This is a genomic window from Rhodococcus sp. P4_B6 (assembly GCF_056402215.1).
On the sequence record NZ_JBFUHV010000069.1, the window covers coordinates 1 to 44,022 of the forward strand.

Sequence of the window (44,022 nt, forward strand, 5' to 3'; positions counted from 1 at the left end):
TCAACGTGACGTCCTGCCAGATCCTCTGCGAGCCGAACGACTTGGTCAGTCCCTCGACGGATACCTCGACACCCACCATTACCTCCGCATCTTTTCAGACATCCCCGAGCACCAACGCGGACACGTCGACCGGATGGACGCGGCCACAGCACTGTCGCATGTCCTTACAGGGCTACTTACTGAACCAGCAATGACGGCGTCTCTCATCGGACTACCTTCCTCGGCTTCTGACTACGGTCGCACCGGCGCCCACAGGTCACCGTGTAAAACACCCGGGCCTTGGACCCGGTCCACTTTGCGGGCACGCTCGGGCGCCTACATACGCGTCGGAGGTCGGCGATACGCCACGATCAGAGTGATCTCCCTCGTGAAATAGTCGCCGCCCCATGCTCGAATCGAAATCGCATATGAGCCACGGACGAACGAACATAATTTAGAATAGATTCGACTATGTGTCAACGCTCACATCAGATGGAGGAAGGTGGTGGCCGCGCACCCGGGACCATCGAACCGCGCGAACACGGCAGAAGGATCGTTCTCACTACGGCCCGCCATGTAGCCCTCGGAAAGCTGCGGGAAGTGGACAGAAGGGAGCGGGTAGGGCCGCCTCAGACAGTGCTTCCTTGTTCGCGATCTCGCATGGCTTCTCTTCTGCCGCATCCTCGTTACGCCAGATGATGTAGCGGCGAATCATGCCGCTCTACTCCTTGTGACCGATGCCGATGGAGGCGCAGTTACCGGCACTGCGGGCCTTCGCCCTCGACGGGCAGGGGCATCGACTGGTGCAGACAATCTGTCGCGGCCTCCGGTCGGTATGACCTGGCAGCGCAGCCAGATACCCTACTGCCCATGCAGGGCATGCCGGTTCCGAGGATCGCCAAGTCCACCTCCACCGAGCACGATCTGCCGTATGGACCTGGAGCCTGACCAAGCTCGCCGAGTTCTTGGTCGCCGAGGTGGTCTGTCTCGACGAGTTCGAGCTGCTGAATCTGCAATCTGCAGCTGCATCCGGGCTGGCAGCGGGCCGAACGCGGCGGCAAGCACGCTGCACTCGGGCGGGAGTCGCGAGGACGTCGCGCGCTACCTACACCCGACGACATGGGGCGCGGCACCTGTTCGCCGCGTAACGGCTTGGGCGAGGACAAGTGTAGTTGTGCACGATCGACAGCCGAACGTCCGTCGGATACAGGCTGCGCAGGTACCGGAAGAACGAGAGACTTCTAGCGGTTCTCGGCGGCTCGAGGTGCTCGTTATCGTCGAGCGAGTGCACTCGCACTCTGTCACCCGACCAAATTGACCGGTGCCGTGCCCCTTACACCGCAACCGGGCGGCGTGCCGACCCGAACAGGCACAGGTTCCCGGGTAGGGCACTAGCGAAGTTGCGGGGGTGTCGTCCGCTCGGCCCGAATCGTTCGGGAGCAGAAGCGTCGACTGCCTGCTGCAGCCGCTCTGCGGTGCAGAGGCGTCGACTGCGACCGACTCGTCCACATCCCGTGCTCGCGATGATGGATCGTGATCGCGTTTGGTCGACTAGATCTGGCCACACAGGCGGCAGGCTTGTCCCCCAGCTTGGTCTCGGTCACCGGGCCGCGGGTTCCGATTCAGTTCATCTCGGATCTGTCTCGTGTTCGTTGTCCGAGACCGTCGACCAGAATCTCAACGCTAGGCTTCTACCTCTAGTGGCCTTCCCTCCCCCAGGGACCGTATTGTTGAAGCTTTCCACAGCGCGGACCATCAGTGAGGATACCGCGATTCCGTTGCCCGACAAGGCGTCAGGCCGCCATCGCATGCGTCGGCGGCCTTGGCTTTCCGTGTTTCACCGCGACGTGACATATCATCAGCGGGCAGTTCCAATGCCACCCGAGTGTAGTCCAATTGTCGACGAACAGATCCCCTACGGTTCCGGCAAGACGCAATCGCCACATCGGGCTGGTGTCACTCGCATGACGCGACGTTGATGCATCGTCTCAAATCGCGTCTCGCGCGCCACCCTGCAAACGGTGGGCTGGTGAAGCCCGCGGTCTAAGGCGATTCGACGCCCCTGGCCGCAACCCGTCGATCCAGATCGATGCAGGTCGTGGCGTGGTTGACCCCGGTAGCCGCGCGAGCGCCGGGCAGTTCAGGCCGCCACAAAAGCGTGCCGACTGAGGGTAAGGCGCGCACGCTGCCTGCCGGGCCGGACCCCCGATGGGCAATCTGCAGCTGAGGTACTCGTCCTTGACGTCGAGTCGAAGACCGCCTATCTTTCTATTCACTATTAAATAACGAGATGCTTTTCAGCTGATTAGCGTCGGGTATTCGCTTTGTACTCGCGGTAGCGTCTGACGGGTCTTTCATGAGGAGGACAGTAGTGTTCGGGCGGTCAACTGCGGGCCATCCCGGATCGTCGCTGCCCGACCGTAGTTGAACTAGCTGCCATAACCGCGTCATAACCAGGCAGACACAAGGAGAGTCAATGCGCCTATTCCAGAAAATAGACGAGGTCGAGGCCGCCGTCGGCGATCACCTCGGCCACAGCGACTGGTTTGAGATCACGCAGGACCGCGTGAATGCGTTCGCCGACGCCACCGATGATCACCAGTGGATCCATGTCGACCCCGAGCGGGCGGCTCAGGGTCCGTTCGGTGGCCCGATCGCGCACGGCTACCTCACGCTTTCGCTGTTACCGAGGCTCAGTGCCGACCTGATGCGCGTCGATGGCGTGAAACTTGTCATCAACTACGGGCTGAACAAGTTGCGCTTCCCACAGCCAGTGAGGGTGGGGGCATCGATCCGGGTAGGCGGCGAGATCGCGTCGTTCGAGCACACCAGGCAGGGCTCGCGGGTGGTCGTGAAGTACACCATCGAGATCAAGGGTGAGGACAAGCCTGCGTGTGTTGCAGAGTCTGTTCGCGTCCTAGTGCCTTGAGGGGCAGAGCATCCGCAAGGGAGCACTGGTCAGCAAGGCACCCCATCGGCCGCTTTGGCGGCGGATGACGTGACGTGCCAGCCGAGTCCCTGGCAGCCGCGGTGATCAGAAGAGAACCGCCGAGTTGATGTGTGCCACGGGTCAGCAGCCTCGGCGTCGATTTTCCGATTCCATCGCAGCCCGAGCCGTTGTGTATGAGCGCGCCGAGAGGTTACCTCTGCCGTCGTCACCGGGGGCATGCATATCCGTGTTTGCCGGAAAGGGCATCGCGTCCCCTTCCTCCGGGAGGCAGAGCCTTCAGGCAGGCCCCTATCGGGTATCGCCGCGGAAGGAGAATAGTGCGGCCGCGAGCGAACCCAGAACCGCGCCTTGTTGTCGCCCTTGAAGGTGGACCTCGGATTTCATGCAGAAATTGACAACCTAGACGACACGATCGGCGAGCAGCAGTCCACCTCCAATTCCTGGCCGCCGACGGCTTGGCAGCGAAAGGAATATCTATCGTAATGGGCGCAACCCTGGAATTTCACTACCGCTGAGACGTATTCACCGCGACCGCATGGACCTCGCAGCACCCCGTTTGATATGACTTGTGCACACACGCGATGGTGATCATGCCCGTCGCACGGGCAGATTGGGCTGGTACGGGACAGTGCAGAGAATTGTGATCGTGGGAGCGGGCCTGGCAGGTCTGCGCACCGCCGAGGAGCTCCGGCGGGCCGGATACGAGGGTGACCTGGTTCTTCTCGGCGGGGAACCGCACCTTCCCTACGACCGCCCACCGCTGTCGAAGGAAGTGATGCGCGGGGAGACGAGCGACACCACGCTCAAGCCGCGTGAGTTCTTCGACGAGAAGAACATCCAGTTGCGTCTGGGGGTCGAGGCGGTCGCGGTGGACACCGGATCCCGCATCCTGAGACTCGCCGACGGCAGCGAACTCGGCTACGACGAACTGGTGATCGCCACCGGCCTCGTGCCGCGGCGGATACCGGGTCTGCCCGACCTCGCGGGCGTCCACGTTCTCCGGTCCATCGATGAGAGCCTGGCGTTGCGCGCGGACCTCGCCGAGGGCAAGCGGGCACTGATCGTCGGGGCGGGGTTCATCGGCTGCGAGCTGGCGGCGAGCATGCGGGCCGGTGGTCTCGACGTGGTGCTGGTGGAGCCGCAGCCGACGCCGCTCGCGTCCGTGCTCGGCGAGAAGATCGGCGGACTCGTCGCCCGGCTGCACACCGGCGAGGGGGTCGACCTGCGTGCCGGTGTCSGGCTCACGTCGCTGGTGGGCACCGCCCGCGTCACCGGAGCCGTCCTCGGCGACGGAAGCGAGGTGGAGGTCGACGTCGTGGCGATCGGTGTCGGCTCGGTGCCGGTCACCGCGTGGCTCGACGGTTCGGGCGTCGAACTGGACAACGGTGTGGTGTGCGACGGCGTCGGACGCACGGCGGTCCCGCACGTGTGGGCGGTCGGCGACGTGGCCGCGTGGCAGCTGCGGGTGGGCGGTCGCAAACGCGTCGAGCACTGGAGCAATGCCGGTGAGCAGGCCAAGATCCTCGCCGGGGCGTTGACCGGGACCGGCGACGAGAACGCCGCCGCTCAGGTGCCGTACTTCTGGAGCGACCAGTACGACATCAAGATCCAGGCACTGGGCACGGTGGCGGCCACCGACGAGGTGCACGTGATCAAGGACGACGGCCGCAAGTTCCTCGCCTACTACGAGCGGGACGGCATCCTGGCCGGTGTCGTCGGCGGTGGAATGGCGGGGGGCGTCATGAAGATGCGGGGCAAGATCGCGGCGGGAACTCCGATCGGCGAGGTCCTCGAGGCCGCGTCAGGTACCTGACGATCGGGGTTCTCCCCACCTTCGAGGGCGGCGGCGCAGGGGTATAAGTAAGAGTGCGTTTGAAAACCGTCAGGTTCGGGCGAGCCGCCTCGTCATGGTCGCGATCGTCGCGATGTGAACCATGGCCTCGTGGTGGTCGGGTCTGGTTTCGTAGTCTCGCACGCAGCGGCGGTGCTTGTTGATCCACGCGAAACTTCTCTCGACCACCCAAACGCGGGGTCGGACATGGAACCCGGCGGCACCGGGGATGCGTTTGACGATCTGCATAGGCAGGGCAAGAACGTCTTTCGCCCAGACGGGCAGCCGTCCAGGATAGCCGCCATCGGCCCAGACCAGCCGGATGGTGGAGAACCTGCCGCGCAGTGCGGTCAGGAGTCGGTGCGCGGCGTCGCGGTCCTGGATCGAGGCAGCGGTGACGACGACGGCGAGCAGCAGTCCGTTCACATCCACGGCAATGTGCCATTTGACGCCGTTCGTTCTCTTGCCGCCATCCCAGCCGCGGCTCGATCGGGGCACGGTATCCGCGGCCGGCACCGTCTGCGAGTCGATGATCGCCGCGGTCGGGCACCGGTCCCGCCCGTCACGCACCCGCAGGCGGTCGCGCAGCGCGTCGACGATGCGCTGCCCCGCGCCGCTGTGGGACCAGCGGGCGAAGACCGCGTACACCGTCCCGGCTGGCGGGAACTCCATCGGCAGTTGCCGCCACGCGATACCACCGCGGACGATGTACAAGATGGCGTCCACTTCATACGGCGGCAATGCTTCTCGGGTCTGCCGCCGCGGCCTGCCGTGCTGCCGGGCGCGGGCAACAGCGGTTCGAGGGTCGCCCACTCTGCGTCGGTGACCGACGACGGGTACACCGCGCAACCGTGCCCACCCGCCGAGTGGGGTGGGCACGACGGGCATGGCGGAATCGGCGATGATGTCATTGTGGGCTCCTGGTGTGGTCGGGGACTTGGTACTCACCGACCCAACCAGGAGCCCTCTTTCTTCGATTCTCAGCGAGGCACAAGCCCGCTATCGCGAGTTCTCAAACACACTCTCAGAGTGAAATTTTGGCATAGAAGATCAGCAGGTTGACGCCCGCGCGCTGAAGGGATGCGAGACCACCCTGAATGATCAGGCATCAGACAGGGGGAGCAGCAACCTACGGCATCGCAGTCGTGCTCGGGATCATCAAAGCCCCGAAACTCGTGACCCCGACACCGTGAGCCAGCTTTGCTGGAGGCGATTCACAAACGCCGGTGGATGTTGAAGCGGTCCCACCATTCACTTGATTTACCTGTAGTCGTTGCATGGATGCAGTCAGCGGCGAGGTCTGGTTTCGGCTGATCAGTGAGCGCCATGTCCAGCTCGTCATTGACGAGATCGATCAACCAATCTGACACGTCGACACTCATCCCCTCCCCGGCATCGTCTCTGCTCCCTAGGCAGTCGCGAACATCCTGTCGATACGCTTCAGTCGCCCTCATCTTGCGCACTTCTCTTTTGTATTCGTGGTATTCGTGCATCCATGTCGCCGGAGCTGGAAAGCTTGCCAGCGCTGACCAGTTGAACCGCGATCAGCGCTGCGTCCAATCCGGCAGTCGGACCGGCTCCTATAACCCACCCGAGCTCCGGTCGTGCCGCAGGTCTGTTATCTGCGCACCGAACGCCGTCGTCGTCAGGGTGATGCATCGTTGGCAATCAGCCAGTGGCGCCACATGCATGGTCCGCCAGGTCGGATCCCCAGGGCAGGACGCTGAAGACCATGGCGCAGACCGCGGTGATCCTGCGTGCCCCGTCGCGTGGCCGCTGACCCTGCCGGCTGATGGTGAGGAGGTCGCGGTGAACATCGCCGGTGCCGAACGCAAGTCGTATCGTCGCGGTGGCCGGGCTGATGCGCATCATGTGCGGTGGGCGGTGAGGAGGGTGCGCGCGGCCTCGCGGGCGGCAGGTTTGCCGGCGTGGATGACCCTGTCCTCGGCTCTGATCCGGACAAATCAACTGACTGTCGCCCCGCCCGGGACGAAATGGCGGGGTGATCTGTGAAACGGTCTTCGGCTACCGCAGTTCCGTCAGCTTCGACCTCGACAGCGCGAGTGCTGCAGCGCCCCCGAGTAGGAGAATGACCGCCGGACCGCCCACCGCCAATCTCGCTGTAAAAGACCCTTCCAGGTCCAGCACGAAGACCGCCGTAATGCCCACGACGATGAGCACCAACGCCGCCCCGACCAGGACGCGCGCCAAAGTCATGAAGAACCGCAAGGCCGGAATATTGATCCGTCCCATAGGGTCATGGTCGTACATGGAAGCCCCCCACATTTTGTCGTTGCGTGTCAACGCATCCTATTAACAACAGTGGCATGCCGCCACAACCGCCGCAGGCGGGTCGCAGACGGCGCTGCCACCTCAGTCGACGTTATTTGATAGCTAGTCTAGCTATCACAGCATCGCTAGCAGTCCACTCTGTCGGGCGGGCGCCACGACAGCGCACTACACGACTGTGTTCACCGCGATCGTGTACGTGCTCACCAGCGGATGTGCGTGGCGGCACCTGCCGCCCTCGTTCGGGGTAACCGTGCCGACCGCGCATCGACGGTTCAGTGCCTGGGTGCGGGATGGGGTGTTCGAGAAGCTCCATCGCGAGGTGCTCGATCGACTCGGTAGCGCGGGCGAACTCGACTGGACGGCAGCGATCCTGGACGCGGCAAGCGTGCGGGCGAAAAGGGGGCTCACTGACGGGTCCCAGCCCGGTCGACCGCGGTAAGAAGGGATCGAAGATCCACGTCCTGTCCGAAACGAATGGAATCCCACTGGTCGTGGGCGTGACCGGGGCGAACACCCATGACAGCACGATGCTGCAACCATTGATGGCAGCGATTCCGGGCGTGAAGTCTCGGCGCGGACCGCGCCGACGCAAGCCGGGAAAGCTTCGCGCCGACAAGGGCGGGCGTTCCCCCCTGAGTGAGGACATCGTGAACACTGGATCGTGAAGGTCCAGAGGAAGAGATGTCACTGATGGTCATGAAGGCGTACTCGGCGGAGTTCAAGGCCGATGCCGTCGCGTTGTACCTGTCCGATCCGAGCCACACCTTTGAGGGCATCGGCAACGACCTGGGAGTCAGCCGCGGGACCCTGCGCAACTGGGTGCGGGCCGAACGCAAACGCACCGGTACCTCCACGGCCGAGCTCCGGTCCGGTGGGGCGGAGCGGGCGGCATCGCCGGACGCGGTATCGTCCGAGTCCGTGTTGGAGGAAGAGAACAGGCAGCTCAAGGCCCAAATCCGGAAGCTCGAAACCGAGCGGGAGATCCTGCGGAGGGCAGCAAAGTATTTCGCGGGCGAGACGTCTTGGTGAGCAGCCACTTCCAATTCGTTGACGACCACTGCGACACCTTCCCGGTGAAGTGGCTGTGCCAGATCCTCGAGGTCTCCCGCTCGGGTTTCTACCGGTGGCGGGCCTCCGCGCCGGCCCGGGCCGCCCGCGCCCACTCTGATCAGGAGCTGGCGGCGCGGATCCGCGCCATCCATGCCGATTCCGACGGCACCTACGGGGCACCGCGGGTGACCGCTGAACTGCGCGATGCCGGGATCGAGGTCAATCACAAGCGGGTCGAGCGGGTGATGCGTGAGCACGGGATCGTCGGGGTGCATCTGCGCAAACCGGTGCGCACCACGGTCCCCGCCCCGGATGCGGCCGCGGTTCCGGACCTGATCCGGCGGGATTTCACCGCGAGCGCCCCGAACACCAAGTACGTCGGCGACATCACCTAATGGGTGAGTCGGACCAACGATCCGACACGCATAACGCAACTGGCGGGGGTCCCTGAGATATTACCGATCCAGGCGCAGTCTGAGCAGTGAGCCGCTGGAAGGTGATCACTGCTGTGATGGCATCCGACTGTGTGAGAGGTCTGAAGGTAGACGGTGACCCTGCCAGTCGCTGGGGCACGTGATCGGCTTGTGAGATGCCGCGCCGAAGAGCGCTTTCCATTAGACGGTATGGAGGTAATGGCTGGGGCCTCGCGCACATGTGATCGTGGGTTGCCGACAGGAAGCGGTCCTGGCCGGTAGAGCCACAGATGTGGGGAGGCCCCAGTGAGTACACAGCGTACGAGTGTTGGGTTGGATGTGCACGCGCGGTCGGTGGTCGCGTGTGGCCTCGACGGGGAGACCGGCGAGCTGTTTGAGCGGCGGTTGACGCCGGATCACCACGAGATTCTCGGATGGATACGTAGCTTGCCCGGGCGGGCGGCGGTGACCTACGAGGCCGGCCCGACCGGGTTCGGGTTGGCGCGGTTCCTGCTGGCCGCGGGGATCGAGTGTCTGGTCGCGGCTCCGTCGAAACTGCAGCGCCCGGCCGGCGACAGGGTCAAAACCGATGCGCGAGACGCCCGGCATTTGGCCCGGCTGCTGCATCTGGGCCAGATCATCCCGGTGACGATCCCCGATGTCGAGCAGGAGGCCGCGAGGGATCTGGTGCGGGCGCGGGAGGACGTGCGCGGCGACCTGATGTCGGCTCGGCATCGTGTGTCGAAACTGCTTCTGCGGCAGGGAATCGTCTACTACGAGGGCAAAACGTGGACGAAGGTGCACGATACCTGGCTGCGTCGGCAGAGATTCGAGGTGCCGGGGTTGCAGCTCGCGTACGACACCGCCTACGACACCATGACTGCGGCCGTGGATCGTCGCGACCGCCTGGATGCGGCGATCGCCGAGATGGCCGCGACAAGTGCCTACACTGCGGTGGTGACCCGGCTCGGGTGCCTGCGCGGGGTGTCCACGCTGACCGCGTTCGGGYTGGCSGTSGAGATCGGSGACTGGCASCGSCTGACCGGCCGCTCGATCGGCGCSTACCTGGGRCTGGTGCCCACCGARTCGTCSTCGGGCGCSWCSCGSTCGCAGGGRGCGATCACCAAGACCGGCAACGGGCACGCGCGCCGRYTGCTGATCGAGGCCGCCTGGCAWCACCGKCRGCCSTATCGTSCCGGGGTGGMTCTGCGGCGSCGMTGGGACAAGGCCGGCCCGGCGGCCCGTGCCCGCGGTCAGCAGGGTAACCGGCGCCTGCACGCCCGGTGGAACGGCTTCGAGCAGCGGCGCAAGCGGCCGGTCGTGGCCAACACCGCGATCGCTCGGGAACTCGCCGGCTGGTGCTGGTCACTGGCCGTCCTCGACGAGTGAGCGGGGGCGCCAAGAGCATTCCTCTGGGGGCCAGATCCTGGTCGTCACTCGTCGGACGGCAAGGTCGGTTCTCCTCGCTGCGCTGCGGGGACTCCACCCTGACCCTCCGCCTCGGTGACGATCCGACAGGCCCGGGACCGAGGAATCCCTCGGAGGCGCCAACAAGTGTCCGGATTGCCCTACGCGGTGGTGACGGCAGCGCCTGGGAGTGACCCGCGAGCGACCTATGAGTAATCCTCAACTGTGCGTTGGGATCACGCTCGTTATTAGACCAGCGGAGCCACTCCAGCCGAACAGTCCGTCCTTGCGGTAGCCAACCCGCGTATATCAGAGTGACCGCGCGTCGATATCGACACGCTCGCCACCACCACAACCGGGTCATTCGGTCAAAATGAAGCGGCGTCCGCGACGACGGTCATGGGCGCCGCTTCTCCCTGCCCCCTTGACAAAATTGGTTCCATATCAGGTCGCCGCACAACCCCCGAGCTCACAGCAGAATACGCCGCTGGACAGGGAGGTTGTACATGAGCATCAACTGCGGGATAGATTGGGCCGAAGTGCATCACGATGTTGCCCTCGTCGACGAGAACGGCACCGTCGTCGCCCGGAAGCGCATCGACACCGGCACAGCGGGATTGACCGCGCTGCTGGAGGTAATCGCGGAGAGCGGAGGCGCACCGGGCACCACCCCTATCGCGATCGAAACCGACAAGAATCTGCTCGTCGTGGCGCTGGTGGAAGCAGGATTCACCGTCTACCCGATCAACCCCCGTGCGGTGGCCCGCTACCGCGAACGCCACGGACAGGCCGGCGGCAAGTCCGATCCGGGTGACGCCGCGATTCTGGCGAATATTCTGCGCACCGACCGAGCGATGCACCGTCCGATGCCGGCGATCAGCGAACACGGCCGGGCGATCAAGGCCCTCGCCCGTCAGCACCAGGAGGCGATCTGGGCGCTGTATCAGACCATCAGCCGACTACGTTCTGTATTGCTGGAGTTCTATCCTGGTGCACTGCAGGCATTTCCGAATTTGAAGCACCGCGCCGCGGTCGCGGTGCTCTCCGCGGCGCCCACCCCTGCATCGGGTCGAGCCCTGACCAGACGCAAAGTTGTGGCGCTCCTGCATCACAGTGGCCGACGCAACGACCCGAACCTGGTCGAGCGGATCCTGCGGGAGCTGAAGACGCCCGCGCTCGGGCAGCCGCCGCAGGTCGAGGAGGCACTCGGTCATGCTGTCACCGGCCTGCTCGCCGTCATCGCCTCGATGCAGCAGTCCGTGGACAGCCTGGAGAACGCGCTGGGTCGCGAATTCGACAGCCACCCGCTCGCGCCGATCCTGCGGTCGGCTCCGGGTCTCGGTCCGATTCTCGCTGCCCGGGTCCTGGCCGAGGTCGGCGACGATCCTGCACGGTTCGCGACGGCGAACGGGTTGCGCGCGTTCGCCGGCACCGCGCCGATCACCCGCGCCTCGGGCCGATCGCACTATGTCAAGGCGCGAAAGGTCCGCAACAAGCGACTCGGCGACGCCTGCCACTGGTGGGCGTTCGTGACCCTCACCAAATCAGCGGGCGCACGTGCCCACTACGACAAACGACGAGCCGCCGGCGACCACCACAACGCCGCGCTGCGCAACCTCGCCAACAAGCTCCTCGGACGCATGTGGTGGTGCCTGCAACACAACGAACCCTGGGACGACCACGCCGCCTGGCCCGACCTCGATACGGAAGCGCAACCGGCGGCCGCTTGACAGCTGACCCGCGTGGGATGTCTACCTCCCGGTGGGTGACGGTGAATTTCTGTATCTGGCGACGGTGATGGACCTGGGCTCGCGCCGGTTGGCGGGGTGGTCGATCGCCGATCACATGCGTACCGAGTTGGTCACCGATGCGTTGCGGGCGGCGGCGGCCTGCCGTGGCGCCGCAGGGCTTGAGGGGTCAATTTTCCACTCCGACAACGGCGCTCAGTATGCGTCGGTCGAGTTCGCCGACCTGTGTCGTGAGTTGGGGGTGACGACCTCGCGGGGTGCGGTCGGGACGTCGGCAGACAACGCCGCCGCCGAGTCGCTGAATGCGACGCTGAAGCGGGAGACGCTGCAGGGGCGGAAGCGCTGGAACAGTGCGGGTGAGGCGCGCGCCGCAGTCTTCCGCTGGATCACTCGCTACAACACGCGAAGGAGGCATTCGAGCCTGGGCCAAATCTGCCCGGTCGAGTTCGAACGGCGATCGGCTATGCTGGCCACCGCCGCATAAGAATTTGGTGTCCACATCTCGGGGGGAACGCCCTCCTTCACCTCGCCGCCGCACTCACCTGCTTCAAGAAGCTCCCCACATGAGACACGCTCTTAACGATCGCACCCCCAGCGGATGGTCCTGGTCGGACAACATCAGCGGCTATGTGCGAAAACTGACCCAGCGCGTACTCGTCGCGGCGCTCCGCGAACCCCGGTTGGTTTCCGATCTACGCGGCACGTGAGCAGCGCAGAGCCCGTAAGAAGCTCAGACCGCAACCTTCACCGGCACCGCCCTGTTCTACAGGGCAACCTTCACCGACGCCGCCCGGTTCACCGGGGCGACCTTAACCGACGCCGCCCGGTTCACCGGGGCGACCTTCACCGACGCCGCCCGGTTCATCGAGGCGACCTTCACCGACGCCGCCCAGTTCTACGAGGCGACCTTCACCGGCACCGCCCAGTTCTACGAGGCGACCTTCACCGGCACCGCCGCGTTCAGCGGGGCGACCTTCACCGGCGCCGCCCAGTTCAAGAGGGCGACCTTCACCGGCGCCGCCCAGTTCTACGAGGCGACCTTCACCGGCGCCGCAGCGTTCAACAAGGCGACCTTCCTCGGCGACGACGCCTCATTCGGTAGGGCGACATTTGAGGGACCGGGCAGTTCCTTCGAGGAAGCCGATTTCGGATCGTCCTCGGTGTCATTCGCCAATCCAAAGGTGTGGAACCCCAGCCCTTACTTCGACTGGGCACCTCGACCGCCGGGAATGCCGCGAACAGTGCAACCGCCGAACGTCCAACCCCACCCCTGGCCACCAATTCCTGTTGCATAAACCAACGAGTGAGAGACGACACTAAATCGTGCATAACTATGCAAAGTGTCACGTGCGCCTGGAGTTCCGGACGGCCGACCATGCCTCCGTGCTACTTCACTTGCGCTAAGGCGGCCGACGAGTGAACGCCGATTCCGCCATCGGCGCCACCGACGGGTTACTCCTGCATCGGCGAATCCGAGTTCACGCATCCTCAGTGCTGCATTCAGTTCAGCATCTTGCGGTGTTTGAATGAATTGCACGTCGATTCCGACATGGAGAGTGCTTCAGCTTCGTGATCGCTTATCCACGGCGATCCTTGTTGGCCGGGTTACTGTAGCCCCACCAGCCGCCACTATTCGCCCGTCGCAGCTCATCGTTACGGTCGGGCCAGCTGTTGTCGGGTGGATCTTCCATGGTGTTCTGTGCGTACTGTGCACGCAACTCGGCCTCCTTCAGGTCGTTGGCTCGGCGCTGCTCTGCGAGGATCTGCTCCTGCAGGTTGCGGTCTTTCTTGGTGTCGACCTTCGACTTGCGCTGCTCCTGCTTGCTCATCTTGGCCAGTTTGTCGCCATTGGACCGGAACGGGACAATTCCGAATGAGCTGAGACTCAATGCTTTACGGCGTAGGCCCATTGTCTTCTCCTGACAATCTGGGTGCTCCGGCCACTTGACCCCTTGTCTGGTGCAAGTGCTGCCGGTCTCGGTGTAAAAACTATCGTTGACCAGGTCGATTCCGTTACCGAGAGCACTGAACAACATAGTTTGAGCGGCCGCGACGTCCTTGTCCGACAAACGATCGAATGATGGACGCCGTCGCCTCGATAGGATCGACCGATCAATCGGTGGAACCCGATCCTGACGGTCGACGATGAACGCTCAGGGCGGCACAACAATGTGGAAGGCCGCGACGACACTCGAGGTGGTGTCTCACGGTTTCGACAACGAGTAGAGGGAGCGAACCCTGCCGAAGGTGGCGGTGTGCCCGCTGACGACCAATCCGGTCGAGGCGCCACTTGTCCGGATCCCGGTGGAGCCGACCGACAGCWCCGGGATCGAGAAGCCAAGTCAGATCATGGTCTACAAGGTCACGACGATGCCGCGGATGAATGTGCGCGACCGCCTCGGCCAACTCGCCGATGCCGATCTGGTTCGGCTGGACCGCGCTCTTGTGGTATTTCTCGGGCTTGCCGATTGAGCCGGCTGGCTCGGCGGCGCGATGTCGCAAGCGGATCCGCTACTGAGGGCTGGGTGGCGGAGACTCTGCCGCGGCGCAGGGGGAACATGGGCCCCCGCCGCGCAGACACCGAGAGCGTCGGTCCGATCCCGGATCGAGCTGAGCGTTGGCGGTCGGCCACACATCCAGACCGGACGGCCCGATACCCGGTGGTGGCAGCTGCGCAGTTGCGCCCGGCCGCGCCCACCGGGGCCGAGACCGCGCAGGCGAGCGGGCCCGTGCCATGGCGCGGCGTGAGCGCTCATGAATCGCAATGCACCGTTCGCCCTGGAAATCATCAAGATATCCGGGAGTGGGCCACGCAAAGGTGTGATGCAACTCGACCTCACGGCKGCCAGCCTCACAGGGTTGGCCAAGCTGGAGGACGTCACCATGCTGCCGGAGCGGAACGTGCGGCAACTGCCGAGTCTCGCCGAGCACCGGCCGCTGGTGGGCCCGACCGTGTGAAACAACAGCGCCCCGACCTGCGATAAGGCTGATAGGGGCGGGGTCGTTTCACTCGAAGAGATGATCACAATGGGTTCCGCTGGAATCGACTTCAACCTGGCGTTCCAGGCGTTCCTGCACTGGCTCCACGTCATGTTCGGCCTGAACGTGGGAGTCTGACCGCCGCACATCGTCGACCCCCCGGCATGGCTGCCTCCGATCACCAGCGCCGGGGTCGGCTTGTGGTCGACTGTGGGGTGGGCCAGCGCTGCCGGAAATACCCAATTCTGCGCGACGACCCAGCACCTCACCGGGCGGTCCGGCACCCTCGAACTCGCGCTGACCCGGCTCACACGCTAGGGGGCCCGGCAGGGCGCGAGGTGTCACTGTGGCCCAGATCACAACGAATTGTGGCCGTGGTGCCGTCGACGCCGGAGAAATCGTTCGCGCTGCTCGTCGAGGACGATGACGCCCCGGTGCTGGCGGTGTTGCTTGCGGGCGATCAGCCGCTCCCTCGGCCCTCCGGCGTTCACGTAGACCGACCACCTCGGGGTGCCGACATCTCCGGTGCGGCCGGCGGCGGGGCACCCTCAGCTACGTGGTGCGGCCGCCTCGGCGGCGGCGCTCGTTGAACCGGGCCCGCTGCCGAGCGAGCGCCATCAGCCGTTCGCGGTAGACCCGCTCCTGCTGGTGGGCGATGGTGAATCGGACGGTGGTGGTGTGGCGGCGCAGATCCGCGGCGCGGGCGGCGGCATTCTCGTCACCGAGCAGGTGCGCGGCGGCCCGGTCGCAGTCGATCAGGAAATGCTTGAAAGCCAGCCGGGCCGGCGCCCGCTCGTCGATCCGAGACATCCCCCGGTCTTCGATCACCTGCAGCGGAATCCGTAGCAACCGGTAGTTCAGGCGCCAGTGCCACCGGCACCGAATCCAGTCGCATCGTTGCTCCTTGTTGACCCGGACCGCACGGATTTCACGCAGGTGAGGGTTCGCGGGTTCCTCAGGTGGTGGAGGACCGACCGAGGACCTGGTCCCACCAGTCGGCGAGCGGGCTGGGCTCGGGCCAGATGATCGGATCGTCTGGGTGCGAGGAGGATTCGCGCGGGTCCTCGTCGTCCGGTTCCGAATCCGGATCGGCGTCGACCGGGGTCCRCCGCACGGCCCCGCACCGGCCGGTGGTCACCGTCGGTGACCGGTCCGGACGAGTCGTTCGCTGGCGCGGCGGTGGGTCGGCGGGCCGGGAGGGTGAGTGTGCCAATCTGAAATGGCCCCACCTGGAGCCGTAGTGCTGGCTTGAAGTGGCCCCACCCTCGACCTACCAGACCCTTACCGTTCGTGTCGTCTGCCAAGGCGATCACGAGAGGGCGATGGGTTTGCAGGAGAGATCGAGAGTGGAGCAGTTCGAACGTATCCGACGCGATGCCCGGGATGAAGGGATGTCGATCCGGGCACTCGCCGACAAGCACCGGGTGCACCGGCGCACGGTGCGTCAGGCGCTCGCCGAGGCGACGCCGCCGACGCGGAAGACCCCGGTGCGTGAGGCGCCGGTGCTGGGCCGCTACGAGGCCACGATCCGGCGCTGGCTGGTCGAGGACCTGGACGCACCGAGGAAGCAGCGACACACCGCGCGTCGGGTCTGGCAGCGGTTGATCGACGAGGAAGGAGCCAGCGTGGCCGAGTCCAGTGTCCGTGCCCTGGTGGCCCGGTTGCGCACCGAGATCAGTCCCGGGCAGTTGGTGATGGTACCGCAGACCCATCCGCCGGCCCAGGAGGCCGAGGTCGACTTCGGGGAGTTCACCGCGGTGATCGCCGGGGTGGTGATGAAGTTGTTCATGTTCTGCCTGCGGTTGTCGCACTCGGGCAAGGCGGTCCACGTCGCCTACGCCAACCAGTCCCAGGAATCGTTCCTGGACGGCCACGTCCGGGCGTTCGAGGCGCTCGGTGGGGTGCCGGTCGGGATGATTCGCTATGACAACCTCAAGCCCGCGGTGATCCGGGTCTTGTTGGGCCGGGAGCGGTTCGAGCATCCCCGGTTCGTCGCGCTGCGTTCGCACTACGGCTACGACTCATTTTTTTGCGCTCCCGGACTCGAGGGGGCTCATGAGAAGGGTGGAGTCGAGGGCGAGATCGGTCGGTTCCGCCGCCGGCACCTGACCCCGGTCCCGCACGTGGGATCGCTGGCGGCGCTGAACGAGGCGTTGGCCGCCGCGGACGCGCGCGACGACGCCCGTCGGATCGGGGCCCGCGCCGAGACGGTGGGCCTGGGCGCGGCCCGGGAGATGCCGCTGCTGCGGCCACTGCCGGACGAGCGTTTCGACGTCTCCGCCGCACTGTCGTGCCGGGTCGATGCCAAGGCAAGGGTGTGTGTCCGGCAGTCCTACTACTCGGTGCCGGCCCGGTTCGCCGGCCGCCGGCTCGAGGTTCGCCTGGGCGCCACCACCCTCCGCATCCTGGACCCGGGCAGCACCGGACACGTGGTCGCGACCCACACCCGCTCGTTGCACAAGGGCACCGAGGACCTGATGTTGGATCACTACCTGGAGGTCCTCACCCGCAAACCGGGTGCCCTGGCCGGGGCGACCGCGCTGGCCTCGGCCCGCGCCAGCGGTGCGTTCACCGCTGTGCATCAACGGTTCTGGGAGGCCGCTCGCAAACAACTCGGGGACGCGTCCGGAACCCGGTCCCTGGTCGGGGTGCTGCTGCTGCACCGCACCCTRCCCGCCGACGCCGTCACCGCCGGCATGCTCGCCTCGATCGGGATCGGCAACTTCGATCCCGACCTGGTCGCGGTCGAGGCCCGACGCTCGATGTTCACCCCCACCGTCCCCACACCGGTGCCCCTGCCCGACACCGCCGACCCGACCGCCGCCCACGAGCGTTCCGCCCCCTCACTGGCCGGCTACGACCAACTCCTGAACGGAGCAACCGCATGAGCGCCACACCCACGGCAGTGACCGCACTGACCGACCACGCCGCCGAGGCCGCCATCCACGCCGCCTGCCGGATCCTGGCCCTGCCGACCGTGCGGGCCCAAGCCCTCCCGATCGCCGAGGCCGCGGTCAAACAACGCCTGTCCCACAAGGCGTTCCTCGCCGAGATCCTCACCGCCGAATGCGACGAACGCGACGCCCGCCGTCGAATCCGCCGGGTCAACGAAGCCAAGTTTCCACGCACCAAGAGACTCACCGACTTCGATGCCACCCGGCTGCCGGACCTTCCCCCGGCCACCCTCGCCCATCTGGCCGGCGGCGGCTGGATCGACGCCGGCGAACCCCTCGTCCTCCTCGGCGACTCCGGCACCGGAAAGACCCACCTGCTCATCGCCCTGGGCACCGCCGCCGCCGAACAAGGCCGCCGAGTCCGCTACGTCACCACCGCGGCCCTGGTCAACGAGCTGGTCGAGGCCGTCGACGACAAACACCTCTCCCGAGTCGTGGGCCGCTACGCGCGCCTGGACCTGCTCTGCCTCGACGAGGTCGGCTACGTCACTCTCGATCCCCGTGGGGCCGAACTGCTGTTCCAGATCATTACCGCCCGCGAGGAACGCGCCTCCATCGCCTGCGCCTCCAACGCGCCCTTCAGTGAGTGGGGAGCCACCTTCACCGACCCACGCCTGGCCGCCGCCGTCGTGGACCGACTGACATTCAATGCCCACATCATCCAGACCGGAACCACCTCCTACCGCCTGAGCACCAGTCGGAAGAAGGGAGCCAACACCTGACCCCCTCACCGGCCCACCACCGGTGACCGCACACCAGCAGGGTGGGGCCAAATCAGAGCAGCACAGTGGGGCCAAATGGGGTTGTCATTCTCAGGAGGGGGTGCGAACTGGGTGGATTTCGTACTCGAGCACGACGTTTACTCCTTCGCTGCACGCCTCGACCACCGGACGTTGGTGTCGGCCGGTCCCCATCGCGGGGGTGACTCACCTGCGCCGGTGTCGATGCCTTCTCTCAGTTCTATCCGACCCGGGCCCGCCCTGTCAGCCATTCATTACTCTGTACCGAGGGTCGAGAAAATCCCGCCAAGGGGCGGGCGGGATTCATTCGGGTAGCGGGTCCGGGAAGGGCGGCGTCTCGGCGTCGAGCAGCGCGTCGAGCCAGATCAACGCCTCGACCAGGGTGGTGGCCCGCACCGCCGGATTCGGGTCGCGTTCGGCGGCCGCGAGTTGTGCCCGGGCGAGGGCCCGGTCGCCGGCGAGCAGCGCCAGCACCGACCGCCCCACCCGGCTCTGCCGCGGCGGTAGCTCACCGGCACCGACGGTGCGGCCGGCGGTGGTGCGGACCTCGAGCACGAACGCCTCCCCGTCCTGTGCGGGACCGAGGCGGGCGACGACCACGTCCGCGAGGGCGGTGACCAACCAGGTCAGGACCCCCGCGGTAGAGGGGTCGCCGCACCGGCTGGCCCCTGGGCGTCTGTACCAGCGCGGACAGCTCCGCCGACAACGCCGTGAGATGCCGATCGGCCACCAGGGTGAGCAGGTGCCCGGCCACCCTGGCCTCCGGATCTGCCCGGCCACTGACGTCCGAACCCATACCCGCCGGGTACCCACCTGGTCCGTGGGCACACCCCGGTCGCGTGCTGTCGACGTCCTCGGGAGGCCGGAAGGATTGAGGTTCAGTCGATGATCTCGACCACACCCCGCCGCACCAGCACCCGCGTACAGCTCCCGCAACGGCGGAGTGAACACCCGCGTCATCGCGGAGCCCTCGTCACATCCGAATGTTTGGCATTCCAAACTATAAACTTCAACGTCCGAAACATGCATGGCCCGATGCGGCCCCCCACGGACACATCTGCGAAGCGATCGGGGTTGACGTGGCGGTCAGCCGGGGGGAATCGGTGTGAGGTACCGCGGGTCGCGGCCGGGGTCCACAATCCACACCCCCGCCTCGGCGGTCGTGGCGGCTGGCAGGAATCCGGCATGGCCGCCGTCGGCGGCGACCGCGGCGACCCGGTCGAACACCTCGCCGTGCGTGCACCAGAGGGCGCCGTCGACGGAGCGGGCGAGGGTGAACAACAGCCGGTCGATGGGGGCGTCCACCGTGAGCAGCGGGTGGTCGACGATCGGCAGGTACCGTGCCACCGACAACGCTTGCAGGGTTTGCCGGCAGCGCAGGGTGGGACTCGAGAACAACGCGGTCACGGGCAGGTCGGCGAGGACGTCGACGAGGTGGATGGACTGCCGGTCGCCGAGGGTGCTGAGCGGACGGTCCGCATCCAGACCGGGCCAGGCACTCGTGGCTACCGCGTCCGCGTGCCGCACCAGAACGAACATCTCTGCCCCTCCCTGCGTCACACCGCCTCGTGCGGTGGCACCGCCGCACAGCATAGGTGCGCGCCGGTCGCCGGGCAGCGCGAATACCCCGGACGATCGACGCGCGGCACCGGCGGGTCGGACATGGTCCTGGTCGGCAGGCGGCAGGTCACATGCTGTCGAAGATGCGGTGTTCGGGGACACCGGCGGTCTGTGCTGCGGTTACGGCGTCGACGAGATCGTCGGTGAGTTGGGCGAAGGTGGCGGATCGGACCCGTTCCGGGGGTCGGTCGCTCGGGTGGGTGGTCAGGAAGCTGTGCAGCATGGTGCAGGTGTCGCGGACCCGCTCGAGCGCCCGGCGTGGTCGTCGTTCATCGACGGTGCGGCCGGAGGCCGACGCTCGGCGTCGGCGCTTCGTGCGGCACCCTGCGCGGGCAGGCGTGACTGACGCCCTCAGGAGGTCGTGCGTGAGTCGTTGGTAGGTGGTGAGCCATCGGTGGTCGACGGGTTCGTCACGCAGATACGCCGTCAGGACGGCGGTGTTGTCGCCGGTATCCAACCATCGGCGTACGTCGGTGGTGCGATCCTGGACACGGCGCAACGATGTGTGGGGTGAAACGGGCATCGGGTCTCCTCCGATTCGGGCTTCCCTTCGGCGAGAATGAATTCGGCGTTGCCGGGAGGTGTCCCGGCGTCGCGTGCTTCCGGAGGCCAGTGTGACCGACGGCGGCGCCCAGCGCCCGGTGTTTCCCGAGCGAACGCCACCGGCAGGCCGCTGCGGCCCCGAGCACGTGGTCACCGGTCCGCCGGTAGCGGTCGTGGAGTCCGGGTGGGCGTGGGGCGGGGCGAACAGCGGGGACCGCGAGGATCCGCTCCGCCCGGGTCGATACCCGCGGCAACACCCCCGGTGTCCGGTTTCGCTTGCGCCTGACAGGCATCGGACTACCGTCCGTGACGAACACGCCGGCAATCCCCCGGCGCACACGCCCAGAAGGAGGCCCACCGTGCCCCGACGGATGTACAACGCCACCATCGAACTCGCCGAACGGTTCGACCAGCTCACCGAGCGCGACCTCGACCACCGTCTCGATCAGCTCTGCGGGTTTCATCCCGCGATCGGGCGGGGTGAGCGGGGGACCGCGATCACCATCAGCCTCATCGCGGACGGTCCCGCCGAGGCCGGTGAGGTCGTGCGCACGCTGATCGCGCAGCGGGCGAACCCGAACCAGGTCGACATCGTGAACTCCACGGTGACGACCACCGACGAGTTCGACCGGGCGAACGGCATCGAGCCGGTGTCGACGCCGCCCGTCGACTGACCTGACCCACCGGCGTCGACGAAAGCCCCGTCCGTGGGGTGGGCAAGTTTTCGGTCAGTGGCTCAGGTTTCGCGCATCGCCTCGAACACGTCCGTCCGGTCGACCTTTTCGATCGCCTGGGCGGTGATCATCTGCGCGAGGCCGTCGAGGAGCGGCGAACATGACCCTAACCCCGTACCGAAACACGCTGTGGACAAGCAAGTATGGCGTCGCTGGTGACGTCCCGCCCCGTCCTGCGCCCGAAGCGCAGGGGCGGTGCTCTCAGCGGTGTTCGCGTTGACCGGTGCCGGGGGTGCGGGTGGGTCCGTCCCGCCTGCGGGAGCGCTGCCCGGGGGCCGGGCGCCGACGGGTCTGCGCGAGGGGCGGCGGGGCTTCGCCCGCGGCCCAGCCCTGGTCGGCGTCGTCCTCGACTTCGGGGGACCGTGCGGTACCCGTGTGGTCTGTTGCGGTGGCCGGGGCACGCTCGGCGCGCAGTTGCGCGTTGTCAGCTTCCAGGCGGCAGTTGTCGCGTTCGAGTTCGTCGGTGCGGGTTTCGAGGTCGAGAACCCGGCCGATCCCGACGAGATTGACGCCGGCGTCGATCAGTTCGGCGATGCGCCGAAGCCGGGCCAGGTCGTAGTCGCTGTAACGGCGGGTACCACCCCGGGTGCGGTAGGGGGTGATCAACCCGTAGTCCTCGTATAGCCGCAGCGCCGCCATCCCGAACCCGGACAGCTCGGCGGCCACCGAAATGCCGTAAACACCCCGCAGCGACGGTGATTCGGAGTCGTACCGGCCGGATCCTTCGGGCATCTTTTTTGCTCCGATCGGGATTTTTCTCGCACACCCTCTTGTCATAGTCTACGACAGATGCTATACCGAACCTACAGCATCTGCTGGAGTTTACCTGGTGGAATGAAGCGGTTTCAGGAGGTGGACATGATGTTGATGCGCACGGATCCGTTCCGCGACCTCGACCGTCTGACCCAACAAATCCTCGGCACGACGGCCCGTCCGGCGGTGATGCCGATGGACGCCTGGCGGGAAGAGGACCGGTTCGTGGTGGAGTTCGATCTGCCCGGCATGAACGCCGACTCACTGGATCTGGACGTCGACAAGAACACGCTGACGGTGCACGCCGAACGGTCCGCACTCGACGACAACCAGGAGATGGTCGCCGCCGAGCGTCCGCGCGGGGTGTTCAGCCGGCAACTGTTCCTCGGCGAGAACCTCGATGCGGACAAGATCGAGGCGAACTACGACGCCGGGGTGCTGCGACTGACGATTCCGGTCGCGGAGAAAGCCAAGCCCCGCAAGATCGAGATCAGCAGCGGACAGCCCGAGAAGAAGGCGGTCAACGCCTGAGGCGAGGCCGACGAGGCGACCGTCGACACTCGACCCGAGGCGACAAGCTCGGGAGGGGGTGAACAGCGATGACATTGGCGAACAGGGTCACCGAGGTGAACGCCACCGTAATTCCGGAGCGCACCGAACGCGAGACGGTGTGGCCGTGGCACGAGCTCGACTACGCCCAGCTCGAGGCCGATTCGGACCGCATCCTCGCCGACGCACTCACACCGCAGGCCGTGGTCCTGCTCACACGGTTGGCCACCGCACCGGCCGACCCGCCGCGCCCCTCCCCTCCCGCGTCGATGCCGGGGACGGTGTCCACGCCCCCGGCCCCGGAGATCCGGGCCACACAGCGCTCGCCACCGAAACCCGGAAAGTCCATCCGCAAGAGCATGTTTCGTATGTGATGTAGTTCGGGAAAGGGGTGATGAATCAGACGACTGAACCAGCTCACGGGGTTCGACCGCTCCCGCCTCCGTCACCTGTCAATGCTTCGCGAGCGGCGCGGCGAACCCCGGGCACACCGCCCGGCACCGCCGATCAACGAAAGGACCACACGACGGCGCCGACCGCGAATCCGAGAACAACCGTGGTGGTTGCGTCGGATCGACCGGGGCGCACGGCCATGAACTGGCAGACGGCATTCGTCGGCCGTCCGGGCGGGGAGTGCCCACAGCATCACACGGATCGTGAATAGCGGCGGGCCCTTCGGGCGGTCGGGCCCCGTCCCGTCCTGGTGGTTCCGGCACCCCGACGCCGGGAACCACCTTCTTCGTGCGCACGGCGAGCAGGGACACAAGCGATGGCAAACGAGCGAGATCCGTATCAGGTGCTGGGACTGTCCTCGTCGGCGCCCCAGGCCGAGATCGCCAGCGCCTACCGGCGGTTGCTGCGCGACCACCACCCCGACACCCGCACCCACCACCACACCCCCGATCCGGCGGCGGACGAATACCTCCAGCGCATTCTGTCCGCCTACGCCCAGTTACGTGACCCCGCACACCGCGCCGCCCCCGACCCGGCAGCCGCCGACCCGGCAGCGGCCGAACCCGATGCCCAACCTCGGCGACCGCCGCGGTCTCCGACCCCGCCGGCCGCCCCGACCCGCATCCACGTCGTCGTGCGCGATACCCCACCGCCGCGGCGGCCACCCGCCACCGGGTTGTGGGTCAGCCCGGTGCGATGGCACCGCTGACGTGCGCCACCGGTCCGGCGGCTGTCGCCGGCCCCGTTTCGCATCCATTCCTCGTCGATGAGGCCAGGTTCCGGGACGCCGGCGTTCCGTTGCCGCCCGCGAACACCGCCATGGCCGAGCACGCTCGGCCAAAGCTGCTCACCGGCGCGGGGCCGACCTGACCCGGCTCTGCGGGGCGGGTCTGTTGGAGGTCGGTGTTGATGCGTCGGGCCTCGGCGAGTTGGTCTTCGAGGATGATGATGCGGCACGCGGCCTCGAGTGCGGTGCCCTGGTCGATCAGTTCGCGGGCGCGGGCGGCAAGTCGGAGCTGGTAGCGGGAGTAGCGACGGTGACCGCCCGCGGAGCGGCCGGGGTGAGCAGCTTCGCGGCGTCGACGCTGCGGAGGAATGCCTGTGTCACGCCGAGGATCTCGGCGGCATGACCCATGCTATATGCCGGGTAGTCCTCGTCGTCGAACTTCCCGGCCGGGCTGCGGTCGGGGAAATCTTCCGGAATGGGGTGACACCTTTCAAACGGGACGGGGCCCCCGGCGCCGTGAGGCACCGGGGGCCGGATCGGGTTTTCACTACCTTGTTCCTGCACTTCCACTTACTCACTACACCTGCGGCGGTCCGGGCCCTTCGCWCTGCCCGGCCGCCGAACGGAAAGCGCCGGGTCCTTACACACTCACAACCCTCGCCCCGGCCACCCCGACGGGCGGTACTGCTCTGCGGGTAGTTCATCCTCTCCCGCACTTCGTGAACTCTTTCCTTGCGACGAGACAAACTCGACAACGGCAACTCCTTAATGTCTACATTCGTGACTACAGAAATTCTTTCGTGGGGTGGCGGGGGTTTGATGGCCAGCGGTCCGCGCGGCCCGCCGGCCCGGGTGGGACCGCACGCGGACCAGAGCCGAAGAACCCGGACCCAGCGGACCCATGCCGCCACTCTCGACGCCTCAGGGAGTGCCGTCGTCGCTGTCGTCGTGGTCGTCGTCCGGGAGCGGGACGATCACCGCCTGCTCGAGCTGGTCGGCGTCGTCGGCGTCCCATGCCGGGGGTGTCGCGAACGGGAAGAGGCCGACCGAAGGGTCGGTGTCGCCGTCGTCGACTTCATCGCCTACKGGAGTGTTCTGCTCGATCCGATCGGCGTCCGGGACTTCGGGCGGGAGTGGCTCGGTCATGACGGGAGGTCCTTTCTGGACGGGAGGTCCCTTCTGCTCGGAGGGTGGCGTTGTCGGTCGCGAGGGCGGTGTTGGCGTCCTCGAGTTCGAGGATGCGGGCAATGCCGGCCAGATTTGATCCCGGCCCCGACGAGTGGGGTGATGCGCTGGAGCCGGATCGGGTCGTCGTCGCTGTAGCGGCGGGTCCCGCCCGCGGTGCGACCGGGAGTGAGCAGCCCGTGCCGTTGTAGAGCCGGAGCGACTGGGCGGCCACCCCGGACAGCTCGGCGGTCACCGCGATGCCGTAGACCCCCCGCCCGGAACGCGGGGCGAGCTCCGGCTCGTGTGATATCTGCTGCTCCACAGGGTCTTTGGAAGGTTCCTTCTTGCCTCACGATACGCGAGCACCGCCCCAGCCGCCCTTGTGCGCGGCCCGGTCCGCCACCACCGTTGCGCAGCGCCGGGTCGCGCGTCCGGTCGCGGCACCGTCGACCACATCCGTGGGGCACAACGGCACCCCGCATACCGGGTGAAGGCACACAGTCAGAGGGCACGAACCCACCGGGCACCCCGCCGAGAACGAGAGGAAGAACATGACAGCGGCACCTGCCCCCAATCCGGCTCGGATGGTGGAATTCGCGTTGCGATGGTCGGCCTATGGCTGCGGCCCCGCAGACGAGATCGAACACCGCTTCGGGATGAGTAGCGCCGAGTACTTTCGCCGACTCACCGAGCACCTCGACGGCAATCCGTCGATGCCGCTTCGTCCGGAGGCGGTGGAGGCAATGAAAGCCGTTGCCCGGAAACGGCTCTAGCTCGGCACCTGAACCCCATCACACCGAAGCGTGACCTCGATCGGTGCGACGTCGGATACCCGTCCACAACCACGGGCCTCCGCTTTCCCGGACCGCCCCCCAGCCAGTGGCGGCGGCGAATTGCCGACTTCACCAGGCACACTGCCGGGGGCGCAGATGTGGCACACACTCCCGAGGCAGGCGCAGAATCCTGACCGGAACCGGGAAGGAGTCCGGCACCGCGAGATCGCGCCGCCGGAGCTCGGCGATCGCCTCGTCGACCCGATCGGCGCACCGGGTAGGCCCGGGAGTGCGGCCGAGACCGAGGCTCTCGATGATCAGAACCGATTCGAGCGAAAGCCCCTCGATTCCCAACGCCCACCCGAAGTGATGATTCCACGCCACAACCACGTCCCGGCCGCAGTAGTGGCGAAATCCAATCGGCACCGTGATGATGGCATCGAAGGTGACTCCATCCTACCCCCGCACCGTCTCGGCGCGTAGTGCCCTCGCGACGGCGGCGACGTAGTCACTGCGGTCTGCAATATCGGTGACGTGGTTCATCACCCGACCCCACTCCCAGGCAATCGTGCCCGCTCGGGCTGCGATTCCTGCCGCCGATGCCGGTCGGCAGGACCGCGCTCGCCTAGTCGTCCGTTCGGGCGAAGCACTCCGTGGTGGGAGTGAACCCCGGGCGGACCAGCATGTCGATATCCGAGCATCCGTCGAACCCGTAGACCACCGAATCGGTGTGCCAGACGAGTTCAACGTTCTCCCAGCCGTACTCGCGCAGCAAATACTCGTAGTTCTTCAGCGCAACACGCGTCTCGTCCGTCATCGTCGACCCCCTTCGCCCGGGTCCCGAACACCGAAAATCCTGCGGTGGATCGAGTACATTATTCCACAGAATGTGTGTGATGTGGTACAGAAAATCTCTTTGGTACGCCGGAGTCAGCGCCGCCGCCGGCACCCGACTCACTGTGAAACGTCGACGGGCAGTGGGCTCGCCGGTCGCTCGACGAAATCGAACGCCGCGTCGCAGGAACTTGAAGCAGCGGAATTCTCACCCACGGTGGGGCCTCGATCGGATTCGTCGGACCCCTCCCCGCCGTCCGCTACTCCTAGTCTGGGCTTGCCGTGCGACATCGGTTCCGGGGCCGCGCCGGCGTACATATCAGTTTCCCCTTCGGCCGGGACGAGCCCCGAGGCGCACACGAATCGGTGTGCCGCACTCACCGGGTCTCCCGAGGGTGAAGACGGAGCGACGGCCGCCTGCACCGGTTCGTGATGTCTGATGGTGCGTGGTGGCCTTCCCGATTCCCCGCTGCATACGGCTCGAGGGTGTCAGGGTGAAGTAATGACGACACAGCACCACCGGTCCGCCGGCCCAGCACCGCCGGCGGCGTCAACCGGGTCATCGGATACGGTGACCGCCGCCCTGAACGCCCTCGCAGGAGCCGCGACGCCGGTCCCGGGCGAAGCCCTCGATCGCATCCTCGAGCACGCATGCAAGTCGGCGACAGCAGTCCTGCGAGCATCCCGCGGCGCCGAGGTGGTCGTGTCCGTGACCGAGCTGGGCTTCGGCCGACCACACTCTGTGGCCACCGACGAGGCGGTGCGGGCGGTGGAACAGGCGCAGTACGCCGCCGGCGCCGGGCCGGGGGAACGGGCCGCGCACGAACGCCGGGTGGTGCAGGATCGGCGAGCACGCCCGGGCATGGCCGGCGTTCACCGCCGCCGCGCAGGAGGCCGGCTTCGTCGAGGCGGTGTCGGTACCGGTGTTCGCCGACGGCTAACCCGACCGAAGGTGATCGGCGTCATCGGCACCTACACTCGCAACCGGGACGGCGCCGAGTTCGTGGACGAGTCGGGATGGTGGGCGGGGCTGGAGTTGGTGACCACGGCGGTCTCCGCGACGTTGTCCGAGTCTCGGCGGCGCCAGAGCGCCGAAGGCGCGCTGGCACGGTTGCGGCGGGCGGTGAGCACGCGGGAAGAGGTGGACCGGGCGGTCGTGGTGCTGAGTCGACGTCCCCGCGCCACCCGCCGTCCGCGGCCTTCGCTGAAAGTCTCTGAACTGACCCAAACCGGCGTCAGTCCGACTGCTCGGGCGCAGTCACCGAAGCCGTCAGAAGCCGTTGCCGGGCGAGGCGCTCGAGGCCGGCACGGTTCGGGTCCCCCGGCGACCAACTCACCTCATCGCGGCACTCGCGCACCACCCGTGTCACCGTCGAGAGCGGCACCCGGCCGTCGAATTCACCACACAACCGCTCGACGACGTCGGCGTAGGAATCGGGCACAGCGACCACCACCTCAGCAGAACACCCGTCTATCGCGTACCCGCACCCGGTGTCGGGAAAACGGCATCGCCTCAACCCCCGCTCTCCTTCAGGTGCCTGGACGGCTTCAGCCGCATCCTTGGACGATCCGATCGCGAACCAGGACAAAAACCATGTCGACACCCACTCGGGAAGCCTGGGGCGTGCGACCACGCGAGAAGGTCGGCAGCCGTTAATCTGGTGCTTCGTCACCGGCGTCGACCGGGATCGTGTCCGCACGCTCGGCCGCGTCACCGGGCACGGCCTCGGATCGGCGTTTCTCGGCGACTCGATCCTCGATATCGTCGACCAGATCCGACAATTCCTTCCTGTACTCGGCCCGCTCGGCAGGACCATCGGTGCAGCGTTCGTCACCGACCTCCCCCCGTCCCGAGTGTCCCTCGTCCTCCGGCGTGCTCATGTGTCGTGTCCTCTTTCCTCCGACGGTGATCAGTGGCCGCGCGAACGGAAGCTGTGTCCCCGGCCATGGTGGGCTTGCGCGGAATGACCGGCCAGCGCCAGGGTAACCATCTCGGCCACACCGTGCCGATCACGCCCGCCGGACACCACCCATGCCACGCAAAGATTCACAACCCCAGCTCGAAGACAAGAACTGTACGAGCAACTGCACGGTACGAGGAACTGCGCGATCAGGGCGATTCGAAAAGAAGGCGCCAAGAATCTCCGACGCCGCCGCGGGCAGTCTCGGCGAGCACCGAAGCGGACCCGGTCATCACCGCCGCCGCCGACTTGGCCATCGGCACCCCGAGATCGGCCCGAACGCGACGACCACCGTCCACAAACTCTCGCCATCGGTGGACCGATCGACGGCCGCCGGTCCAAGCTCGGGTGTCCTACTCGCTCTCCCGTCTCACCTTGACCTCGGCGATATCGGCCAAATCAGCCGAGCCGAGCACGCCCTGGTACTCCCCTCGGCTGCCGCGGCACGAGGTGTCCGGCTGCGCCAGTCTCGAGGCAGTCAACAAAGATGCATCCGGACGCTCCTGCATACTCCAGGATCTCAGCGCTTTCGACGAGAAGCCCCCAGTCCCCACCGGAACGCTCCCGTGCCGGAAGCCCGCCGACGCGTCCCGTTCGGGCATGCCGGCGGACACCCTCCGACTCAGCGGTCGCTCGGCATCGACGGCAGAGCACCAAACACCGAACACCGAACACCGAACACGGAGCACGGAGCACGGAGCACGGAGCACGGAGCAGCATCCACGAACCGATCCGCATAGTGCGCCCCCCGAATCACGACTCTTCCAGGACCGCGTCGAGGGCCTTCTGCAGGGCGGACGGTTGCGCAGGAGAAGTCGGTGCCTTCGACTTCAACTCGAGCAACTCCGCGCCGATCTCCTGCAGCTTCTTGCGGCCGAGATGTTCACGCACCTGCGGGAACCACTCGTCCTCCTCCTCCTGGATGTGGTGTTCGACGTTCTCGATCAGCACCGTAGTCTTGGCATCGAAACGCTCGTCCCCGGGCGACATCGTCGCCAACTCCGTGACCAGAACGTCGGCGACATGATGCTCCTCATACGACTCGAGGATGTCGTCCTCGAGTTCCGGGACGAGCTCGCGGACCCGCGGATACATGCCCTCGTTCTCGATGTAGGTGTGCACGGTCAGGGCCTCGATGATCTTCTCGACGATCGTGCCCTTCTCCTTGTCCGCGTTCTCCCCCGCGCCGCGGAAGGAGCGGAACAACTTCCGGATCTCCTTATGATYGTTCTTCAAGATCACGATCGCATCGGACGACATGGCACACCTCACCTCATCAACCCGGCATGCGGGCCCGGACGGGACACCTCACCGCACAAGTACCCGACGGCGTCCCCGGGGAAACGGCGCCGGTCGAATCCCACCCTCGGACTGCACATCCGACCGGATTCTTCCCGACCGGCGCGTGTAAACCGCTGGCACACAACGACACGGCAGCAACCCCGCAGAAACCTGGAGCGAAGAACCCCGGAGAAACCGCACCATCAGCCCAAGTCGGCCACGACCCGGACGAAACGGAGGACGAGAACCGACACCGCCGTCGCACGATCCGCGTACCCACCGTCCCCGCAGGATCGAAAAAACCCCTGCCCGATGGCCGCGAACATCGGCGAGATCCACCGATCGGAACGGTTGCGGACGGCGTATCCTAAGGGGTGCGGTCGGATGGAGCGTAACCGCCATGGGCCACGCCACCCATGTGTCCTCCGCGGACGCCATGACCCGATTTCACGGTCGGCGCACGGTCCCGTGGTCGATCAATCCCGGCGACTACCACCTCGTCATCGACATGGAATACGTGAGAGGCCGATGTGTCACGCTGATACGCCGTCACGGTGACAAGCGATGAAGGTGTGTGACCAGACGCAGGAAACCGGAACCGGATTCGAGTGGGCTCGCGCACTGCCCTCCGGATCACTTTTCGGGGCGTTCCCTCCGGACGAGGAGGACGGAGTCGCCTGCGGGTTTCCACGGCAGAAAGACGGCGACCGCGACCGCGACCAGCAGCGAGGCCGAAACGGTGAGGTAGGAGGCGAGTTGGAAGCCTTCCAGGCACGCGGATTTCATCGCGTAAATCAGGTCGGCCTTCTGTTGCGCAAACGCGGGACTGGTCGGGCGGTGGACGATCTCGAGCACGCTGATGACGGTTTCGCGGGCGAAGCTCTTCTCGTACGGGGTCATCAGCAAGTCCGGGATGGCATCGATCCGCGGGCCGACCTCGCTCGTGTACACCGACGCCACGATCGACCCGAGCACCGCGACGCCGAGGGTGCCGCCGGCCTCGCGGGTGGTGTCGTTGACCGCCGAACCCGCCCCGGCCTCCTCGGGCGGCACCGACGACATGATGGATTCGGTGGCCGGGCCCTGGACGATGGCCAGACCGAGCCCCATCAGCACCATCGAGATGACCACCGGTCCCAGGTAGGGCGTCTCGACCTTCACTTGGCCGGCGATGAACATTCCGATACTCATCACCACCAGGCCGAACACGATGACCGCGGTGGTGCCGACCTTCTGGGCGATCAGCGTGGCCAGCGGCGCCCCGATCGCGATGGCCGCGGCGAACGGTAACGAGTGCAGCCCGAACTGCAGCGGTGTCAACTCCATCACCCCCTGGAAGTACTGGGTGATCATGAACAGGAACCCGAACATGCTGAAGTAGGCGACCGCGATCGCCAACGCCGGCAGGGAGAACCGCCTGATCCGGAAGAGCTGCATGTTCAGCACGGGGAAGGCGGTCCGCAGCTCCCACCGGACGAACGCCGCGAAGCACACCAGGGCGAGCGCGTAGCCGACCAGGCTGATCGGGGACAGCCAACCCCGATGCGGCGCCTCGATGATCGTCCACACCAGCGCGGTGACGCTCACCAGGGACAGGGCGATTCCGAGCAGATCGAGCCTGCCGACGTGCGCCGCCTTCGATTCCGGGACCAGCGCCCGGGTGAGAATCAGGACGAGCACGGCGACCGGCACGTTGATCCAGAACACCGAGTGCCAGGAGAAGTGCTCGAGCAGCCACCCCCCGGCGGTGGGGCCGATCGCGATGGCGAATCCGGCCATCGCCGTCCAGGCGGCGATGGCGACGGCCCGTTCCCGGGCATCGGTGAAGATATTGATGATCAGCGCGAGGGTGGCCGGGAACACCGCGGCGGCGAACACGCCCATCGCGGCGCGGGCGGCGATCACCTGGCCGAGGTCGGTGGCGAGTGCGCCGCCGACGGACATGACCGCGACACCAGCCAGTCCGATCATCATCAGCGTGCKCCGGCCGTACCGGTCGCCGAGGTGCCCGAACGCCAGCAACAGGCCCGCGAAGGTCAGCGTGTAGGCGTCGACCACCCACTGCAAACCGCTCATATCGGTGCGCAGCTGCACCCCGATCGAGGGCAACGCCACGTTGACGATGGTGTTGTCGAGCACCACCAGCAATTCCGCCAGGCAGATCACGACGAGCGCGAGGTAGCGGCCCCGCCGGCCCGGCCCGGGCGCGGGGGCCCGATGCGCGGCCGGGTGAACAACCGTCGAGTGGGACATGGTGGATTCGACTCCTCGTCACTGATATGCCGGTCAGCATATTTCTGAGGGAACAGTAACTGTAACTATCAGTATCAGTCAATGCCGGGAGATACCGACTCTCAGGCAGTTATGACAGCGGGAGCCCTCGAGCGCTACATATCGCCCGCGGCGTTCGGGCAGGAAAAGCTATGCTGAACGGCATAGGAATCGGCACTCAGCGAGGGTGGGCATGGGCACACGCACGTCGGCACGCGAGAACATGATGCTCAGCGCGGTGACCCTGTTCCGCGAACGCGGCGTCGACGCGACCTCGCTGGCGGATGTGATCGACCACGCACACGCCCCCCGGGGCTCGATCTACCACCACTTCCCCGGCGGCAAACCGCAACTGGCCGAGGAGGCCACCCGCCGCGCGGGTGCCCTCATGGGATCGATGATCAGCGCCAGTCTCGCGGACGGGGAACCGGCGCAGACCCTCGCGCTGATCGTCGACGTGTTCCGTCAGCAACTCCTCGACACCGACTATGCCGCCGGATGCCCGGTGGCAGCCGGCGCGCTCGAAGGCGGCGAGTATCCCGCAGCGAAACAGGCAGCGGGCGAAGCCTTCACCTCGTGGGAGTCGACCATCGCGGCAGCGTTGTGGCAGCGCGGCGTGCGGATGTCCCGCGCGCAGTCGGTCGCCACCCTGTCCATCGCCGCGCTCGAGGGCGCCTTGCTGCTGGCGAAAGCACAACGCAGCACCCAGGCACTGGATCGGGTCGCCACCGAACTCACCGCCGTGGTCGATGACGCGATCGAGGACGCAACATCGACCAGCCCGCGACGCGGCCGGTAGCAACCCACACAGTCCGGTTGTCGCCCGTCCGCACCCAGTGGGAAACTCGCAGCCCGGCAGGCCCGCCCGCCCCCGCCTAAAACCACCGCGCCCCTATGGCGTTCAGCGGCTGCTCAAGCAATGTGCCCGGGAACACGTCGATTCGGGCCACCCATGCGCACGCGTTGTTCGCTGCCGCCGCCGCGAAACTGACATCGCCGCCGGAAGCAGCTGGTTTCCTTCGCCAAGGGTGAATTTGCTCGGTTTTCTCACCACCGACATCACCCCTTGGGCGCTTCAGGACCGAGAATTGCGGGGGTTCGGCGCCGCTCCCCGAATCCTGTATGCCAGGGGGTGGCCGGACCGGGCGCCTACCCCCACCGGGTGCCGCGTCCGGTTCCCGGGCGGTCACAGGTCGATGGTGAGGGAGGCTGACTTCGCGCGGTCGGTGCAGATGAGCATCGTGTCTGGTTCGTCGAGGAAGGCCGATCGTCCGCGGTGGTCGACGTCGCCGGAGAGGACCCGCACGCGGCAGGTGCCGCAGAATCCCTGCTGGCACGAGTACGGCACATCGGGTATCGCCTCTCGCACGGCGGCGAGGGCCGATCTGTCCGCCGGGACCTCGAGGGTCTTCGCGGTGTCGGCGAGGCGAAGCGTGAACGGCTCGCCGCCGACGACCGGTTCGGGGCTGAACCTCTCGAAATGCAGTCCGGCCGCTCCTGTCCGGTCGAACCGGGTTCGGATGTCGGGGAGCAGTCCCGGCGGTCCGCAGAAGTAGACGGAGGCGCGGGGACCGGCGTGTGCCAACAGTTCGGCAGCCGTGCGGCGGGCACCGGTGAGGATCCGGACTCGATCGGGGTCGAGTGCGCCGATCTCGTCGAGGAATGCCATCGTCGCGGTGTCACGGCCGAGGTAGGTCAGGTGCCAGTCGACACCCGCTGCGGCCGCGGCCCGGACCATGGGCAGGATGGGGGTGATGCCGATGCCTGCGGCGATGAACACCACCCGGGAGATGTCGGCCCGGGCCAGGTGCGGGTAGGCGAAGGGGAAGGCGTTGCGGGGGCCACCCGCGGTGACCGGTGCACCGGCGGGCAGCTGGTCGTGGATTTCGATCGATGCGCCGCCGCCGTCGGATATCCGGCGGACCGCGATCCGATAGCTTCCCCTATCGGCGGGATCGCCGCACAGTGAATACTGCCGGACCCTTCCCGAGGGCAGCGTCAGGTCCAGGTGCGCGCCCGGGTGCCACGGCGGCAGGACGGACCCGTCCGCAGATTTCAGGCGCAGGCTGAGCACTCCGTCGGCCTCGACGCGGCGGTCCGCCACGAGCAGGCGCAGCACCCGGTCGACGGGGGTGGGTTCGGTGATGCGCGCCCGGCTGGTGACGGCGGCGTAGCCGCGGACCGCGAGGCGGAAGCCGGACATCAGCCGGTCGGGTTTGTCCGGTCGGCGCAGTGACGGCGGGACCGGTGTGAGGAAGTGTGCGGTCATGAGCGGGCTCCAGTGCGTTTGCGGCTCAGGCTGCGGMGCGCGCGGCGGGAGAGGAGGCGAGGTAGGCGACCGCTTGGCTGGTCGAGCCGTACTGGGAGGGGTGGTAGCCGGGCCGGAAGTATTCGACGAACATCTTGGCCAGGCTCCACGGGCTCGGCATCAGGCCTTTGCGCCAGGCCCGCCGCACGTCACGGAACCGGATGCGCCGATCCCTCTCGGCGAGTTCGGGATCGACGGACATCAGGTAGCGGATGCCGCGGGTCCACAGGATCGCGAGGGTGGGCGCGGCGATCAGCCACGTGCGCACCCGGCGCGGGTAGCGGCCGTCGAGGTGGGTGAAGAGGTCGAATGCGACATGACGGTGTTCGACCTCTTCGGCCAGGTGCCACCGGAGCAGGTCGAGGACCTGCGGCGCGAGGGCGTTGTCCCAGGCGCGGGCGTTGAGTCCCCAATCGCCGAGATAGGAGGTGAAGTGTTCGAGGGCGGCCACGACGGCGACCCGTTCGAGGAGCCAGGAATGGGCTTTGCGGCCGGTCAGGTCACGGTCGCCGAGCAGACGGCGAAAAAACCACCGAACCTGCTCGACGTACGGATCCGTGTCGAGCCCCTCGGAATTCAGATGTTCGAGCAGTGATTGGTGCGAGGAGGAATGGGTGGCTTCCTGGCCGATGAACCCGATCACGTCCTCACGTACCGCGTCGTCCTCGATCAGCGGCAGTGCCTGCTGAAAGACGTCGACGAAGAACACCTCACCCTCGGGCAGGAGCATGTTCATCCCGTTGGCGTAGTGCGTGGCGAACGGGTTGGCGTCGAAGTAGTGCATCGGCAACCCGGTCCAGTCCCAGGACACGTTGCGGGCCGTGAGGGCGACCTTGTCGGTATCGGGGTGTGTGCTCATCGTGCTTCTCCGATCGGGTTGGTGTTCGACCGCTCGTGCTCGTCGATGAAGGAACGCACCCGGTCGGCGATGGCCGTCGGGTGGAATGCCGGGACCCAGTGCCCGCCGTCGACGGAATGGACCTGCGAATTGACTGCCCAGCGGCCGATGTCGATTTGGCTCGCGGGGGTGATGAAGATGTCCCGGCGCGGAGCCAGAACCTGAACTGGCACCTCGGTGGTGCGCTCCTGTGGGCGCAGCAGGCGCGGCAGCAGGTTCGCGGTGTAGATCCCCAGGGCCCCGCGATTGTCGCGGGCCCGGTGCGCCGGGGCGTCTGCGGGGCGGGAGCCGGTTTCGAAGTGCGCGGCCAACGCGATCGCGGCGTCGACCAGACCCAGTCGGCACACCAACGGGGCGATCCAGGGGATCTGGAAGAAACCCATGTACAGCGGCGACTTCCACTGCCCCACCAGGTCTTTCCACCCACGGGGCCCGACCGTCAGCCGGGACCGGATCCAGTAGGGAACGTGATCGAGGCACGGACCGGACACCGAGGTCAGCGACGCGACACGATGGCGCTGCACCGGATCTGTGGCGACGTGCCACGCCTGTACCGAACCCCAGTCATGGCCGAGAAGGTGCACCGGCCGGCCCGGAGAGACCGCGTCGATAACCCGGCCGATGTCGTCCGCGAGCTGGTCGAGGCGATAGTCCCTGATCCGTCGCGGTTGCCCGGACGCGCCCGACCCCCGCACATCGAAGGTCACCACACGCAACGACGACGCGAGCTCGCCCGCCACCCCGTCCCAGACCCGGTGATCATCGGGAAACCCGTGCACACACAACACCGTCGGCGCGGCGGCGTTGCCCCGCACGTGCACCGCCAGCCGAACCCCGTCCGAGGCGTCCACGTAGGTGGTCATCACGCAACCCCAGCCGTCGCCCGACCGCACGCGGCGTCCGGCCCGGTATCCGGGTTTCGCAGGATGCGCGGTGCGACCGGCAGTCGGATTGTCGATGGTGTCATGCGAAGTCCTTCGTGGAAGCGGCGGCGGACGTCCCCGAAAATGCCATTCGGGGCGAACTAGGTGTTAACGTCAGTAACACTTTTTCCACGATAGTAGACTGATCGAGCTACCGCAAGGATTGTTCGCTCAACACGAGGAGGGGAACCATGGCTCCGGGTCCGCGTGACCGGCTCATCGCCGGCACGATCGCACTGGTGCGCGAGCGCGGCGTCGCCGGCACCGGCATCACCGAACTGCTGGCACGTAGCGGCACCGCGCGGCGTTCGATCTACCAGAACTTCCCCCGCGGGAAAGAGCAACTCATCGAGGAATCGACCCGAGCGGCCGGCCGGTTGATGAGTGCGCTCATCGCCGAATTCACGGGGTCCGGCGACCCCGCCGAGGGCCTCGTTGCTTTCATTCAGATGTGGAAGGACACGCTGCTGGCCAGCGATTTCACCGCCGGATGCCCGATCGTCGCGGCGGCCCTGTGTGGGCCCGAGGTACCGGCGGCGCCCGCCGTGGCAGCCGAAGTTTTCGGCGACTGGGAGAGCCTGCTCTCCGATCAACTCGAGCGTGTCGGCGTTGACGGGCCGGTCGCCCGGTCGCTGGCGACCACCGTAGTGTGCGCGGTCGAAGGTGCCGTCATCGTGGCCCTCTCGTCACGCTCCGTCCAACCACTCGATCGAACCGGAACGCATCTCGCCGAACTGATCCGGCTGCACCTCTCCTAGTGCTCCGGGAGGAATCGGCACCATCGCCGCCCTGCACATCCGTGTGGGGCGAACCGGCAGCCGCGGTGCGTCGTGGCGGCACGGCGGCGCCGGTGATACGCCCGGATCTGCCGGTCGGCGCACCCACTAAGTTGTTCGGCCGAGTCCGAATATCGGGTACCAGGTGTGTTGGTGTCGAATCGGGGGCGCAACGCCGCGATATTCGGCGAGGCCATGGCGAAGTTCGAGGCGCAGCACGAACTCGACCCCGATTCATCCGCCGGGCGCGGCTTGCTGTTACCGCACGCGCCCACGATGCCGAAGACTGCCGAACCCTGCTCTCCATCCCGGGAATCCCGCCCGAGCCCGACACCCCGGCTGATCCGTAGCCTCTCCTACCCCCGGTGCGGTGCCGCGTCCGCCGGCGAACCGGCACCGTGCCAACCCGTCGCACGGGCTGCTTCCCGACCGGCCGCCCTTCGGTGGCTCCCCCATGATCATCCTCGCCCGCGAGCAGGGACCCATGTCGGCCGCGCGATGTCGGCCGAGCCCGTTCACGGTGACCACCACCATGTGCTCGTCGACCGGATCGCCGTCGCGCGCCCGAGTCCGTCACCGCCCTGCGGCCGCGCCCGCGCCTGTACGGCTCGTGGTGCCGGTTAGTTCGAGTCGGTGACGCGGTCGCGGCCGACGAGTTCGTTTTCGATGTCGGCGAGCCGATCGAGGGCGAGGTCGCGGTCGGGTGCGCCGGTGGGAGTGTCGCCGGTGACGATCGAGGTGAGCCAGTCGCCGTCGAGGGTGAGCGTATAGACGGGCCGGTGTGCGGCGGCGGACTCGATGATGGAGGCTCTGGTGGCGTCGATGAGTTCAGTGGCGGCGGTGCGGAGGTCGAGGGCCGCACCGGTCTGGGCGGTCGTGCCGCCTTCGGCGGCGATGGTGAGGGTCCAACTGATCATGGCGATGCCGTCTCTCGGTGTGTGGTGGGGTGCTGTGGTGGTGTGAGTATGCCGGGGAGCTCGGACGTGTTGCCGGGACCTGGCTGGCCGGACCCGGGTCCCGTGGAGGATCACCGACGGGGTTCTCGGTATCAAGTACCGGGCACGCAACGACGAGGACAGGTTCTCGTCGTCATGACCATCAAGCCCAATGCCGGTGTGGGGCTGCATGACCTGGTGGCCGTGCCCCGGGGCCCGATCATGCTCGATGACGGGGTTGGAGCTGGTCAGATCCCATCTCGCAAAATACAACGCAACAGTGATCTAAGCATCTACGTCGATCTCCCACTGTCTGCCACCGGTGTGGCGGGCGGTATCGGACGGCGCGTTTGAGGCGGCCTGTTCTACCGTGACCAGTGACGATCACAAGACGGCACTCCGGGCACCCGATGTGGATTTGCTGGGCTGCGGCGATGCCATCGGCCGACGGCATCTGCAGTCCAAGACAGCGGCGTCGGGACGGTGCCGATACGCCTGCCCGCCCGCTTCGCCGCCAGTTGACGCTTGCCCAATCACGAACAGATCGTCGTGCAGTCCCAGGAGGGCCACGAGTGCGGTCTGTAGTCGGGGCGTGCTCAATTCGGACAATGTCAGAAGCGAGCAACCTGTGCATAGGGGCAAAGGTCACTGCACCATCGGCCTCGGCACGCAGCGCGGGCTGGACGCCGGCGACCCGGTTGAGCACGGTCGGGCGCTGCGAGCTACGGCACCTGCACCGCATAGTCGGTTCGCTGCTCGACGGCGTGCGCGGCTCGACGCCCACGTCCTGGTGGCCGCCCACAACCAGATACACAATTTTGCGGCACCACGCGGGCGGCTCATTCGAAACCTGCCGCGCGCACCTATGAGGTCGTCGCCCACGCGATTCGACCTCACCGGCGACTCCGCGTCGTGTCCGTCTAGGATCCGGCCATGGGAGGCGAGTGGATTCAAATCGATCAGGACTGTGTGACGTGCGGCGCGGCCGCGTTTCGGCACCATATTTATGCCAGCCTCGGCGGCGTGCTAATCGAGACTGACCTGTACGAGTGCGCCACCCCGGGTTGCCCCGGGCCTGTCGCGATCTGCGAACCGATCGACGGCTGATCGCAAAGAAACCCCCACCGGCTGAGCCGTGACGCGCTGCGGTGGGTCTCACTGCCGCCAATCGCCCACGGCCGCAGCAGGCGAAAACGCGCCGAGGTCGGCAGACGTAGGTCGGAGTCTCTACACCGACCCAAAACGGCGAGGTTCGGAATCGGTACGCGGTCAACCTATCTGCGGCGAACCGACGCCACTGCCGATTCCGAGCGAACCTCGACCATCTACTGCGCACGACCACCTGGAATTGTCTTCACGAGACCGCACGAACGCGGTTGGCGGGAGCCCTCGTCGAGGGTCGGATGCACGCCGCCGCGTATTGCGATGATTCCGAGTATCACCGCATCACCAAGCAGGAAAGCGGCCATCGTGCCGAGAACAATGCTGTCGTACGCGACTGCGACCAAAGCGCCCATCGGGAACGCCACGGCGCTCGCGACAGCACACGACTTCCACAGCCAGCGATAACGCCTCACGCACGGACTGTAACTGAACGATTGCCCAGTACGGAATCCGCTACTGCGATGGCATGTGTCACAGCGGGACCGGGGGCCAGGAACCGAGGCGAGTCGGCCTGGACGGAGTTGGTCCGGGTCGCGCGGTGAACGTCGGATGGGCGTACCCCGCCAGCACCGGGAGTGCGCTCGAAGCGCCTGAGTAAACCAAACAGGGACTGGCGCGAGCGAGGCGGGGATGGGGCACCCGTTGATGGTGCTCAGCAGCTGCCAATACCATTCGGTCCGAGGGTCATTGGCCACCTCGTGGCGAAGCGCCAGGGACATTCGGTAGCGAGTGCTGTCCGTGGCGTCGACGGTCTGCGCGTACTGCGCGACGAAATCGTCCACGACCGGCCCGTCCTTCGAGCTACTGGGACCTGATGCCGTCCCCAATGGCCCGAGTGACTGTGGCCCGGAGGCATTCGGCGAGGTCATCATGTAGCCCGGCTGGTTATCGTCGGCGCGCTCGATCGCCGGGTGCTGGGGCATTCGGCGGACACTGCGCGGAAATCGTCGACGACGAGGTAGGCCAGCTCGACCCAGGCCTGGACCTGCTCCGGGGATGGGCCGTCCCGAAGCACTGGCATCGCTTCGGCATCATCGCGAGCGCGGCCGGCTCCGGATCGTGACCGTGGCCCTCTCCGCACCCCCCGAGCTCTGACCGCCTGGCCGCCTCTGGCCCCACTCTCTAGGGGAAAACCCAATACTCCAGTAGAACACCAGAGCGCTCTGGCAGCCCAGTCACCACGGCCACCCAAGCGGTGCTTCTTGGGGCTACTTGTCGCGGGACTCACCCACACCCTGGCGCGGGAGGACACGTTGACCGGTGAGTGCGTCGACGACACCGGCAAGATCCTGGGGAGAGAGTTGACCGGCCGAAGGCGGGCGCGGAGACGGTGAGGCCCGGGATGTCTTGTTGTCCATGAGCGGTGACCCATCGGATTGGTGTGGTGAATAGGCACCAAGCGTACGAGTCCGGCGCATCACACCTGTTGCGGGAAGGTGAGATCGGCGTGACATCTCTATCAGTGTTCCAGCGGCAGGTGGATACGGGTGCAGGTGCCACTCCGCCCGAATACTGAGCGGCACCTGCACGCCACCCCTCGCGCGAATCGCCCCAGCGACTCATGTCGTCATGGGACCCGCCATGACCAACCGAACCCCACCAGAAAACAGGGAGGATGGTCTTTTTTGACAGCGGTGGGCGCATAGTGGACACGGGCACCTCGTAGGAAGGCGTGCGAACACGTACCGCCGGTAGCGTTCGCGCAGGCTGTAGGGGTGCGACCCGATCAACCGGGCCTCACCCGAGGTGGCACGGAAGGTGCGGCGAATGGTTCAACAGCAACGAGCGGCGGTGACCCGAGCGCAGATCGTCCGCGGGGCAGCGGAGATGTTCGACAAGTCCGGGTTCGAGGGAGCCAGCCTCGTCGAGATCACCGAAGCCGCCGGAATGACGAAGGGCGCCTTGTACTTCCATTTCCATTCCCAGGAGGAGTTGGCCCGGCACATCATCGCCGAGCAACACCGGATCTCCATCGCCGCGGTCGAGGCCATCGCGGCGCAGGAGGCATCGGCGCTCGAGCAGATCGTGATGCTCTGCCACGAGAAGGGGTATCGACATCGCCGCGGGGCGACCGGAGTGGTCACGCCAACGTTCGGACGCGGAACGCATTTCCATGGAGCGGGTGAGCACCCTGAGGACGTCGACGTGCGGGTGCGCGGGCGCTGAAAGGTCCTTCGCGCTGGTGATCAGCTTGTGATTTCCACCAGCTCCCACTACCTGCGCACAAGTTGCCACCCAACACGTGTCGACTTCCGTGACAGATCGTCAAACTGATCGACATACTCGAGTTAATGACTATCCGAATAACGCTCGACGGCTTTCACAAGGATGCGATCTCGATGCGAGAAACCCGGTCCTCGGCCTCACCTCTGCAGCTCTACGCCGCGTTTCGCCGCCATCACCCCACAATCGTGATGCCCGTCGACTACGTCACCGAATGCGGTTTCCGATTGGGACTTTGGCAGGACCGCCAGCGGGTGGCCCGCATGCTCGGCACCCTTCCGCCCCAACGCATTGCACAACTCGATGCGATCGGGTTCGTGTGGAGCGATGACGATCTTCCCCTTGCGCCGTGTCACCGGCCGACGGCAAGCGGCGACGGATGCTGACCGAAATCGCCGCCTACCGCGAAGAGCACGGCAACGCACTCGTTCCCGCGAACTATGTCACCGCCGACGGTGAACAGGTAGGCCAGTGGCTCTACCGGGCGGTCAAGAAGTGGCGAGCCAACGCCCTGCCCGACGACGAGCGGCGGCCACTCGCTGCCCTCGGGGTCTCCCCCGGCCCACGCCCACGGGGCCCACGAACATCGGCACAATCCGTCGGATAGACCCAGGCAACAGTACGGGCAGTTGCGCCACCCAGCCACAGGCTTGCTAGCTACGCTAGCTATGCGGGCAAGCGAGCTAACGTGCGGTCGGCTACCGCGAAGCACCCAGCACACTCGCCGAGGAGCCGCCGTGACGGCACTGATCACTGTGCGTCAGTTGCCCCCGTAGGGGACACCGGTGGTCGGCGTCGTCGAGGGCTCCCGCCCGGCCGCCCAAGCTCTCCAGGCCGACTGGCGCGTCGCTTACGTCACTGTGACGAACGCTCGAGCATTGCGGGGTCCCCACTGCGGCACCCGGTCGAGCGACCGACCGGGTGCGCGACCGACCCTCGACCCACACAATCTCGCAAAGTGGAGCCCGCCGACTCATCCCGGTGAACACGCAGACAGGCACCATCCGCTTCTGGGACCGAGATCGACGTCGAGACCGAGATCAAGACCGAGGTCGAGGTCGAGGTCCGCGAGGAACCCACATGTGTTGCAGTGCTTCAGGGGTCGTTCACGAGATCTCCTCCGGTGAACAGCCGCACCCGCCGAGAACGACAGATGTCGTAGACGGCGGTGTCGCCCCGGCTGCCCCGGGCGACACCGTCCTTGACTGCCTGGACGACGCCCTCAGCCAGGTGCCGGAGTAGAACGCTATTCGTCGCCGGGGATGGACGGTCGAAGAGACCAGGCTAGCGCCGCCGAGCGTAACCTCGGTGTGCAGGTCGCTTCCGAAGTACCCCTCACGGTGTTTGGACCCACCACTGCACCTGCGCTTTAGAGCAGCGATAGCGCAGCGCAATAGGTCCTTTCGGGTGTGTGCTCTCATGATTGACCCCTGTCGAGAATGTCGAGTTGGACGCGGTTGTGGTGGCTGATTTCCCACCGGCCGGCTTCGAGGTCGTGAAGGAGGTCGCGGCACCGCTCATCGGTGCTCACGTCCGCGACTTGCCCGTTGATCGGGCCGCGGATTCCGTTCCGCCAGTCGATGACCGTGTAGACGAAGTCACCTGTGGTGGCGAAGTCGCGTGGGCGGGTGCACACGACGAAGTGCTCCGAGAGTGCGCGGACGGTGTAGGGGCGGCGGGGTTCGAGACCGAAGCGGATTCGCCCACCAACATCGAGTGGGATCGGAGGTGTGGGTGATCCCGTGGCGTTCATCAGTGTCACCGCGCACCCCCGCCCGCAGACCTGCCTTGGAGCGCTGCCCGCTGATTATCGGCGCGCGTGTCCCGGTCGATGTGGCCGCGGCCCAACCCCTCCGGCCGGTGCCCGAGGTGGAAACCGACCTCGCCGTCCTGGTGTAGGTGGGGGCAGGGGTAGATCGCCAGGCCCTGGCATTTTTCGTGGTGGGTGCGGGCCGCACGCGCGGCCCTGCGGGTGAAGTAGGTGCGTTTGCCGCCACAGTGCGGGCAACTCACCCAGCACGATGTCGGGCGGTGTGTTCGACGGGCCACTTTCCGGTGCTCCTATTCGACTGGGAGATATAGGTTCTCGGACCGAACGTCAACGCCGGGGCGGTGACCTGAACTGCGGCGTTTCTTCGTCCGGGCCAGGTCGGATTTCGACACAGCAACCGCTCTATCTGCCAGGTTCTCGGTTCCGTGGTCGAGGTGAAGTTCAAATGAAGTCGGCCGCGAGATGAAGCACGCAGTGGTGGTCCTACCGGGACGCGCTTGGATTGTCAGGCGGCGCGGGTGATCTGCAGGTTCAGCCAGTCCGAGACCCACTGGATGGCGTTGCGGCCGGCGTTGTCGACGACGAGGTTCTGGTAGCTCTGGTGTGCACCGGAGGCGAAGAAGCTGGCCGCGTTCAGGCCCTCGCCGACGACCGCGGCGAGATCCTCGGCCCCCTGCGACTGCGCCATCGTCGACACCGACCCGGCGAGTGCTGCGAGGTCGAGGGTCTGCGCCTGCGTGGTGATCGCGTTGCCCACGGGATTGGTCTGTTTGCCGAGCAGCTTGGGGTCGGTCTTGCTGGCTGTGCCGGTGAGCATGTTCGCGGCCACCGAGGCGAGGTCGAGGCCGAGTGGGAGCAACGCTGCCGTCTGCGCGGCGGCACCGACCGGGTCGGGTAGTACCCCGGGCGGGGGAAAGAGCTTGTCCGCGGCGGCCCACGCAATTTCCTGGGCTTGACCGGCGATGTTGGCCAGCTTGATCACGTCGACGTTGCCGAGGATGCTGGTGACCAGCGC

43 protein-coding genes and 7 pseudogenes are annotated in these 44,022 nt (G+C 66.5%); 23 read left to right on the forward strand and 27 right to left on the reverse strand.

Annotation, left to right across the window (positions count from 1 at the left end):
- Window positions 1–2,455: 2,455 nt before the first annotated feature.
- Window positions 2,456–2,908, forward strand: coding sequence for a MaoC family dehydratase (locus AC1DWT_RS27585; protein ID WP_477923048.1), 453 nt, complete (start codon window positions 2,456–2,458; stop codon window positions 2,906–2,908).
- A 661-nt stretch (window positions 2,909–3,569) separates the two neighbouring features.
- Window positions 3,570–4,742, forward strand: coding sequence for an NAD(P)/FAD-dependent oxidoreductase (locus AC1DWT_RS27590; RefSeq protein WP_477923090.1), 1,173 nt, complete (start codon window positions 3,570–3,572; stop codon window positions 4,740–4,742).
- Window positions 4,743–4,811: 69 nt separating this feature from the next.
- On the opposite strand, the gene AC1DWT_RS27595 is transcribed toward AC1DWT_RS27590, so the two are convergent.
- From AC1DWT_RS27595 to AC1DWT_RS27605, 3 genes are all read right to left on the reverse strand, one after another.
- Window positions 4,812–5,708, reverse strand: coding sequence for an IS5 family transposase (locus tag AC1DWT_RS27595; protein WP_477923049.1), 897 nt, complete (start codon window positions 5,706–5,708; stop codon window positions 4,812–4,814).
- A 266-nt stretch (window positions 5,709–5,974) separates the two neighbouring features.
- Window positions 5,975–6,142 carry a hypothetical protein gene (locus tag AC1DWT_RS27600; RefSeq protein ID WP_477923050.1) on the reverse strand — a complete coding sequence of 56 codons (168 nt, stop codon included), beginning with the start codon at window positions 6,140–6,142 and terminating at the stop codon, window positions 5,975–5,977.
- Window positions 6,143–6,785: 643 nt separating this feature from the next.
- The gene (locus tag AC1DWT_RS27605; protein ID WP_477923051.1) at window positions 6,786–7,013 is read right to left on the reverse strand and encodes a hypothetical protein; all 228 of its coding nucleotides are present in this window, start codon (window positions 7,011–7,013) and stop codon (window positions 6,786–6,788) included.
- Between the two features lie 211 nt (window positions 7,014–7,224).
- Between AC1DWT_RS27605 and AC1DWT_RS27610 the strand changes: the two are divergent.
- From AC1DWT_RS27610 to AC1DWT_RS27640, 7 genes and pseudogenes are all read left to right on the forward strand, one after another.
- Window positions 7,225–7,672, forward strand: a pseudogene (locus AC1DWT_RS27610) (IS5 family transposase); the annotation flags it as partial.
- Between the two features lie 70 nt (window positions 7,673–7,742).
- Window positions 7,743–8,494 (forward strand): annotated as a pseudogene (locus AC1DWT_RS27615) (IS3 family transposase); the annotation flags it as partial.
- 327 nt (window positions 8,495–8,821) lie between these two features.
- Window positions 8,822–9,904, forward strand: a complete 1,083-nt coding sequence (locus tag AC1DWT_RS27620) for an IS110 family RNA-guided transposase (RefSeq protein ID WP_477923052.1) — start codon at window positions 8,822–8,824, stop codon at window positions 9,902–9,904.
- A gap of 524 nt (window positions 9,905–10,428) precedes the next feature.
- Window positions 10,429–11,652: an IS110 family RNA-guided transposase gene (locus tag AC1DWT_RS27625; RefSeq protein WP_477923054.1), complete on the forward strand. Its 1,224-nt coding sequence runs from the start codon at window positions 10,429–10,431 to the stop codon at window positions 11,650–11,652.
- A 22-nt stretch (window positions 11,653–11,674) separates the two neighbouring features.
- Window positions 11,675–12,154 (forward strand): annotated as a pseudogene (locus AC1DWT_RS27630) (IS3 family transposase); the annotation flags it as partial.
- 79 nt (window positions 12,155–12,233) lie between these two features.
- Window positions 12,234–12,377 carry a hypothetical protein gene (locus AC1DWT_RS27635; protein ID WP_477923055.1) on the forward strand — a complete coding sequence of 48 codons (144 nt, stop codon included), beginning with the start codon at window positions 12,234–12,236 and terminating at the stop codon, window positions 12,375–12,377.
- 51 nt (window positions 12,378–12,428) lie between these two features.
- A complete protein-coding gene (locus AC1DWT_RS27640) occupies window positions 12,429–12,965 on the forward strand; it encodes a pentapeptide repeat-containing protein (RefSeq protein ID WP_477923092.1) in 537 nt (178 codons plus the stop codon).
- Window positions 12,966–13,247: 282 nt separating this feature from the next.
- Here AC1DWT_RS27640 and AC1DWT_RS27645 read toward each other — a convergent pair whose 3' ends face one another.
- Window positions 13,248–13,739, reverse strand: coding sequence for a hypothetical protein (locus tag AC1DWT_RS27645; RefSeq protein WP_477923056.1), 492 nt, complete (start codon window positions 13,737–13,739; stop codon window positions 13,248–13,250).
- Window positions 13,740–13,917: 178 nt separating this feature from the next.
- Here AC1DWT_RS27645 and AC1DWT_RS27650 point away from each other — a divergent pair, with 178 nt between their 5' ends.
- Together AC1DWT_RS27650 and AC1DWT_RS27655 are read left to right on the forward strand one after the other, a co-directional pair.
- The gene (locus tag AC1DWT_RS27650; RefSeq protein ID WP_477923057.1) at window positions 13,918–14,142 is read left to right on the forward strand and encodes a type II toxin-antitoxin system PemK/MazF family toxin; all 225 of its coding nucleotides are present in this window, start codon (window positions 13,918–13,920) and stop codon (window positions 14,140–14,142) included.
- Between the two features lie 282 nt (window positions 14,143–14,424).
- Entirely contained in the window at window positions 14,425–14,628 is a 204-nt protein-coding gene (locus AC1DWT_RS27655; protein ID WP_064080843.1) for a hypothetical protein, read from the forward strand.
- Window positions 14,629–15,005: 377 nt separating this feature from the next.
- On the opposite strand, the gene AC1DWT_RS27660 is transcribed toward AC1DWT_RS27655, so the two are convergent.
- From AC1DWT_RS27660 to AC1DWT_RS27670, 3 genes are all read right to left on the reverse strand, one after another.
- Entirely contained in the window at window positions 15,006–15,140 is a 135-nt protein-coding gene (locus AC1DWT_RS27660) for a hypothetical protein (protein WP_477923058.1), read from the reverse strand.
- Window positions 15,141–15,201: 61 nt separating this feature from the next.
- Entirely contained in the window at window positions 15,202–15,459 is a 258-nt protein-coding gene (locus tag AC1DWT_RS27665; protein ID WP_477923059.1) for a hypothetical protein, read from the reverse strand.
- Window positions 15,460–15,604: 145 nt separating this feature from the next.
- Window positions 15,605–15,763, reverse strand: a complete 159-nt coding sequence (locus AC1DWT_RS27670) for a hypothetical protein (protein WP_477923060.1) — start codon at window positions 15,761–15,763, stop codon at window positions 15,605–15,607.
- A gap of 208 nt (window positions 15,764–15,971) precedes the next feature.
- Here AC1DWT_RS27670 and istA point away from each other — a divergent pair, with 208 nt between their 5' ends.
- Both istA and istB read left to right on the forward strand, forming a co-directional pair.
- Window positions 15,972–17,537 (forward strand): IS21 family transposase, encoded by a 1,566-nt coding sequence (istA, locus tag AC1DWT_RS27675; RefSeq protein ID WP_477923061.1) that lies wholly within the window; start codon window positions 15,972–15,974, stop codon window positions 17,535–17,537.
- Entirely contained in the window at window positions 17,534–18,325 is a 792-nt protein-coding gene (istB, locus tag AC1DWT_RS27680; protein WP_477923062.1) for an IS21-like element helper ATPase IstB, read from the forward strand. The genes istA and istB overlap by 4 nt, the downstream gene beginning before the upstream one ends.
- Before the next feature lie 321 nt (window positions 18,326–18,646).
- On the opposite strand, the gene AC1DWT_RS27685 is transcribed toward istB, so the two are convergent.
- The 3 genes from AC1DWT_RS27685 to AC1DWT_RS27695 all read right to left on the reverse strand — a co-directional run bounded on the left by AC1DWT_RS27685 (window position 18,647) and on the right by AC1DWT_RS27695 (window position 20,486).
- Window positions 18,647–18,964 carry a hypothetical protein gene (locus AC1DWT_RS27685; protein ID WP_477923063.1) on the reverse strand — a complete coding sequence of 106 codons (318 nt, stop codon included), beginning with the start codon at window positions 18,962–18,964 and terminating at the stop codon, window positions 18,647–18,649.
- Between the two features lie 465 nt (window positions 18,965–19,429).
- Window positions 19,430–19,882: a SixA phosphatase family protein gene (locus tag AC1DWT_RS27690; protein ID WP_477923064.1), complete on the reverse strand. Its 453-nt coding sequence runs from the start codon at window positions 19,880–19,882 to the stop codon at window positions 19,430–19,432.
- A gap of 148 nt (window positions 19,883–20,030) precedes the next feature.
- Entirely contained in the window at window positions 20,031–20,486 is a 456-nt protein-coding gene (locus AC1DWT_RS27695; protein ID WP_477923065.1) for a hypothetical protein, read from the reverse strand.
- 379 nt (window positions 20,487–20,865) lie between these two features.
- Between AC1DWT_RS27695 and AC1DWT_RS27700 the strand changes: the two genes are divergently transcribed.
- Window positions 20,866–21,180: a hypothetical protein gene (locus AC1DWT_RS27700; RefSeq protein ID WP_477923066.1), complete on the forward strand. Its 315-nt coding sequence runs from the start codon at window positions 20,866–20,868 to the stop codon at window positions 21,178–21,180.
- A gap of 261 nt (window positions 21,181–21,441) precedes the next feature.
- Here AC1DWT_RS27700 and AC1DWT_RS27705 read toward each other — a convergent pair whose 3' ends face one another.
- Window positions 21,442–21,972 carry a MerR family transcriptional regulator gene (locus tag AC1DWT_RS27705; RefSeq protein ID WP_064080836.1) on the reverse strand — a complete coding sequence of 177 codons (531 nt, stop codon included), beginning with the start codon at window positions 21,970–21,972 and terminating at the stop codon, window positions 21,442–21,444.
- A gap of 129 nt (window positions 21,973–22,101) precedes the next feature.
- On the opposite strand from AC1DWT_RS27705, the gene AC1DWT_RS27710 reads away from it, so the two are divergent.
- The 3 genes from AC1DWT_RS27710 (at window position 22,102) to AC1DWT_RS27720 (ending at window position 23,704) form a co-directional block, all read left to right on the forward strand.
- Window positions 22,102–22,524 carry an Hsp20/alpha crystallin family protein gene (locus AC1DWT_RS27710; protein ID WP_064080845.1) on the forward strand — a complete coding sequence of 141 codons (423 nt, stop codon included), beginning with the start codon at window positions 22,102–22,104 and terminating at the stop codon, window positions 22,522–22,524.
- 68 nt (window positions 22,525–22,592) lie between these two features.
- Window positions 22,593–22,916, forward strand: coding sequence for a hypothetical protein (locus tag AC1DWT_RS27715; RefSeq protein ID WP_477923068.1), 324 nt, complete (start codon window positions 22,593–22,595; stop codon window positions 22,914–22,916).
- A 395-nt stretch (window positions 22,917–23,311) separates the two neighbouring features.
- Window positions 23,312–23,704 carry a J domain-containing protein gene (locus AC1DWT_RS27720; protein WP_477923069.1) on the forward strand — a complete coding sequence of 131 codons (393 nt, stop codon included), beginning with the start codon at window positions 23,312–23,314 and terminating at the stop codon, window positions 23,702–23,704.
- Window positions 23,705–23,980: 276 nt separating this feature from the next.
- Here the strand turns inward: AC1DWT_RS27720 and AC1DWT_RS27725 are convergent, their stop codons facing one another.
- The 3 genes and pseudogenes from AC1DWT_RS27725 to AC1DWT_RS27735 form a co-directional block, all read right to left on the reverse strand.
- Complete coding sequence (locus AC1DWT_RS27725; protein ID WP_477923070.1) at window positions 23,981–24,130, reverse strand: hypothetical protein; 150 nt, start codon at window positions 24,128–24,130, stop codon at window positions 23,981–23,983.
- Window positions 24,131–24,643: 513 nt separating this feature from the next.
- Window positions 24,644–24,868: a hypothetical protein gene (locus AC1DWT_RS27730; RefSeq protein WP_064080833.1), complete on the reverse strand. Its 225-nt coding sequence runs from the start codon at window positions 24,866–24,868 to the stop codon at window positions 24,644–24,646.
- Window positions 24,798–25,199, reverse strand: a pseudogene (locus tag AC1DWT_RS27735) (MerR family transcriptional regulator). Before AC1DWT_RS27735 ends, AC1DWT_RS27730 begins: the two are co-directional and overlap by 71 nt.
- Before the next feature lie 241 nt (window positions 25,200–25,440).
- Between AC1DWT_RS27735 and AC1DWT_RS27740 the strand changes: the two are divergent.
- Window positions 25,441–25,662, forward strand: coding sequence for a DUF3263 domain-containing protein (locus tag AC1DWT_RS27740; RefSeq protein WP_064080831.1), 222 nt, complete (start codon window positions 25,441–25,443; stop codon window positions 25,660–25,662).
- Window positions 25,663–25,791: 129 nt separating this feature from the next.
- On the opposite strand, the gene AC1DWT_RS27745 is transcribed toward AC1DWT_RS27740, so the two are convergent.
- The 7 genes from AC1DWT_RS27745 to AC1DWT_RS27775 all read right to left on the reverse strand — a co-directional run bounded on the left by AC1DWT_RS27745 (window position 25,792) and on the right by AC1DWT_RS27775 (window position 31,991).
- A complete protein-coding gene (locus AC1DWT_RS27745) occupies window positions 25,792–26,097 on the reverse strand; it encodes a DUF6292 family protein (RefSeq protein WP_477923095.1) in 306 nt (101 codons plus the stop codon).
- A gap of 190 nt (window positions 26,098–26,287) precedes the next feature.
- Window positions 26,288–26,479, reverse strand: coding sequence for a hypothetical protein (locus AC1DWT_RS27750; protein ID WP_477923072.1), 192 nt, complete (start codon window positions 26,477–26,479; stop codon window positions 26,288–26,290).
- 576 nt (window positions 26,480–27,055) lie between these two features.
- A complete protein-coding gene (locus AC1DWT_RS27755) occupies window positions 27,056–27,373 on the reverse strand; it encodes a hypothetical protein (protein WP_477923073.1) in 318 nt (105 codons plus the stop codon).
- A gap of 358 nt (window positions 27,374–27,731) precedes the next feature.
- Window positions 27,732–27,938 (reverse strand): hypothetical protein, encoded by a 207-nt coding sequence (locus AC1DWT_RS27760; protein ID WP_477923074.1) that lies wholly within the window; start codon window positions 27,936–27,938, stop codon window positions 27,732–27,734.
- Window positions 27,939–28,149: 211 nt separating this feature from the next.
- A complete protein-coding gene (locus tag AC1DWT_RS27765) occupies window positions 28,150–28,377 on the reverse strand; it encodes a hypothetical protein (protein WP_064080830.1) in 228 nt (75 codons plus the stop codon).
- Window positions 28,378–29,210: 833 nt separating this feature from the next.
- Window positions 29,211–29,717: a hemerythrin domain-containing protein gene (locus AC1DWT_RS27770; protein WP_477923075.1), complete on the reverse strand. Its 507-nt coding sequence runs from the start codon at window positions 29,715–29,717 to the stop codon at window positions 29,211–29,213.
- 654 nt (window positions 29,718–30,371) lie between these two features.
- Entirely contained in the window at window positions 30,372–31,991 is a 1,620-nt protein-coding gene (locus AC1DWT_RS27775) for an MFS transporter (protein WP_477923076.1), read from the reverse strand.
- A 211-nt stretch (window positions 31,992–32,202) separates the two neighbouring features.
- Here AC1DWT_RS27775 and AC1DWT_RS27780 point away from each other — a divergent pair, with 211 nt between their 5' ends.
- Window positions 32,203–32,808 (forward strand): TetR/AcrR family transcriptional regulator, encoded by a 606-nt coding sequence (locus AC1DWT_RS27780; RefSeq protein WP_477923077.1) that lies wholly within the window; start codon window positions 32,203–32,205, stop codon window positions 32,806–32,808.
- Between the two features lie 387 nt (window positions 32,809–33,195).
- Here the strand turns inward: AC1DWT_RS27780 and AC1DWT_RS27785 are convergent, their stop codons facing one another.
- The 3 genes from AC1DWT_RS27785 to AC1DWT_RS27795 are packed head-to-tail and all read right to left on the reverse strand — an operon-like array spanning window position 33,196 to window position 36,078.
- Window positions 33,196–34,278 (reverse strand): PDR/VanB family oxidoreductase, encoded by a 1,083-nt coding sequence (locus AC1DWT_RS27785; RefSeq protein WP_477923078.1) that lies wholly within the window; start codon window positions 34,276–34,278, stop codon window positions 33,196–33,198.
- Between the two features lie 25 nt (window positions 34,279–34,303).
- Window positions 34,304–35,176: a metal-dependent hydrolase gene (locus AC1DWT_RS27790; protein ID WP_477923080.1), complete on the reverse strand. Its 873-nt coding sequence runs from the start codon at window positions 35,174–35,176 to the stop codon at window positions 34,304–34,306.
- Window positions 35,173–36,078 (reverse strand): alpha/beta fold hydrolase, encoded by a 906-nt coding sequence (locus AC1DWT_RS27795; RefSeq protein ID WP_477923082.1) that lies wholly within the window; start codon window positions 36,076–36,078, stop codon window positions 35,173–35,175. The genes AC1DWT_RS27790 and AC1DWT_RS27795 overlap by 4 nt, the downstream gene beginning before the upstream one ends.
- Window positions 36,079–36,329: 251 nt before the next feature.
- Here AC1DWT_RS27795 and AC1DWT_RS27800 point away from each other — a divergent pair, with 251 nt between their 5' ends.
- Window positions 36,330–36,896, forward strand: a complete 567-nt coding sequence (locus tag AC1DWT_RS27800) for a TetR/AcrR family transcriptional regulator (protein ID WP_168442972.1) — start codon at window positions 36,330–36,332, stop codon at window positions 36,894–36,896.
- Between the two features lie 638 nt (window positions 36,897–37,534).
- On the opposite strand, the gene AC1DWT_RS27805 is transcribed toward AC1DWT_RS27800, so the two are convergent.
- Window positions 37,535–37,831 (reverse strand): hypothetical protein, encoded by a 297-nt coding sequence (locus tag AC1DWT_RS27805; protein ID WP_477923084.1) that lies wholly within the window; start codon window positions 37,829–37,831, stop codon window positions 37,535–37,537.
- Between the two features lie 174 nt (window positions 37,832–38,005).
- On the opposite strand from AC1DWT_RS27805, the gene AC1DWT_RS27810 reads away from it, so the two are divergent.
- The 3 genes and pseudogenes from AC1DWT_RS27810 (at window position 38,006) to AC1DWT_RS27820 (ending at window position 41,843) form a co-directional block, all read left to right on the forward strand.
- Window positions 38,006–38,203: a hypothetical protein gene (locus AC1DWT_RS27810; protein ID WP_477923086.1), complete on the forward strand. Its 198-nt coding sequence runs from the start codon at window positions 38,006–38,008 to the stop codon at window positions 38,201–38,203.
- A gap of 2,577 nt (window positions 38,204–40,780) precedes the next feature.
- Window positions 40,781–41,056, forward strand: a pseudogene (locus tag AC1DWT_RS27815) (TetR family transcriptional regulator); the annotation flags it as partial.
- A gap of 296 nt (window positions 41,057–41,352) precedes the next feature.
- Window positions 41,353–41,843: pseudogene (locus AC1DWT_RS27820) on the forward strand (helicase associated domain-containing protein).
- An 810-nt stretch (window positions 41,844–42,653) separates the two neighbouring features.
- On the opposite strand, the gene AC1DWT_RS27825 reads toward AC1DWT_RS27820, so the two are convergent.
- Together AC1DWT_RS27825 and AC1DWT_RS27830 are read right to left on the reverse strand one after the other, a co-directional pair.
- Complete coding sequence (locus AC1DWT_RS27825) at window positions 42,654–42,989, reverse strand: hypothetical protein (protein WP_477923088.1); 336 nt, start codon at window positions 42,987–42,989, stop codon at window positions 42,654–42,656.
- A 523-nt stretch (window positions 42,990–43,512) separates the two neighbouring features.
- A pseudogene (locus AC1DWT_RS27830) lies at window positions 43,513–44,022 on the reverse strand (cutinase family protein); the annotation flags it as partial.

What these genes read in the sequence shown, in the direction of transcription:
- AC1DWT_RS27720 (WP_477923069.1), top strand. Translation starts at nt 23,312, where the DNA reads ATGGCAAACGAGCGAGATCCGTATCAGGTGCTGGGACTGTCCTCGTCG.
- AC1DWT_RS27635 (WP_477923055.1), top strand. Translation starts at nt 12,234, where the DNA reads ATGAGACACGCTCTTAACGATCGCACCCCCAGCGGATGGTCCTGGTCG.
- AC1DWT_RS27805 (WP_477923084.1), bottom strand. Translation starts at nt 37,831, where the DNA reads ATGATCAGTTGGACCCTCACCATCGCCGCCGAAGGCGGCACGACCGCC.
- AC1DWT_RS27740 (WP_064080831.1), top strand. Translation starts at nt 25,441, where the DNA reads ATGACAGCGGCACCTGCCCCCAATCCGGCTCGGATGGTGGAATTCGCG.
- AC1DWT_RS27800 (WP_168442972.1), top strand. Translation starts at nt 36,330, where the DNA reads ATGGCTCCGGGTCCGCGTGACCGGCTCATCGCCGGCACGATCGCACTG.
- AC1DWT_RS27625 (WP_477923054.1), top strand. Translation starts at nt 10,429, where the DNA reads ATGAGCATCAACTGCGGGATAGATTGGGCCGAAGTGCATCACGATGTT.
- AC1DWT_RS27690 (WP_477923064.1), bottom strand. Translation starts at nt 19,882, where the DNA reads ATGTTCGTTCTGGTGCGGCACGCGGACGCGGTAGCCACGAGTGCCTGG.
- AC1DWT_RS27695 (WP_477923065.1), bottom strand. Translation starts at nt 20,486, where the DNA reads ATGCCCGTTTCACCCCACACATCGTTGCGCCGTGTCCAGGATCGCACC.
- AC1DWT_RS27765 (WP_064080830.1), bottom strand. Translation starts at nt 28,377, where the DNA reads ATGAGCACGCCGGAGGACGAGGGACACTCGGGACGGGGGGAGGTCGGT.
- AC1DWT_RS27795 (WP_477923082.1), bottom strand. Translation starts at nt 36,078, where the DNA reads ATGACCACCTACGTGGACGCCTCGGACGGGGTTCGGCTGGCGGTGCAC.
- AC1DWT_RS27710 (WP_064080845.1), top strand. Translation starts at nt 22,102, where the DNA reads ATGTTGATGCGCACGGATCCGTTCCGCGACCTCGACCGTCTGACCCAA.
- AC1DWT_RS27605 (WP_477923051.1), bottom strand. Translation starts at nt 7,013, where the DNA reads ATGGGACGGATCAATATTCCGGCCTTGCGGTTCTTCATGACTTTGGCG.
- AC1DWT_RS27810 (WP_477923086.1), top strand. Translation starts at nt 38,006, where the DNA reads ATGACCATCAAGCCCAATGCCGGTGTGGGGCTGCATGACCTGGTGGCC.
- AC1DWT_RS27705 (WP_064080836.1), bottom strand. Translation starts at nt 21,972, where the DNA reads ATGCCCGAAGGATCCGGCCGGTACGACTCCGAATCACCGTCGCTGCGG.
- AC1DWT_RS27780 (WP_477923077.1), top strand. Translation starts at nt 32,203, where the DNA reads ATGGGCACACGCACGTCGGCACGCGAGAACATGATGCTCAGCGCGGTG.
- AC1DWT_RS27750 (WP_477923072.1), bottom strand. Translation starts at nt 26,479, where the DNA reads ATGACGGACGAGACGCGTGTTGCGCTGAAGAACTACGAGTATTTGCTG.
- AC1DWT_RS27825 (WP_477923088.1), bottom strand. Translation starts at nt 42,989, where the DNA reads ATGAACGCCACGGGATCACCCACACCTCCGATCCCACTCGATGTTGGT.
- AC1DWT_RS27785 (WP_477923078.1), bottom strand. Translation starts at nt 34,278, where the DNA reads ATGACCGCACACTTCCTCACACCGGTCCCGCCGTCACTGCGCCGACCG.
- AC1DWT_RS27715 (WP_477923068.1), top strand. Translation starts at nt 22,593, where the DNA reads ATGACATTGGCGAACAGGGTCACCGAGGTGAACGCCACCGTAATTCCG.
- AC1DWT_RS27600 (WP_477923050.1), bottom strand. Translation starts at nt 6,142, where the DNA reads ATGAGTGTCGACGTGTCAGATTGGTTGATCGATCTCGTCAATGACGAG.
- istB (WP_477923062.1), top strand. Translation starts at nt 17,534, where the DNA reads ATGAGCGCCACACCCACGGCAGTGACCGCACTGACCGACCACGCCGCC.
- AC1DWT_RS27725 (WP_477923070.1), bottom strand. Translation starts at nt 24,130, where the DNA reads ATGGGTCATGCCGCCGAGATCCTCGGCGTGACACAGGCATTCCTCCGC.
- AC1DWT_RS27665 (WP_477923059.1), bottom strand. Translation starts at nt 15,459, where the DNA reads ATGTCTCGGATCGACGAGCGGGCGCCGGCCCGGCTGGCTTTCAAGCAT.
- AC1DWT_RS27585 (WP_477923048.1), top strand. Translation starts at nt 2,456, where the DNA reads ATGCGCCTATTCCAGAAAATAGACGAGGTCGAGGCCGCCGTCGGCGAT.